Source organism: Bartonella sp. P12B (genome assembly GCF_055796185.1).
The window spans coordinates 115,344-173,014 of sequence record NZ_JBTTDI010000004.1 but is presented as its reverse complement, the minus strand read 5'-3'; the positions used below and the strand labels follow the sequence as shown (position 1 = coordinate 173,014).

The window sequence follows — 57,671 nt, the reverse complement described above, 5'->3', positions numbered from 1 at the left end:
GAGAACGAAGAGAGAAAGTTATCCACAGATAATGAAGGAATGATGGGGTACAAAACCCCATCTTTTAAGATTGGCCTATAACATAAGCCGCCCATTTATTCATATAAACACGGCGCTGTTCTAAATAATCAGTACGACGGTAAGCACGCTCTACTTTACCCCCGACCGTATGACTTAGAATGGTTTCTGCTACCTCAAAAGAAGCATCTGTTGTTTCTTCTAGCCAATCACGTAAACTAGACCGAAAGCCATGAGGACAAGCATCAAGTCCAATTCTCTTCATATAATGTGACATGCAATTATCAGCAAGGGGACCCCGACCAGTTGCAGAGAAAAAGAAATCATTGCGAGAGAGAGGACGCGCTTGTTTCAAAATTTCCAATGCTTCTGTTGTTAAAGGCACACGAAACTCTGTTGTAGCATTACGCTTTCCTTTCATATTCTCAGCAGGGATGGTCCATATATCACCATCAACTTGATCTTTATGGCTATGACACAAGGGGTAGGTACGAACGCCTGTAAGAATAAGCAGACGCAAAGCCAGTTGTGTTAGAGTTGGTGTTTCTCAAAGTGTTTGATAAAAAGCCGGTATCTCTTTCCAATCCATTGCTGGTCTATTTTTAACTTTATGGCGTTGTTTTCCTAAGAGAGCTTTTGCTTTTGCTGTTGCTTGTAAATCAACATCTAAACCCATTGCAGCAGCATGTTTGAGACAAAGATTAAGACGAATGAGAGCTTTTTCTGCTGTTCTAGCTTTAGTATGCCAGATGGGAGCAAGCGTATTGCGTATATCGGTTTGTGTAATTTCTGAAACCGGCATACAACCTAACTTAGGGAGAATATGAAGTTGTAAAGATGAAAACCAATTCCCATCTTTACCATCATGTTTGAGTTCAGCTTTACGGCTTTCAAAAGCATCGAGAGCAATATCTTTTAAATAATGGAGATTGCGCATTGCCTCACGCTTTTGTTTTTCACGTTCTTTAATGGGGTCACGACCCTCATTCAAAACAGAACGCCATTGGGTTGCTAATTCACGGGCTTTTTTTTAAGAAACATTTCTTAAAGCACCCAAGCCCATTTCACGACGGTGTCCGTGAATGGTATATCGGTAAATCCATTGAGCACCCCCATCTTTACCCTTATGAAGTAACAAGCCAGCACCATCATTATATTTACCAGCCCCCAATGTTGTGACAGCTCTTGCATTAAGACGATTCATAAGAGGCATTTTTGTTCCTTTCTAAACTGTTTTCTATCCACACGATAACCCCGCTTATGACGTGCAAATAAGTGATTATGATTGATTGAACATAAGCAGATTTGGTATGAGAGAATCCTACAATATTCGGACGTCTAATTCAATATGCAAAACAGTAAATTATCGTTATAAATCAATTGGTTGCATGATAAGTATAGTTACTAAAAAATATGAATTAACAAATAAAATAAAACACTTGAAAGATAAAATGACACAAAGAATGACAACGCTTTATCGCATTCGTGCTTTAAAAAGCTTTTCTGATGCCAAGGCTGGTCAATTAATTAGGCGGCTTTATTGAAAATAAAAGTAACCTCTCTCATGATGGTAACTGCTGGGTTTATAATGAGGCATGGGTTTAATAAATATGCCCGTGTTTATGACAATGCGTATCTTTCTCATAATGGTTGTCTTTTTGAAGATACAAGCAAGGCTTTATGGCAATGCTAGGGTTCTAGGCTCTACCTGTCTTTTTAATTATACGCAAGTTTATGGGCATGCTATTGTTAACAAACGTGCGCAAATAAGATAATAATATGAAGGATCTAAATAAAATAAACTGTCTGGAGTATCCAAAGAGAACAACATGTTGCTAGAAAAGACTTAAAATAGTAGAAAATTTTTTCTACCAGATTTCATTCACTCTAAAAGATTTTATAGATTCAACTCTATAGACTTCTCTTCTAAAGAGGAGAATTATAATCCTTTTCCATAAATAACGCAATGTTGTAAAAACTCGCTCCCATTATTTTGCTAAATCATTTGAATAATTATGAATGTATTGAAAAAGATTGATGACTTGACTATTTAGATTACTTATGCTGATAAGTCATTGCCTAATGGAATAAATAACTAAATCCTCCGTGCATACACTTTATTGTCTGTATGTATAATCTGTAAATTTCGACTTTGATTAGCCCTCAGGCTTTTTTCTCAATAAAACTCCAATGTTCTCTAAAATATATCTCTCATGCTTCTACGGCAGAAACTCAGCTAAAATAATATATCCTCTTACCCTACCAATTGAATATAGAGAATATGGAGGCGTATAAATATCGTCCTAAATCTGCATACAAACGTCCCATTTTTGAACAAAATGATATTATAGTTTTCCAAAATATACCATGCTTTCCCGGATGAGAAGGTATAATAACTTTATTCAAAAAAGGATCAACTTGCTCGTTAGGAAATATATTTTTCGCAGAAAACGTAGGCATAAGCATAAAAAATTCTGCTCTTTGAAAAACTGTATGCTCAGACGCTTTCACGACAGATGAAAAAAATAAGACAATACAACATACAAAAAACAATACCTGATATTCATACTTTTAACCATATATTTATCTTTAATGCTTGCAATGAATTTAACATAATGTCAATTTGTGCATACACTATAAATATAAATAATCATAAAGAAATTTTTAATAATTCATTAAACATAGATATTTAAAAAATTGCTCATATTTATATTTAAAAGATTACTTTATATCTTTTTCCATAAAACTTCCCAATAAAGTTAAAAATAAGCTACATAGTTTATCAACGATGGTTTTGCGCTCTATAATATACATATTGGTATATTATTATGCTTCTTTTTAATATGATTATTTATACAATGCGCTATAATTTTCTTTTATCCTCCTATATTGCCTCTATTTAAAGTGGGAATTATCCTTTTGGGACATAATGAGAGGACTAGCTTTTCTAACTGTCAGTGCAATAAAGGAAGCAATCAACACTTTCAGAAAACCACCAATCAAAAAACCTGATGAACTTATTAAAGCTGTTAGTAAAGGAACCTGAGTAATATAAGCCATCCACGGTATTCCAAAAAGATAAACAACCCCAATCCCACCTACGGTATTTATCAAAAACAATATTATAAAATTTAGTCGATGCCAAAGCAACTCGACCATAAAACCAATAAAAAATGCAGCAACTGCAAAACCAATCAGATAGCCTCCACCAGCTCCCACGAAAGAACCAATTCCCCCACGTCCACCAGCTAATAGAGGTAATCCAATCGCTACAAGGACAAGGAAAAGAAGAGAGGCCAAAAATCCTCTTTTTGCTCCTAGTATAGACCCTGCTAACATTGGTCCCATTGACTGAGCTGTAATAGGAAGCCCGAGAAAAAAAGGAAGGAAAATAGGAGGAAAAAGTCCTAAAATCGCGTAAATGGCTGCAAATAAAGCAATATAAGTTAGATCTTTTGTATTCATTGAATTATCCCCTTACTATGAATAACTTTATCATCATCAGATATTTTATTATCAGATTCAGCATCATAAGAACGTGCTTCTAGTGCTTCAGCAACTTCTGAAGCCATCCTTATTGTTCGTATAATTAATGGCATTGCAAGAGCAGCAATGTTCGTATCAAATCCACGAGCTCGCTGTGCTTCACGCACTTCATTGAACTTTTCACCAACAACCGGAATAAATCTGATTGCCATAGATAACACCATACTAATTTTTGATGGATTGATACCAAAGCGTTGAAATGGTTGGAGCCATATTTCAATTGAATTCACCATATCTGAAACTTTAGTGGTTAAAGACACAAGAGATGCCAAAAAAACAAGAGAAAGTAAACGCAATATAATCTCAAAACCTGTAAACCAGCTTTTGAAAATAACTTGAAACACAAATATAAGAACTAAAAACAAGCCCATTGTTTTAAATTGTTTTAAGACATTGTTAAAAGGAATTTTCGCAGCTTTATAAAGTAAAGCTACAAATAATAAAAAGAGAAAAAGGATGGGTATCGATGATACCATCAGTAGGCCACTTGCACATAGCGCAAGGAATAAGAGCTTACTTCCTGGGCTCATCCTATGAATAAAGGTATCTTGAGAGAAATATAAGCTGATCACGACATTCTTCTTATATATTCTTTGATAGCAACAAAAGGTACATCATCAGCAACTATTTCCCCCTTATCAAAAACTAGTATTCTATCAAAATTTCTGAGAAATTCCAAATCATGTGATACCACGATCGCCGTTTGTGATAATTCTTCTATAACGTGCGTAACACGGCGCTTATTGCGCAAATCAAGTAATGTCGTTGGCTCATCAAAAACAATATAGTCCGGCTTCATCGCCACGATACCCGAAATGGCAATTAATTGTTTTTGACCACCACTTAATAAATGAACCGCGTGATTTCTAAAATTTTGAAGATCATAGCGCTGTAAAATCTCATCGACACGCTTCTTAATTTCATCTTTGCTAAGTTTTAGATTTTTGAGACCAAAAGACAAATCTTCTTCCACTAATGGTAAAACAATTTGATTATCAGGATTTTGAAAAACAAATCCTACTTTACGCTTTACTGCCTTCGCATCGCGCTTTGTATCAAGCCCATCAACGCTTACAAAACCGTGAGATGGTAATTGTAATCCATTGATAAGACGAACAAATGTGCTTTTGCCGGAACCATTTGCGCCAATGATAGCTATTCGTCTTTCGGTAAGCTCTACAGTAATATTCTTTAAAACACACAAATCACCAAAAACTTGTGTTACCTTATCAAATTTTATCATCCCCCAAATTTATTCCAATCAATCCTTATTACCCTTTTCTATCGCTATCGCTTTAGCTTATAACCTAACAGTAAAAACAAGCACCATATAGGAATAATAATAACTGCTAAACTCATATCAGGCATCTGCATAGGAATATATGTTTCAAGAGAGGGTATCTTTATTCCTATCATATCAAAAAGTCGAACCATTAACCCATCTTTTCCAAATCCACTTAAAAACATAATGCAAAATAATAAAGCAAGAAAACAGAGGCAAAGATAATTAGCGTAAGGGTATAAACCAAACGCATAAATAAAGTCTTCTTTTCTGTTTTTATGAGCTTTTCGAAATTTTAAATGCACAATAATAATAATAGCCCAAGTAATAACCGCTGCTGCTGTTGCAAGAGCCATGATTCGCATAAAACTATTATCAGGAATAAGAGCATTAACAACGATAATCATCGCGGTACAAATCGATGAAAAAAGGATAGCAATGTAAGGAACACGAGCTGCATTAAGTTTACTAAAAATATGTGGAGCATTTCTTTGTACAGCTAAACTATAAAGCATACGACCATTGGAATAAATACCACTGTTGTAAACCGAAATAGCAGCCATAATGACTACAAAATTCAAAATATGACCCGCAGCTGGAATTCCTATTGTCTCAAAAATTGTAACAAAAGGACTACCATTTTTCTCGATCATATTCCACGGGCTTATCATCATAATAACGCTAATGGAGCCAATATAAAAAATTATAATTCTCCACATAACTTTACGAATAGCGATGGGTATTGTCTTTCGTGGATTTGAGATCTCTCCAGCAGCAATACCAATTAATTCTGTTCCTCCAAAAGAAAACATCACCACGCATGTAGCTAAAACAACCCCTGTTGCACCATAAGGGAAAAAACCACCATGAGACCAAAGATGGTGAATGCCGACTTGATATCCATCTATTCCAGTGAGAATAAGAAAAATTCCAAAAATAATCATACCAACAACAGCAACCATTTTAATCAAAGCGAAGAAAAATTCAAATTCACCGTAAAAACGAACATTCAACAAATTAATCAATGTTACAAGCAAAAGAACAAAGAAGGATGACTTCCAATGATCAATCAAAATCCAATGATCTAGATAAAATCCAATAACTGTAAGTTCGGTCATACTAACGAGAATATAAAGAAACCAATAATTCCAACCTGTTATGAAACCAGCTAAATTCCCCCAATATTTATAGGCAAAGAAACTAAAAGCGCCTGATGTTGGCTCTTCTACTGACATCTCACCAAGCATTCGCATGATGAAATAGATAATAAGTCCTCCAAAAAGATATGCTAGAATGGTTGAAGGACCAGCTAATTTTATAGACTCTGTTGACCCATAAAAAAGGCCTGTTCCAATAACCCCCCCTAAAGCAATCATTTGAACGTGACGATTTTGCAGATTACGCTTTAATTCATTATGCTTTTCCTCAAACACCATTCTCCATTACCTTTTTTTGAATTCAAAATAAATTTTTATTGAGATAAAATAATCCTAGTTTTTATGCATCTTTTTCAAAAAAATACAAAAAATTATTTCTTGTCACACTGCAACCCCTTGTTTTTGTATGCATTATGTGAATGTTCCGTTAAAATTATAGGAAAAAAATATGCTCCGTCCTTTACTCAAATTAATGGCTTTCATTTTCGTTACACTAGCAATTATACTCTTCGTTATCGATACCGTACACTCTGTGAGTGCATCACATTGGATGACAACCCCTTTAAATAAAATGCTAGCAAACCTTCTGCAAACAGATATCTATCACCTTAACCAGTCTATACATAATACCATACCAGCTTTTCTATCCACAATTTGCATTATTCTTACTTGTTTACCAACATGGTTTATCTTAGGTGTTTTGGCAATAATATTTTGTATCTTGAATCATAAAAAACAAAAACATTTTCATAAAATATTATATACAGAAGAATATATTTGATCTTGTTAATATTTTACTAGAATTTATAATATCGATACAACAAATACACTTCAAAGAATTTGATCCTTTAAGATAGTGGAAAGCTATTTTATTAAGGGAAGCGAGCTTAAAAGCATCTTACTATCAGTACAACTAGCTTAAGATAGATATAAGCAAATACAGAGCACACCATTTTTATCAATTAAGAAATTAGCAACTAAAATTAATCCTCCATTATACCAAAAAATTTGTACAGGAAGCTAGAAGGTTTTAAAATAGCCGATTTTCCTATAATCCCTATTGATGAGAAGATGGTAAAATAATACCATCGCAAACACTCTGTTCTTCTAAATCCGAAAATTTTCTCATTAAAATATTAAGTTTTTTAGATATCTCATTCAAACTTTTCCATTGATCAGTTACCACACAAGAAAGCTCATCAATAAGTTTTTCTTGATAAGCTAGCTTCGTTTCTAATTCTATCAGCCTATTTTCATTCGACATGGCTCTTGCTCCATTCTAAATAGAAAAATGTATTTAATTCATTAAGCCGCTACTTTTATTCTTATTTCTATAAAAATGGGAAGTAATTTTTCTAATAATTCCACCGATCTTATCTTCACCTCATAAAGGTTGAGGTCTTTTATTCCTCTTGCTGCCTACATAATAATTTTTTTCATCCCATAGAAGCAACAGATATTCCTATCTTTATGAGGAAATTTTGACATCATTTCCTACTCCAAAGATGTATTTTTCATACAATCTACTAAGTTTGAGCGTGATCTTAAATTGGAAAGCATTTTATAGAATTGAAATCAAAAAAATACTGTTTCACTCTTACCCTTTGCATTCCCCCTTTCCTCTCTCAATAATGACAACATCTTATAAATTATTGAAAAAAATGTATACTTGCTTTTACGAAAACTTTTGGTTATTACCCTTAAACTGGCTTTTGTCTCATTCAATACAAGTCTACGCCGCATTAGCTCAGTTGGTAGAGCACATCATTCGTAATGATGGGGTCGCTGGTTCGAATCCAGCATGCGGCACCGTTTTATTTGTTTAACATATTGAAATATATAATCTTTTTCTTTTAAAAGCTTATTTCAGACTACCTTTTAGACCACCTTCTACAGTTTATACAACTTTACCTTAACATGGGGAGTGCCTTTATATTCCTGTGGGAGGAATATTGCCTTCAATTTCAAATATGGTCCCAAATCCCGTGCTTTTTTATCTTCTAATAGAATAGCGGTCTGGGTTTCTGATGCTATAGTTTGTCGTTGGAAGATTTTAAGTTGTTTTTTTAAGCTTCGTTGTTGCACAAAAAGTATCACCATTCCAGTAACTATCGTAGCAATGACAGGAGCAATCGTAAGATTATTATTTATCCAGTACAGCAAAAATACAGCACTATCATTTATCCAGTGCAATAAGAATACAACCTTATCAACTACCCATTCTTGCATCTTTCCCCTCCCCACTTTTTTAGAATCGTTGGGAGATTACTTTTTCACAAACATTTTTTCAAGACAGCCAATCGCAACGCGCTCTGTCATGGCAAATATATAATACACAACAGCCTTAAGGGAGGAATATGATCACTAACGCACCAACCATTCTTTGCCTGATTTAGGCACCAAAACGGGATGGGCGATAAGTGGTGTGGATGATCACATAACAAGTGGAACAATCAATTTTCAATCACGCCGTTTTGAAGGCGGGGGTATGCGTTATTTGCGTTTTAAGCAATGGCTTACAGAACTGAAATCAACAGCCGGTGGCATTGACGCCGTGTATTTTGAAGAGGTGCGCCGTCATGTTGGTAGCGATGCAGCGCATGTTTACGGTGGTTTGTTAGGGATCTTAACAGCTTGGTGTAAACATCATCAGATACCTTACAAGGGCATTCCTGTTGGCACAATTAAGAAGGCAACGACAAGAAAAGGAAATGCCTTAAAAGAAGAGATGATACAAGCGATGTGTGCAAAGGGACACAAGCCTAAGGATGATAATGAAGTGGATGCATTAGCAATTTTATATTTAATGAAAGAAGGGGGTATACATGTCTAGTAAATTACCGTGGACGAGGCTTTTTTCCTACAAATGGCTTATAGTTCTTTTTTGTTTGTCGCCGACCGAGAAATGTATCTATATCATGTTGCGGCTTTTAATGCTCCATAATGGTGAACCTGGTTTCAAATGACTTAAGGGCATTATCTCTTTATACTGGTTACCCAGTAGAAGAGTTTGAAGTAGCTTTGAATTCTTTGATTGAACGTGGTTGCTTCATACATTTAGACGATAGTCGATTGTGGAATTCAGAAGTTGAGAAAGAATTAAAAGAAGCCGCTTTTACTCAAGAACAGGAAGACAACTATGTCCAGTAAATTACCTTGGGTCCGTAATTTTTATCAAGAGTGGATTATGGACTTTGCTGACACTGATGCAGCAGAGAAAGCTACTTATAGTACACTCACTGCTCTTATGTATCGATCTTGTGAACCGATTTATGATGATACTGCTGCTTTAGCACGCATCGTTGGTTGTTCAGTGCAAACGTTTAAAAAATCATTAGAAAAAAATTAATTCTTCAATTGGAAGATGGAAATTTGTGGAGTACACAAGTTGAAGAAGAATTAAAAAATTGTAATGAGAATTTAAATAGGCTTTTTGAAAAAGCTATCAAAGCTGCAAATACTAGAAAAAATAAGCAGAAGGATAACACATCAAAAGAATATGATGCATCTATCATGACATCATCACGACAACACATTAACAATAACATTAACAGTTATAATAAAAAACTAACACTATCGTGTTAGCAAAAAAAGAAAACGATTTTGATTTAGAAAATATCGAAATTGTTGATCAGGCTCTCAAGCCATCAGAGGATGATGATTGCGAAAAGCTAGCAGATGCAATCGCAACGGGTGCAGAGGATCATCCTTCCATTCACGAGCAAGAAAACGTTTCCAAAAAAGCCAAGCGGTCTAGAACTGATCGCGGCTGTCGATTGCCAGACGATTTTGAACCGGATTACGATTTTGCAATTGCAGAGGGCTTGCCTCCAGAGCGTGTGAAAGTCGAAATCGCAAAGTTTCGAGATTACTGGTGTTCAAAAAGTGGAGCCAATGCAACCAAAACCGATTGGCAAGCAATATGGCGCAATTGGGTGCGAAAAGCTATCGATGATTTAACGAAAGGAAAAAACTATGGAAAAGCGATCATTGAAAACACAAGAGAACAACGCAGCCGCTCTTATCGAGTTGCACAATACATGTCCGATATCAAAAATTCAGATAATTCGTTCAAGTTTTTATTCAAAGATGGTAAAGGAACCACCCTTCCTTTGATTAACGGGATAAAAACCATCGAGTGCCGAAGCGGAGAGAATTACCTCACTAGCCAATGATGCGTTGAACGAACTTGAGAACAAAGCAACGGAAGAGGAGATCAAAACCACGTATCTTGTGTTGTCGAATGTCCTCAAAAGCCCATCAGAATGCGATGAAAAGGCAACAGCGCTTGCGTATTTTTACACCCTCGATGGTATAAGCAGCTGGGCATTGCAAACGGCAACAAAGAACGTTTTGAAAGGCAAAGCAGAAGGTTTAAATGCAACTTTCATGCCATCAACAGCCGATTTATAATCGTTACTGTGAAGAGCTTGAAAAGGGTATACGCATAAGTATTGATCAAATATTTAGATACCTTCAAAAGCCTGAGATACAAGACAAGGGGAAAGAGGCGCCTTTAGTGGCTGATGAGCATTTAGAAAAGTTACAAGAAGAGTTCAATGGAATTTTAAAGGGCATCGAGGATAAGATAGCAAAGTGAAGGAATTTTGTATGAGATATTGGAATAGATACGCGTTTAACTCGATAAAATAGACCGTACAAAGCGATTTAAAGATTTTTTGATTTTGACATAAAAAACTAAAAACGCTCTGTAGAGCCAATTTTGAGGCAAATAGACCAAAGGTAAAATTATGGACTAAAAGCATGGGAATTTTTAAAGATTTGTTTTTAACAAAACGTAAACAACCACAAAAAAAGTTTATTGCAACGGCAAGAGGGCACGCGCCATGGGGATTAGGGGTCACTGAGTATTTTTATAATCTTTACGAATATGAGGACAGATCAAAAGAATATGAGCAATTTGAAGGAGGTCAATATCACGAGATACCAACCAATGTGGATTACAGTACCAAGGCGCAAGTGAAAGCATGGCTATATGGTGGTGCTGTGCCTAAAAGTGTTCTCAACCTTGAGCCCCTCATAAATGAAATCAACAAGGAAATTAAAGCCCTTGCACCCCAAAGGGACATGATGAAATGCTAGATTATTTCAGAAACAGCTTGACAATGTTTTCAAAATTGTTAGATTCATTCGTTAGGTGGTCAAAACACTTTGAAATCGTTAGCGGATGAACAACCGAAATTGTTTACCGTTCCTAAGAATTCGACTTAAGTATCACGTCAAAAGTGTGTTTTGTTGTCGGGTGTCGCTATACCATACAATACCTTTTCTAAGGGAAAGTATAATGGCGGACTAACGGTCGTATTTTGAGCACCTGGCGCCCTTTTGGGTGTCTAATCGAAATTTAAAATTTCGTTAGGAAAATATCATGAACAATCTCATAAAAATATCAGAACAGACCATTGGACAAGAAACAGTTCAAACCGTCAATGCACGTGAGTTGCATAAGTTTTTGGAAGTAACATCCCGCCTTTAATGAAAGCGTATCATGAATAAAAACGCAATAAAATCAGTATATTAAGTGCTTTTATTTTATTTGAATCCACTTAAGAATCCACGCTTTTATGCACGATTCAATTGAACATTTTTTATAAACAATAGCCATCTATAAACAGAGCATAAAAAGCAAATCATGATGCCAATGTTATAACGCATGGGAGCATTCAAATGAAATGCAGTTATCATTCATAACAGCTCATAAATTTTACAAGACGTTTTTATCATAATAAATCGCATTGTTAAAACGCAATTGAATATGAGGGCTTGTTTAAATGCAAATATTTGAAACGTTCTTTAAGAGGTTAATCCAAATTTAGATTGAGTAATTTTAGTCACCTCAAAAATGAGGGCATTGTTATGAATAGGCTTTAAATCATCACAGAGCTAATAGGCTTTTTTTCATTTAAATGTGATGATCTAAAAGAACGCTTTCATAATCATCTTTATATTATTTTGGATAAGTTTTTATAAAGAGACTAGAGAGCTTGCAATATGATACGTTTTGTATATATGTGTTTAATTGTTAGTTTTTATTTTTTTAGTTCCATCTACTCACAAGCCGCGTCTGTAAAATGGCACGGCTTTCTTTTTTGCACTCTTGTCTTTTAAGATGGCATTAAACCATAAAAAGCCCCCCGCGTTTGTTCTTTATTCTTCAGTATCAACAATCTCGATAAGAATATCGCTCTTATTAACCTCCTTATTTTTTGGAACCTCTCTTATTTCACTTTGTCGATTGAGTTTTGCACGCCCACAAACACGACCAAAAACCTTGATCGTATGAGAAACCTGAGCTTTACCATAAACAGAGCCATAAATTTGCGCACAGCCACTCACTTTTGCATAGTCATAAACCTTGCCATAAATTTGTGCACGTTTGTTAACAACAGCATAGCCATAAACATGCGCAGTGCTAAAAAGACAAGCAGAGCCTAACACCCTAGCGTTGCCATAAAGCCTTGCATAATCAAGAAGACAACCATTATGAGAAAGATGCGCCTTGCCATAAACATGGGCATCAATCGAAACGCGGCTATTGCCATACACACGAGCCTTACCATAAACATAACCAGCCACATACGCATTGTCATAAACAAATGCATCATCATAAATTTTTGCATATTGAGAAACGAACACCTTATCATGCACCTGAGCATTGCCATAGACACGCCCACGAACTTTTGCATAACCACGTATTTTTGCATTCTCATAAACACGGGCTTTGTTATAAACCCATGCCTCATCATAAACCCAGCAGTTACCATCATGAGAGAGGTTATGTTCTTCTTCGATAAAGCCACCCAGTTGACCAGCTTTTACATCAGAAAAGTCTCTTAAAGCTTTAATGCGATAAAGCGTTGTCATTCTTTTTGTGGTTTTATCTGTTAAATGTTTTGTTTCATTGGTTAGTTTGTATTTTTTAGACATCATAAGATTCCTCACAATCTCTCTTGTGTTAAAATTTTCATGAAAAATGTTAAAGGGAGGGAGCGCCCCCGCCGCGCTCTAAATGTTTAAAAAGGCTTTATTACGGAGTAAGATGATTTTTATTTCATTATTGGAAAGCAATTCGATATAAGAACCTTGTTTCAATATCATCACGCGTCTTTTCGAGAATGATAACAATGCCGTGAAAATTTTCATATTCACAAACATGTAAATGATTTACAACACGAGCGTGATCATAAATACGAGCATTGCCATAGACATAACCAGCGATAATAGAGTTATTATAGACCCTAGCATTTTGAGACACATGACCTGATTTTAAAACCAGAGCATTTCCATAAACCCAGCAATTACCATCATGAGAGAGGTTATCTTCCTTTTCGATATACCCCCCTAGATCGCCTTTTTTGACATCACCAAAATCTCTTAAAGCTCTAATACGGTATAAAAAGTGATCATCTATTAATTCACAATCATCAATAAATTCATATTTTTTTACAGGCTCTTGTTTTACAAGCGTTGCATTGTCATTTGTATTGGAAGCGATAACAGGGGTATTATTTTCTGTAGATTTCATTTTTAAATCTTTCTATTCAATAAAAGTTTTTGATTAGCAGCCCATAAGGGCATCGGGTGCTCAAAAACACGGCGAATAGTCCGTTGCTTACACTTTCCCTTAGAAAGGTATTGTATGGTGTAAGCACACCCGACAGAATCTTCATATACTAATAAAAGCATAAAAGACAGTCAGTATTTTAAAAGCATGGGAAAAGCTGTTTCGTAACCTATCTGCTTATCATTAAGTGTTTTTGATCACTTGATTATTTATATAACAAAATACGTATTTATTGTTAACTATATTTTATTCTTTTTTGTATTTTTTATAATTATTTTTTATACCATTGTGTATAAATATGTGTCTGCTTATTAATATTTTCTGTTTTATTTCCTATATTTGATTCTATATTACGCAATTGCGTTATTTTTCTTTTTTAAACATCATAATAATTAAAAACGCTCTTATGATGCTTATTTTTAACTTTATAACGCATCATTATTTTTATGAGATAACTTGTGAATATTTTTGTGAATTTTTTATAAGAGGTTTGTAATTTAAACAGCTAATAATAGAGACCGCATCTTTAAAGCCAACGCTTTTGATTCAAATCTCTTTTTGATTCATTCTCTATAGCCATTGCATCATGTTCATAAAACAAAATGATAAATATGATCATGCGGGTTTGATTTGTTATATAAACATTTCGAATTCTTATATTCTTATCAAAATACCTTTTAATGGGCTTTTGTCTCTTGTCAGTAATTATCAGTTGATTTACCCCCTCGTTTTAAAAAACATCTTTTAGTAAAAAATAAAAAGCATTATATTTCAATATGTTAGTGTGTTTTAAAAAATAAACCATGCTAATAAGATGATTTATATAGACAATGCATGATATCAATTGATTAAAACCTGTCAGTATCTGTCTATAAATTGAACTGACACCATTTATGATTTTAGTGCATGTTTAAATCATGTTTTATAAGAGGGCATATAATCCTTTAAAGCCTTTCAAAAGACAGCTCGTGATTATGAGATATGCTATCAAGGCTTTTATAGCTATTAATTTTATAGGTTTTGAGGGTTTTGGGTGTAATTTATTTTTACAAAAATAAGTCATTAAAAACGTAAAGAATAGAGAGATACATCATTCTCTTTAAAGAGAGCTTTTGAAAGATATGAAAGCCATCATTTGAGATTGCGATATAATCTTTTAAAGGCAATGTAAAAAAATCTCATTCTATTTAAGATGGGAATTCTTAAAAGCCTTAATGCAATCCATATGAGAGTGTCTAAAAGTGCAAGGCTTCTCTTTTTAGAATATCGCATGATAAACCACTCCTTTTAAGATTATAGGTAAGCAACCTAACAAGAGAGGTATAGATCATGATTATAAGGTTCTATACCCCTTGTAAGATTGGCATGCTCATATGATAGGCATGATTCATAAATCTATTCAGTTTCTCTTAATTCTAGATTTGGAAGGTTTTTAACAATCTTCATTGTTTCTAAACTTACCGTAATAACCCTTTGGAACAATTCCAATGGATAAGCAGGGTTTCCAACGGTCTCAATAGCATAGCGATTGGCATCATTAACAATACCACTCTTTTTATCAGTCTTTACACATTGACGACCCATAACCCATTCAAGAGCGGGTTTACCATTTACGATATACTCATAAGCTTTAAGAGGAATATCTGTTATTGTGATATTACTATTGTAAATAACAGTAGATTTATCCTTTTCCTTACCTACTTTTGCAAATTTCATTTCTGTAACATAATAAAATTTCTCAGGATTAGGGATATCTGTAAGTTTTGGATTGCCTTTTTTAAAGGTCACTGTATAAGGTTCTACCGTCTCATAATTAACGTGTAAATTGCCTAATTCACGACCCGCATTAACGAATACCCAGAAATCTTCAGCACTCTTTACGCAAGGGATGCAAGGGGGCTCTTTAGAGAGATTATCAGCATAGCGAGCACGGTAATCTTCTGAATGCAAGAGACCGTATACGTAATAGAATATATCATCTTTGGTAATTTTTTCATTAAGATAAGCCGCTTTAAAATGTGCTAATCCTTCATCAGTGATGGCATCACGACGTTGTAAATCAGAAGTTTTGCTTTCTTCTGTAGAATTTGTAAATAAATAAGACTGTTTTTCGTGTTTATCTTTTGAAGCCACAACATCTTTGTAAACATAAAGTGGAAAGCATTGGCTACCACCATCTATCATATTCACATCAAGCACATGTTTACTCATCAAAACCGAAAAAACACATCTTGCACCTATGCCTGTAACTTGTATCACTTTATTTTCAACGGCTTTTCCTATCGGGAATACACGCAGCATTTGGTAAACACCATCATTAAGATCCTGATTGTAATAAAGCCATTGTTGTGTAAAGGGACGGTAAAGACTTTGTGTAAGGCAATCTTCTTTAAAGTTGAAAACCTTTCCTTTTGCCAGATCTTTTTTGAGATTATGACTCCAACTGATTTTTTGTGCATCCGAACTAACAAAATCATTTACAGCGTTTTTACGTATTTTCTGATCAGTATGTGGATGGGCATCATTAAAACGTTCTACTTCACTATTATAGAAAGCAATCATATTACGCATATTTTTTGCTAAAACTTTATGACTTGAGTTATATACCCAAGCATCACGGCTGGTCATAATACCACGAGAATAAGTCTCAAAAAGTTTCTTACCATGACCTTTCTTAATACCCATAGCTAAAAATGTTTCAAAACTGTCATCACGTTGATTTATCCAATCACCATGCTTGTCTGGTGTAATGATTTGCCAACTTGATTTATCCGCAAAATACCATCAACACTACTAAGGTACTCAAGAGCGGTAAGTTTTTCTTTTGTCGTAAGATTATTGCCAATATCATGATAGTAAATTTTACAATCTCCAGAAACATTGGGATTTTTGATAAATAATGTTACGGCAATACCTGTCATACTACCATTACCAAAAATATTCTCTCCTTCTTGAGCTCGACCACCGCTTAACATATTCTTACGAAGATCCCCCCGTAAATTAAGCACATAAATACTGGTAAATTCTTTGGCTAAAGATTTGCGTAAACCGTCCATTGTTGGTTTTTCTATATAACCAGAACCAGAAAAAAACCAATGATACCAGCACTCTCAATACGGTCACTAGCCCAGCGAATTGCTCGTATATAACTATCACAAGGTTACAACGTATTGATTTATAACGATAATTTACTGTTTTGCATATTGAATTAGACGTCCGAATATTGTAGGATTCTCTCATACCAAATCTGCTTATGTTCAATCAATCATAATCACTTATTTGCACGTCATAAGCGGGGTTATCGTGTGGATAGAAAACAGTTTAGAAAGGAACAAAAATGCCTCTTATGAATCGTCTTAATGCAAGAGCTGTCACAACATTGGGGGCTGGTAAATATAATGATGGTGCTGGCTTGTTACTTCATAAGGGTAAAGATGGGGGTGCTCAATGGATTTACCGATATACCATTCACGGACACCGTCGTGAAATGGGCTTGGGTGCTTTAAGAAATGTTTCTTAAAAAAAAGCCCGTGAATTAGCAACTGGGTGGCGTTCTGTTTTACGTGAGGGGCGTGACCCCATTAAAGAACGTGACAAACAAAAACGTGAAGCAATGCGTAATCTCCATTATTTAAAAGATATCGCTCTCGATGCTTTTGAAAGCCGTAAAGCTGAATTAAAAAATGACGGTAAAGATGGGAACTGGTTTTTACATTTACGTCTTCATATTCTCCCTAAATTAGGCTGTCTCCCCGTTTCAGAGATTACCCAAACCGATATACGCAATACACTCGCTCCTATCTGGCATACAAAAGCTGGAACTGCTCGAACAGCATTGATGCATCTTAATCTTTGTTTCAAACATGCTGCTGCATTGGGATTAGATGTTGATTTACAAGCAACAGAAAAAGCACGCGCCCTCTTAGGCAAACAACGCCATAAAGCGCAAAATAGACCAGCAATGGATTGGAAAGAGATACCGGCTTTTTATAAAACATTTTGCGAAACAACAACCATAAAATGTTTGGCTTTGCGTCTACTTATTCTTACAGGTGTCCGTACATATCCTTTGCATCATATTTGTAAAGATCAGATTGAAGATGATATATGGACCATCCCTGCTGAGAATATGAAAGGAAAGCGTAATGCTACAACAGAGTTTCGCGTGCCTTTATCAACAGAAGCTCTAAAAGTTATTGAACAAGCTTGTTGTCTCTCCAAAAGTGACTTTATTTTTCATTGACTGGTCGCTATCCTCTTTCACCTGCGATAATGGCATCATATATGAGACAAAATAAACTTGAAGCCTGCCCGCATGGTTTTCGGTCGAGTTTACGTGATTAGCTAGCAGAAACAACCGATGCTCCTTTTGAGGTAGCAGAAACCATTCTAGGTCATACGGTCGGAGGTAAAATAGAACGTGCTTACCGTCGTACGGACTATTTAGAGCAGCGCCGTGTTTATATGGATAAATGGGCTGCCTATGTCACGGGGAAATCTTAAAAGATGGGGGCTTATACCCCATTTTTACTCCATTGTCTGTGAATAACTTTCTCTCTTCGTTCTCTCATTTTTGCTCAATAAGATTCATAAATTATTAAATGAGAAAATACATCATAAAGTGCTGTTTTTTTTATGATTAAACTTTCTTTCCAATCTGTGAAAAATATGGTTAATAAATGCGTATGATTTATTAATATTTTTTTTAATTGAAAGGATGAGTTATGACTGAAAATGATGTTCTTCTTACAGACCGTGAAAGTGCAAAATTATTGCATATAAGCGTTTCAACATTTCGTCGCCATGTGACCAAGGGATCTTTACCAAAACCTTTAAAATTTGGTTCTTTATCACGCTGGTTAAAATCGGATCTGATGGATGTGATTAAAAAAGCAAAAACGCAACGTCTCAGTGATGTGGCGTAAAAAACTTGTCACGTAAGGACGGACAAAAATTGCTCAAATGTTGAAATAATTCTAATGTTAAGTAACCACTACTAAATCATGGAGAATTCATGAGTAATATCCCTACTTATCCTGTTACCCCAAACTTACAGTTGGTATACGTATCAAACGTAGAGTATTCTACTGCTTTTTACAAATTCATCTTTAAGAAAGAGCCTGTTTTCGTCTCGCCACGCTATGTTGCATTTTCTTCTTCAGGTGACGCACTCTTTGCTATCTGGTCTGGGGGCGATGCGCCTGAGGCAAATATGCCTCGTTTTTCAGAAATCGGCATTATGTTGCCTCATGGGGAGGACGTAGATAAGCTATATGCAGAATGGCAAGAGCAAACCACCGTTGAAATAAATGTCTTGAAGGAACCGTATACTGATATATTTGGACGTACCTTTCTAATCAAAGATCCCGATGGCCATATTATTCGTGTTTGTCCACTGGATTAAAAAGCCTTAGATCAGATCTTTTATCGCCTAAACTCTATTTGTCTGTTTTCAAAACCTATAAAGCTATGCACGCTAGAGGCTTACTTACAACGCGTAGCTTATCCGTTTAGTACTGTATTAAAATTCTCTACGCCTTTAACGATCAGTATTGAGCCGCATAAAATGCTGTTTTCGCTGTAGGGCGTTATAATAAAAAAAGCGTTTATAGATTGAGCAATATCATAAAGAGCTAATAAAAAGCTGCTTATTCTTGACGACAATAGAGCTGGTAACATAACTTTTCTGGAACTTCTTGCGAAGTTTATTATGTCTTATGCGGGCACACTTTATAAAGAACCTCAAATTTTCTATAAATTACTTGCGCAAGATATAAGCTTTTCAAATCTTCAAGCAACACCGCGCTTTCTATATGAGCAGAATACCAATGACAGCGTGCCCTTGCTTACTGAACTCTTGGCTTTTATTATTACCCAGCCGTCGCATATGTCGCTTTTAGATAAGCCAATTAATCACTTTTCATTAAAATTGGTTGAGAAACTAGAAGATGCTTTCCAGCTTAGCATAAGGGCGATTATTATTGCTTTGTATGATCGTTGGTTGCGGCGTCAATGGCAAGGCAAAAGCTTAAAATTATCTTATAGAGATTTTTAGAAACAACTTTCACTGAGTAAACCCTTTCACATTTCTCAATAACACAAAATAATCATAAACGTTCATTACTAAAAAGGTTAAATTAAATGCATAATACTATAAGTATATTTTAAATGGCGTTGTACATATTTTTCATGTGCTTCATACAAGGAAAAAATTTCCTTAACCAATTCAATTGTATTTTGATCTATTTGGTATACATAATGCGGCTTTAGTAAAAAATGCTTGCTATAGCTATATTGAAGCAATATCATTTGCTACAATACTGCACTCTTTAATAAGTAATGATAAATCACTATTTTCTCTAATATTGCGAATATAATTGCACAAATCACTTCGCACACTCCTTAGTTTCTTACTTGTAAAAGTGATGATGAGACCCTTGTTAAACGGCGTCTTATTGTCCATGATGTGACTGTCGAAAAGCTTGAAGAATTACTAAAAGAAAACTCGCGTGGATTATTGATGGTCCGTGATGAACTTTCTGGTTTCTTAGCCAATATGGACAGAAAGCAATATCAGACAGACCGTTCTTTTTATCTGACTGCTTTTAATGGAAATTCTTCCTTTACCTATGACCATATTGAGTGTGGAACAATTTATATTCCCAATGCAACACTTTCTATGATTGGGGGCATTCAACCTTCACGAATTATTCCCATCGTTTAGGCGCATGGAAGAAAAAATCATAGAGCTTTACGCTTTAGATCAAGAAACAGCTGCCTCCTTAAGGAGAGAAGCAGATACTTGTCGTGGTAGTTTGTCATCAAATCGTCTTATCCGTTATGTTGTGAAACTATTGGCATGTTTATGAGACTTTTAAAGTTTTTTTCACAACAGAATTTAGAATCCCTTTAAAGAAATATTAGAAGTGATTAGAGAAGAGAAAAGCAAAAATGCTGCTGTTGTGGAAGAATGTTAGAGAATCCTATTCCCTAACCTTTATTCATGCATCCCACATCTTTAAAAGATATATGAAGAATCAATAAGTTATTTATGGTTAAATATCGAGTGGCGGAGAGGAAGAGATTCGAACTCTCGAGAGCCTTTTGAGCCCTACTCCCTTAGCAGGGGAGCGCCTTCGACCACTCGGCCACCTCTCCAAGGAAGTGCATAAATGGTATCAGCAGAAAGTTCAAGACATTTTCGATTTTTTTTCAAAAATATCTAAGAGTTTTCTTTTTTATTAACTCAAGAAGACAAAAGTTAACAAAACAAAAATTGTGCCTTTTTTACCACATCACCTTGAATAGTACATGAATATCTTCCAAAAAGGTGTTTTCATATTTGTATATTTTAAAAAGATCAGTATAGCTAAGATACAAGTATCGTATATTTTTTGCCTTTAATGAGTTGAGCAAATAATATTCCCTAATGAAGATTAAACTACCTTTCACTGGAGATCCATTATGAATATAAAATCCCTCTTTTTAAGTTCTACAGCAGCTTTTTTAGCGATTTCTGGAGCGCAAGCCGCTCCAAAAGCGATTGCAGAACCAGAACCTGTAGAATATGTTCGTGTGTGCGATGCATATGGTAAAGGATATTTCTATATTCCTGGAACAGAGACCTGCATGCGTTTGTCAGGAAATGTTCGCGCTGATTTTATAGGCGGTGATAATATAGATGCGATAACTGACTCTCAATTATCAGAAAAAAAGAAAACCTATGGTGCATCGTCCCGGCTAACTCTTGTTTTCCAAGCCGCATCTGAAACAGAGTTAGGAACACTTCGTTCCTATGCACGCATTTTCTCGGACTGGAACAATGGCAAGGACAAAGCTGGTGCAAAACTCGCAGCCGCTTATATTGAACTTGGTGGTTTTCGCGTAGGTCTTGATGATACAATTTTTAACAGTTGGACTGGTGGTTACGGAAATGTTTTCAACGATGACAGTATAGCACCAGCAGGTGTTACACGCACCAATTTCATTTCTTACACCTTTAGTGGAGACACTGGATTTTCTGCTATTATCGGAGCTGAACTGGGTAATGCTGATGGTCCTGCCCCTATTGAAAATACATACTATTACATAGATAACGATGATAAAATTGCTGGCGTTGCTAGTGATAATCTCCCAAGTAAAAGAATAAAAAAATATACCCCTAATATAGTTTTGGGTGTGAAATTTATGCAAAAATGGGGTGGTTTTTCAACAGTTGCAGCATACGATGCTTATTATAAAAAGTGGGCTGCTAAAGTGCGCATGGATTTCAATGTCAACGATCGTTTAAATCTATGGGTAATGGGTGGTTATAAAAACAATGTTGATTACTACACAGTAGATGAAAATGTGCTGTCACGACAAAATACAACGATCTATGCAAACTGGGGTGGTAAATGGGCTGCTTGGGCTGGTGCAACTTACAAGCTCACTCCAAAAGCAAATTTAAACGCTCAAGTTTCCTATAGTGCTGTAAAAACCTTTGCAACTTCTGTAAATATTGCCTACACGCTGGTTCCAGGCTTCGTAATTACACCTGAATTGACTTATGTTTCTTGGAATGATGATCGCACGCATAATGGTATAAACGGTGCAACATATACACATGCTCTAAAAGGAAAAAGTGCTTTGCAAGGCATGATCCGCTTCCAGCGCTCATTCTAATTCTCTTGAATTACACTTTAAAAAAACTGGTGACATATGTTACCAGTTTTTATTTTTTTAAGCTATGTGTAATCATCATAACACTCTTTTATGTTATTTTTCCCACTCTCTCTAACAAAAAGCTTTTTACTATTATAAATATATCTCAAGCTGATGTGTCAGCAAAAGAGCAATCAGTGCTTCCATAAATCTTGAACATACAATTCAAATAATATAAGCTTGAATTATCAACGAATTTATTATCAAAACTGTATCAATATATCCTCGAGAAAAAACAAAAATGCGCTGAATATAGTTTCAAATTGTTAGACAATGAATCCTAAAAATATTCTTAGCAAAAATAGCAAAACTAAAATAACTATCAGAATTTTTTATACCATAAGCGTTTTTCAGTATGTCAAAAACAAACATTCAAGAATAGAAGTGATGCATGTTTAAAAAAGCTCTAAACAGATGGCACTTATAGTTTTCGTGATACACAATCTTTATCTGCTTTCTTCTTTCAACCACTATCGGATTTTTTGTACAGCATGAATGCAAAACTATAATTTGTTCTTTTTACTTCCGACAATCATGAGAGTAAATTAATTGTTATCTCTCTCTTTTTTACGTAATTTTTTGAGCAACTATGTTCTTTTGTAGGTACATAACATCTTCATCTTACAGTCTTTTTAATAAAAGAACAGCATATGCGATAAAAAGGGAATTTTAAAGCTTACCTCTGCAAACTACAGATTTTTTCTCCCTTTCTTCATCCATTCCTTTGCGTGATAAGTATCTCCCTTATATCATAATAATTTTTTTCTTTCACTTAACCTTCATCAGATGAAGATCAAAGAGTACTTTTAATAAAAGAGAATCTATATTGCAGTAACTACACATATTTAACACTAAGATGAACTGAACAAATCCGATGGGAAATACTTATCTACCAAAGCGTAGATAATCGCTGCTGTTTCAACATCTAGAATCCCATCATAATTTTCTTGACGAAAATGAAGCTGAAATGCTCGGATCAAATCCGAGTATCCAATTTCGGTACATGCAACCGAAATATCATATCCATAACATTTCAACTTAGCCAAAACATCAGCTTTTGATGGAAGACTCTTACAGAACTGCTCCTGATAGTAATGCTTTAGTTCATCATCGTACCATGCTCCTATACCTGCTCTATAAAGTTCTTGCCATGGAAAAGCAGGACCTGGATCACTCTTTCTGCCGATAGCAATATCACTGTGTCCAACAACATCAGTTGGCATGATATCTGGATATCGTTGCAGAATATTCAAGGCGAGTTCCTTAACTGCATCAATTTGCCTCGGATTATAAGGAGGAAATATAAAGCCTTCATTATTATAAGTAACTAAATTAACTGTCTCAAACTGTGCAGTCGTATCACTCACATTACCACCCTCAGTCCACGAACCAATGCCAGCGTGCAATTCATATTCATCTTTATAATTTGGATTTAAAACATGCACATCTTTTAAAGTCGGCTCAATATACGGATGCTCTGAAGAATCAGAATCACCAGTTGCTAAATTAACTATTTCAATACCAATAGATGTATCATTTAAATTACTGCGTCCAGCCCATGAGCTGATACCCGCATGCCATGCACGTTCATTTTCATCAACCAGATTAAAGATACGCATATCCTTAAATCCTGCCTCAAGATATGTCCGCTCTGATGGATCAGGAACAAGGTAATGAACACTAACATCTGCTCCTGTAAGAGCCATAATCGAATCTTTAAAATTCAATGAAGTATAATGCATCACAAGAAAACGAACACGACGATTAAAGCTCTTAATAGAACGATAACTGTTGTAATCAATCTGATACATAGAGACCTTCCTTTTTCAGTTCAAAAGTACCATCGTGCCTTATAATAGAGCGTATAAAAAATGAATATTGAGAGACTTTTGAAGATTTTTATAAGACATTCTAGAATCCAAATACCAAAAATCATGCTTACAATTGATACATCAAATGAAGCGTTGATTGAACAATTAAGATGCATTTTCAAATGCCTCTGCATACAATCAATGAAGCAATTGTAAAAACATTCACAAACTATTAACTTAGATGTTTTCTATCAAGAAACAAATAATAGAACAACAAAATGGCTCATCAAATATTTCCTCACATTCTTGCATAAAACAGTTTTGCCTCTTTATGCTTTTGTATAACATACGATTATAGACCACCACATATGATCCATAATGCCTAGCCATAAAGTGATAATAGACAATTCTCAGAAGATTACTGTTGTGTCATGACAATTTAACAACCAAATTAAAAATGCATATTCGTGACAAATTTCTCACCAATTATCAACAGACCAATATATTTTATCAATAGAATTTAAGAAACCTTTCTGTAGCTTGCCAAAAATTAAGATTTTATATTGTTTTATGATAGAGAGTTTCTTCCTATCGTTTCTCTTAACAACATATCTCCCATCCTCCAATCAGAATGGACCGAGAATTTTTTCTTAAACTGAATAAAACAATTTCTACAATAATTTTGATCTTATCATGCGATAAAAATCACCTTATAATACATTGTATTTTGATTTTACACTGTATGAATATTGGTTGCAAATGAGGTAGTAATATAGAATTCTAATCTCAGCGATAATCCAAACGAAATTTGAGCAACGATATCCACATTTTTCTATGAGTTCGTTTAGAAAAAAATATTTTCATATTTTCCAATTATTTAATACTACTTATCCCTTATCCGAGAGCAAAACACTGATAGCAAATACAAACGATCTACAGCATAAAAACAACACTGCCTTTAACCCAAACTATATCAACAATTGGAGAAGTCTTTCTATATCTCTACAAAGTTTCAATTTTTAATTTTCTTACTTGCAAATATCTTTTTAAAACTGACCAAGCTGCATATTCTTGTAAGACCACACCTAACAGCGGTCGTGTATAGGGAAAAGTAATATGATCATCACCATAACCGTTAATTCGTACAGTCATTGTCGCATGCCCAAGGCTTTCTTTTTGGTTTTCTAATACTTCTAAAGAGGGCGATAAACTAACCTCAGCTTCTAACTGTGAAATATTTTTCTCCGTTTTTTCTGTTGGCTGAAAATATTTTAAAAGCATCGGATCACTTACTGACCAGTGAACTTCTGCATACTTCGCTAATTGTTGGCAAGCAGTGGTAATTTCTGCACCAACCAAGTATGGGCGAAAATGATCTTCAAATTCTTCGATTAAATGCTGTGCCAAAGACGCAGGTGATTGACCAACCAATTGCACAAGGACATAAGGACTTTTCCATAAAAAATGCCGCTCAAACGGTTCATGAGCAAAATGACTATCAACCCAATACGCAATGGTACTTTCATCAATTCCAATCAAAGTCCACGCATATTGAGCGCGCGATACAACAGAATACTTCTGTTCATCATGTTCTAAATAATGTTCTAAAAGAGAAAGAGCCTGAGTAGGAGGACCAGGCAAGACTACAAGAGAACTTCCACCACAAGAGAGGTAAAAACCAGGTTCTGTCCCAGTCGGGTTATCAAGAACTTTTGCCGTCTCAGGAAACAATGCCTGACGGGCATTATTGGTATCCGGCGCAATCCCTAACCGTTGCAATTGACCTTTGATTGTTTGCCATACCTCTTCATCATAGACTAAGGGCTTTTCCACAGCTTGTGCAATCGCATCACGGGTTTTATCATCAGATGTTGGTCCTAATCCACCACTGATAATGATGAGATCTTCTTGTCCAAGACAAGCAATCACTGTCTCACTAATTTGCTGTAATTGATCGGCGCAAACAAAATGGCGTGTAACTTGAATGTTTCTTTTGTTCAGGCTTTGACTCAAATCTTGCAAATTTGTATTCAAATATTGCCCTGAAAGAAGTTCATCACCGACCGTAATAATCGCCACTCGACAAATAGGGATAGGGTCTACAAGAGAATTAACAACAGTTTCAGCCATTTGACGTGTCGTGGCTAAACCTCCTAAGTCATAAGTCACCGTTTTTCCAGCGCGAATAACCTGATCAACACTCTCAGACAATTGTTGCGCCGCCTCTTTAAAACCTAAATGATCCAAGAGTAAAGCTGTGGTATAAAGCATCGCAGAAGGATTGGCTTTATTCTGTCCAGCAATGCGTGGTGCGCTACCATGGACTGGTTCAAAATAAGCAATCTTGCTTCCCACATTTGCACTAGGCGCCAATCCCAATCCACCCATTACTCCAGCACCAAGATCAGAGAGAATATCACCAAACATATTTTCAGCAACAATCACACCAAACTGTTCTGGTTTTGTTACAATCCATAAAGCAACCGCATCAACATTGTGAATATCTGCTTCAATTTCGGAATAATTTTGAGCAACTTTCTCAAAAATTTCTTGAGCAAATTGACCACTTTCTCGCATGACATTTGGCTTATCAGCAAAAGTAACCCGTTTAAAACCATGTTTGCGTGCATAAGAAAAAGCATATTCAAAGATCCGCTCTAAACCAAAGCGTGTCTGCAATCGTACTGTCCCATGCAGCATCTTCAAGACCATATCTTTCTAGATTGGGATGTTTTAGCCATGTTGCTGTTTCAGGAGATATCCCACGAAAATCAAGCCCCGCATAGAGACCCTCGCTATTCTCTCTGATAACACAAAAATGAAAAGGTTTTCTTGGACCGACAATGTATCTTATAGGACGTACATTAGCAAACAGACCTAACTTTTGGCCAAGTTGAATGACAGGCGAAACATAAGTAAGTTCCCTCTCTCTTAAATGTGGCGCAAGCTCCTTTAAAGAAGCTTTTTTCCCTTTACTCGTCACAGCACCAAGTAAAACAGCATCGCTTTCAGCAATTTTTTTCCAAGTCGCTTGAGGAACAGGATCCCCTTCTTGTTTCCAACATTCCCAACCAATATCTCCATAGGTTAATTCAATTGGCAACTTCAATTGCTCTAAAACCATCAGTGCAGTATCACAAACTTCTGATCCTATTCCATCACCAGGTAATACAAGAACTTTCTTTTTCATAATCTGTCAATCCATTCATCAAGAATTGCATTTGTCACCGCAGAATTATCATCCCATAAACGCGTACCAGCATCAGGGATGATCTTATATTCATGATTTATAGAATGACTTCTCGTTTGATTATCTACAGTTGCAAGTTGCGACTTTTCGCCTACCAAAGCTAAAAACTTTCCAGTGTACTTGATAATCTCATCCCTCGCATCCATTCCCAACAAGAGCTTAAATCCTTTTGACATCCGTTCAATAGCCATGCTTTTTTGCGTATCAGGAATCTCCAATACAGCTCTTTTCTTCATAACTCCACAAGGGTGCATAAAAGCATTCAATGCTTCTAAAGCTCCTGATAAATCTTTATTTTTCAAGAAATTAAGAATATATCCAACTCGCCGTTGTAAAGGCGCATCTGGATAGCCTGGTGCATTCACGGCTAACACAGCTCGAACATTTGGAAGTCGCGCAGCCAATATCTGTACTAACATTCCAGCCATAGAAAAACCGACAAGAATTGAAGGCTCTTTAAAATGTTTTTCAAGTTTTTCTGTAATAAAAGGCAAAATTTCTACAGCAGAATTATTACAAAGAATAGAGTCGCTGGGAAAAAGGGACAATGTATCGAGTAAAGTAATTTGGAATCCTTTTGCCAAACATAGCTTTGTAAATGAAGAACAAAAAACGCCTTGATCCCAAATTGGCATCACAGGAGAAAGAATGACAATATGAAGGCTCATTTTTATTTATTTCCCGCCCCACTTTATTTCAAAATATCGATTGTAGAAGAAATTTCTCCACTGAGGGTAGCTATGAAAACCTCAACAGGATCTCGATCATGCATAAACTGCCCCTCCCCGTAAAACTTTCAAGAATAACCAATCGTACCAAAATTAAACTAAGCTACAACAAATTTTAAGTCCCCTCAACACAATCAGCTTAATGAGAATCCACTCTCAACTACGGTCACTTCTCTTCAAGCAAAATAACAGCAAAACATTTATGCATTATGCCTCGTCTCACACTCAATCCATTTCCGAATCCATAAAATCATGCGCTTTGCAGATATAAATTATAAAACCCAACAGACAACACACTGCCAATGAAACTGCCATAGTCCGTGGATTGTGCCCCGATATCTTTCCAATAACCGCGGCACTTAGCGCAGCACTTCCTAATTGTAAAGCCCCCATCATACCGGAAGCTGTTCCAGCAGCTTGCGGATGCGAAGAAATAGCCAATGCTGTCCCTAACGGCAATAAAAAACCATTCCCAAAAGTAAGAACAGCAATAGCCATAAAACTGGTCACAAGCGGCCATGGACTTACATACATTTGCAGAACAAATAACCCTGCCCCTACAACAAAAATAATATATCCGCGCCATATAGTTCTTTCCATAGACTCTCGTTTGAAAAACCATCGCGCCATAAGATTTCCTAAAATATAGGGTAAGGAGACGTCAATATAGCTATAACCAATATATATTGCTGGTAAACCTAAAGTTGTGAGTAAAAAAGGCGATTCCACAATATAAGCGAAATATGCTGCGTAAGAAAAACATGGAATAAGTGCATAAAAAATAAATTGTTTATTTCTAAGAACTCCTAAACACCCTTTTATAAATCCAACAGCAGAAAAACGTTGACGTTTTTGAGGCGGTAAGGTTTCCGTGAGCACAAAATAACAGAGCAAAATGGTCAAGCATATAAAAAGGCTTAAAAAGATAAAGGTAGCTTGCCAATTAAAAACTTGTAATAAGAGCCCTCCCACTAAAGGAGCAAGCGCTGGTGACATGCCAATAAAGGGAAAAACAATTAAGTAAAGTTTTCCAGCCGCTTTTTTATCCAATAAATCATTAATAATAGCACGACTTAAAACAATCCCTGCACAAGCTCCAAGTCCTTGTAAGAAACGTAACACAAGAAAAGCGTAAATATTAACCGTATAAACTACACTAAGCGTGGTAAATAACCATAAAAACAACCCAAATAGAAGTGTTTTTTTACGTCCAAAATTATCACTAAGTGGCCCATAAATGAGCTGTCCAATAGCCAATGCAAAAAGAAAAATTGCCACAGCACTCTGAATCCGAGATTCAGTCACATGATAATATTGACGCATTTCTCCAAGTGCCGGAAGAAAAATGTCTGTAGAAATCAGACCTCCCGTTGATAAGCATACGATAAGTATAAGAAATGGTAATGTATATTTATGATGCATGAGGGGGAAACACAATTTGTAATTAAAAATAATTAATTAATATAATACTATTTTTTATTTATTAATATATTTTATTTTTTATTTATATTGAGAATATTTATTCCCTCATAAAACATACCTTCTCAATCAACCGGCACGAAACTAAAGTCCCTTAAAAAATGTTTTTTCTCATCCCAGAATGATAATCAGCGTTTGTTTTTGGTGTTTTCTGTCCTTTTTAGTGCATATCTACTCACTTTTGGAACATTATCGGTCAAGAGGCATTTTATCTTCAGCATCATTCAAGGAGATAAAAATATGGAAACTCGTATTCCTGAAGACACACCCTTCGATAGCCATTTTCTAGGAGAAACATCTCTAGAAACAGATTATCCTTTTTTTCAAACATCTATTTCATGGTCAGCTATCTTTGCTGGACTGGTCACAGCCCTTGCCACCTCTATCTGCTTATCTTTTCTTGTTGTGGCATTAGGTTTCGGCCAAATAGACTTCACCTCTTTAACACCTTTTGAAGGCTCTTTCCTCTCTTTCGGGACTGGTTCTCTTATCGTCATGTTGATCAGCCTTGCCTTAGGAGGCTTTGTTGCTGGGCGTTTTGCAGAATCATCAGGCACACTTCATGGTTTTTTAACTTGGGCTCTGTTAACCCTTATCATGGCCCTACAAGCCATTCACGTGGTTTCAAGTACAGCAAAAATAGGCGCTAAAACTGTTGTAGAAAGCACTTCGGCAATCCAACAAACCGGAGACAATCTCAAAACAAATCTTGTTCCCTACCTTTCAAAATTAAACAACGAAAGTTTTGAACCCGTTTTGCGTGAGATAAAAGACAATGGCATTGATTTTGATAAATTGCGCGATAAATTACGCACCCTTTTCAATAAAAGTGACATTCCCGCCCTCAATCCGGATCGCTTACAGCAATCTTATCAAGCCGCTCTTAAAGATATTGGATCAGCAATAACTGCTTTCAAAAATGATCCTTCTCACTACCGAGTCACTCTGAAAGATCTTAGTGATCGTCTTTCTGATCGTATAGAAGCCATTACAGAAAAGATCAATGAAAACGATATCATCAACGCCTTGATGAATAATGGGATGACACATGCGGATGCACAAACAACCGCGAACCGTGCACTTCATCTTTATCAAACAGCAGAGGAAAAAACCGAACAAGCCATTAAAACTCTTGAAGCACAAGCTCATACACTTTCTCAAAAATTAGACACAACCATGAAGGACGCACGTCATACTGCGAATAAGGCAGCTAAAACAGCCTCCCACATGGGATGGTGGGGTTTTTTAGGAGGCTTAATTGGTGCCATACTTTCCAGTGTTTGTGGCTATTATGGTTATCGAAGCCGTAAAGATTCTTTTGTGCTTTGAAAAACTTTTAATGCAAAGTACATGAAAATAATAAGAAGCTGTACAGTATGGACAGCTTCTTATTACAAACTTGCTCTTAATTACTTTATTTTGGTACCCGTTCTTGTTTTAAAATAATCGTTATCACATGCTTTGCTGTCCTGCGCTTATTCTTATCTTAAAGGAGGTCTTAGTAAGAATTTCCTGTTTTACTAAATCAATGAACATTCTTATATGAATCCTTTGGTATAAGGGATACCCTATTCACTGTATAAGCATTTATAAACAGCACCAATATAAAATGTCCGGTTACTCTCACTTTTAAAAAGTGAAAACAAGAGATGACGAGAGGCATTACTTTTGTCAAATACCTTGATGATCAAAAATTTGTATTTGAAACAATACAGTTAATTTATACAAAAAACCGAGCGATGCTTTCAATTAACATGCTATTTGACAAAAAATAAAATCTCTGCTAATTTCACTGGCAATGGTAATTTGTTTTTTTATCATTAATTTTTATCAACTATTAAGGGGGGAAATATGAATATCTCACTTCATGAATTAGAAAAAGTCTCTGAATTAACTGCCGATGATGTTGCACCACCTTTGAGCAGCACTAAATACGCTCAACGTATTGATTCTCAAACTTGCGAAGAAAACTGCGGTATAAATGTATTACATGAAATTCAGTAATGTATTATGGGTGAGAACCTGCATGCATTCAATATATTCAGTGTAAGAGAGCTTAGCGTATTTCATTGTCATGTTTAAATTGTTTTCTGAAGGCTTTTCTCAAGAAGTTTGGGCTAAGCAAGCAGTTGAATTGTCAATTACAAGCATCCCTTTTCATGAAGGGGATGTTTTGTCTGCTTTAAAGCAATACGCAAAAAATCCGAATAAACTTTCAGCGCTTAACTCTCAATCTGAAGCAGTAACGGTTATTAATGGAGAGCGCACCCCAAATCCTCTTCCAGACTTTCTTGCTTTGAATGCTGATAAAACTATAGATGAATATATAACCCGCGTTGATCGCTGTGCTGAGGGAAAAGAATGGGGGGTCATGTATTATGGATTATACGCGGCCACCCCAATTATGTGGGACGTAGCAAAAAGATTTGCAGATCAGTTAGCACACTCTTTGGGCTTTCGGCCAGGTGGACGAGTAGATATTGATTGTTTTATCGGTCGATATTCCTCTACGCATGTTGGTATCCATGTGGATCATGCCCATAATTTCGGCTTTACTCTACGGGATGGGAAAACAATGTTCGCATGGCCCAGTACACGTAAAGACCTCCAAGGGCTAAAACATCCCAAATATGAAGCACACAAATCAACAGCAATCGCACTACAAAATCGTACTGATCGTGTTGCATACTTCCCTCATAATGCCTTCCATGTTGCCGAAACTGGAAAGAATATTGCCGTAAACATCAATATCGCCTTTTGGGAAACAGCAAATGATGTGCAGAAGCATAGAGAGTATATTTCTCATTTACTCCATATTGATGAGCGGACACGACATGATATTCGAACATCGGGTAGAGTAAGTTTAAACCCTGAGAACAGTTTTCAGCTATCGGCTCTAAACTCCGAAATTGCCAATGGCTCTCTAAAACGCCGGATGCTTATTGGCCAATTAATTTGCGATACAAGTTCGCGTTTATGCATCAGTCGCCCTCTTATTGATGTATCCGAAATTGAGAGTGAAATCATGCTTCGCCCCTCTGCCACTCTCCAATGGATTTGTTTACCTGAAACAAAAGAACTGCTCATCGCCGCAAATGGGCATTGTGCCAGTTTTAAATGTAGCGCTTATCTAGAGAGCTTTCTGTCTCAACTTTCCGCGGGAAAGAAAATCGACTTAGCAAAACTAAATGATAAATCATACACACCTGCTATGTGGAAAGAAACCTTAAAAATCGTAAAAGCTTTAGCATCTTGGGGAACGCTTTGATAAAGAAAAAAACCATTATTCTTGCCCGAATTTGCTTTTTTCTTGTCTTAGCCCTGAGTAGCTTTGCCGATGAAACAGCTCAAGTTACATTTGCTCTCCACTTAGCAAAAAGCACAGCTTCTATTTCAATGCTCTTGTTAGCCGGACTTATCGGTGCAGTTTGTGCTGGACCAGTTGCACCACGGCTCTTGCATCTGCTCACCCCCCCCCGTGCAGTGCCTGCTATTTTATTGTTTCAAGCACTATTTATAGCCGTAGCTGCAATCATAAACCAATTCTGGTCTTATATCGCCATTTCTTTTGCACTAGGATGTGCTGGTTCACTCTTTTGGTCTGCAATCCTCGTTGCTGTCCCTGAATTAGCAAAGAATAATCACCAGTTAGACTTCATCAATCGTATCATCCAAACTGTTCGCAACCTTGGTTATATTGGTGGCCCACTGTTAGGGGGACTGTTGTATGGTGTATCAAACGGACAAAGAGGGTTGTTTGCGCTTTCAATCATCGTTCTCTGTGCAACCTTTATCACTACATTCTGTGTAAAAATATTAAAAATGCATCAAGAAAAAATCAACACATCCGAGCAAACTAAAAAAGGGTTAGACGTAAGGGGATTATTGCGTAAAAAAAATGTTCTCTATGCTCTTACGCCACTCATTATTACCATCATACTCACCTCTGCTCTCAATGTTTTATCCATTGTCCGCATTCGTACCAATCTTGATTTAAGTGCACAAACATATGGAATGATCGCAAGCATGATAAGCCTAGGATTAGTAGTTGGTCCACTCTGCTTCTCCAACCTTTTTCAACGCTTTGGCAATGCCGCTGGAGCATCTTTGGCTGCGACAACCATTGGTTTTGGAGTTTTCTGTTTTTCCTTAACAGATTTTGTCTGGTTAATGATGGTTTCATTTTTCATCCTTGGAGCAGCCAATGGCGTACAAAATGCCCTTATGGCAAGCTTCATGATGAAAACTATTCAAAAAGAACATAGAAACAATCAAATGCCTGCCTATGTCTTCATCATACAAACATCCGTATGTATTGGTTTTATGGGAGCTGGTTTTGTGAGCGTGCATAATACCCAAAACACTCTCCTTGCAATCGGCATCGCTACCATAACCGTAGGTATTTTAGGTTTTGTATTAAATAGCACTGTACAAAAAAAGGAAGCTAACTATGGTTAGCAGAAATATGCGCTTTTTCTCTAAAGCAAACCATGCAACAAGCTTAAAGTTTCTACAAATACTCGAAAAATTGTTTCTTTTGAAATGATGCAGCCCCTTATGAACCAATCTCTTTAGTCCCTACTCTAAATAATATGAACGAACAAACCTTTCAACAACGTGCAACCTCGAAAGAGTTAAATAAGTCGATTTAACATTATGCAACAAGACCCGATAGGCTTAAATTTTTATAATGGAACAGGCGGATATGCATGGCAACTTGCAGACTATATGCAACATGATTGTAATGAGCACGTCCACTCCCTTGAATTGCAAAAACCTACACCGCCCACAGCTATAAATTCTTTAGCTGTTTATCCATGTGAATTAAATTCCTTGGCACGTATTCAATGGGCAAAAGATGTGCAGATAAAAAAAGATAAACCTGCCTTAATTGGAAAACGTCAAATTCAATCCATCACTGCTGTTTCTACGAAAGGAGCTGCATTCGGTGGATTTGACTTCTTGACCTCTGAAGCACTTCATAAAGGCTGTTTTGTGCAATCATTGAAAGAAATACAATTCAATGGTTCTCTTTTTTCTGCCGGAAGACTTTTGATATCACTGGTACGGCATGGGATCATTGAGACAGATCAACAAGCATTTTCAGAGGATAAAGCAACAGCACTTTTACGAGAACCAACATGCTTCATCACTCACTCTCCAATCGACTACTTTGCCATCAACCAGCTCAATGGACGCACAATCCGGCTTAATGAAAAAACAAAACATTTCTTAAAGAGTGCTTCAGCACCGATACCTATTCAACACCCTGTAAACGATTCAATAAAACTTTTTGTTAAAGCAGGAATGTTACGATTGGTAACATTAGAAAGATAAAAAGATGCACCTGATAAGACCTGGCATGGGAACAGAAAAGAGTGCTGAACTCATTTATACACTTATTCAAATGCTAAGACCACGCAAAGTCATTGAAATCGGTGCAGGCGATAGCACATGCTTTATTGCTCAAGCTCTTCAAAAAGCTAAATTATCATGGCAACAAGATAAAAAGCTTCTCGAATCTTCTCATTGGGAGGAACGCACAGCTTTGCTTGACCCCTCAGGAGTTCCTGAAAATTATGAACCACAACTTATCACAATTGATGATTTTACGGCAGAAGGTCAATCAGCGGAAGAAGCATGGCAAAAACTCCTCAATGCCAATATTGAAAAAGATACTGTAACATTTATCAATGAGAATTTTTTCTCCCTCGATGAACAGACAATCAAATCTTGGGGACCGATAGATTTTGCTTGGATCGATGCTGGAACTCCAGCAGATGACGTACGATTTATTATAACCCTTTGGGAACATATCGCTCCTGGTGGTTATCTTTGTCTCCATGAACCAACAATGACGACAGCAGTTGCTCTTGATGACAAACAACGCGTTCGGCGTGTAAGAACCCCTATCTGGGAAGAAATCCTCTATCGGCTTGATAATTCCTATGAAGCTTTAACATTCCCCGAAAACCATAAATATCGCCAAAGCGGTCTCGGTATCGTCCGTAAACGCACCAATGCCGAACAAGTTGTACGCTCACAATCGTTACAATCAGAATTAAGAGAGATCAATGAGCTTCCCATTCGAAGCGATATTTTGCCTATGGGAAAAGAAACACTTCACAAACGTAACATTCGCAATTCTTTAATTTCTGCAATGACCTCACCCACTTTACGCGTTGTTTATGCAGCAATTATACTTGGTGCTAAAAATCTTTCCGATATTTTTAAACATGTCAATTCAGATGCCAAAAGCATTCATAAATCCATTAATCGTCTTTTGAATCTTGGTCTTATTCAAAATACAAAAGAGGGATTTCAAGCGGTAGATACATTATGGCAAGCATTAGAAGATAAAAACATACGAAATATGGAAAATTTAAATGACCGCTCCCTAGAAACAGAGGATATGCTTACAAAAATTAGTACAGCATTTCAAATGGAGAAAGTTTATAGCGAAACTGAAGTCTCAAAGATATGCAGCCTCTTTACTTTAGATTTTGCAAGATTAAGACGTACATTGGTTGAAGAAGGATTTTTAAAACGGTACGTAAACAAATATCAGCGCATGCGCTAAAAAGAAAAAAGATATTGAATCTTTCAGGAAAATTTTAAAGGCTAATAGTCTGGAGTGAAAGCTGATGATAAACATTTTTTATAGCATAAAAATAAACAATTTTTGCAGCTTTTTTCACCAAATAATCCGGATGAAGATTTCTATTTTTATGAACCCAATCATATAAAATAAGCATCTTAGCATTATTGAATGCGATACACTTCATCATGCGGAAATTATAACCTATTACCAAAATTAAAAAAACTGTGACGGCATTCTTAATCTTACAGATACTTGGAAAACAATTGTCAATAAAATCTCCACAATTTTAAGATCTAAAATCCCAAATGCCTATGCGATAAATATCTGTAGAGACAAGACTTATCTAATAAATAATCCTTTCTGAAAAAAGGCCAACAAAAGGGCAAGTAACTGTTATTAAACATAATGCTTTCCAAGTATCACATGACCTCTTTTACCCTATCATTATGAAATATCTAAAAGAAAAAAACTCAAGAAATGTATGGTCTGCAAATAATATGACAGGAGAAATAAGCCCCCATTATGAAACCGAAGAGATGCGATGGGGAATTGAACATGAAGAGGATGCCTTGCAAGAATATGGCTTCATTTATGATGCCAATATCATAAAATGCGGCTTTGTCCCTCATCCGACAATAAAAATGGCTGGGGCTAGCCCTGATGGGCTTATTGGAGAAGAGGGGTTAATCGAAGTCAAATGTCCAAGATCCATATGCGTTTTTGTATCGATGACCAAATCAAACCGGAATATCACGCACAAATGCAATTCCAAATGGCCTGTACAGGACGAAAATGGTGTGATTTTGTAAGCTATGATCCACGCTTTCGCATGCATCAATCATCTCACTTACGTATGAAAGTCAAACGTGTGCACCGTGATGAAGAACAGATTAACAGTATTAACCAAGCTGTCGAAGCCTTTTTAGCAGAGATAGAGCAAGAGATACAAAAGATCTCGACTAAAGCTGCTTAAACCCTATGGGGGTGCAATTTACCGCCTCCTAGCACCCCCACCCTCTCAGAACAACTTTCAAGAAATGCGTGATTCACGCCACAGGTAAATTGCATCTAAGAAAGGAGAATAAACATGGCACCTCGCCCCGCTGCTATAACACAACCGGCTATTGCTCGCGCCTTAAGAGAAGCAAAAAAACAAGGATGCGAATTAATAAAAATAAAGCCTACCGGTGAACTGCTCATCTATCTCAAATCCGATATCCCAATACCAAATTCAGCAGCACAAACTGATAACATTTGGAATTCTTTAAACGATAAATGCGACCTTGATATCATCTTATAGTCCCGCCCCACGCCTAAACCACGTCCCCCTCATCTTGTTAAACAAATTACCAAATATGGAAAAATTATATGGTATGTGCGTATTGGTCATGGGAAACGTATTAGAGTACGAGGAACCTATGGAACGCAAGAGTTTGTTGATAATTACAAAAGCGCCCTTGCCCAATTACAAGGGCTGATCCTTCCTAAATCCAAAGTAGGTAAACTTGTTGAAGGTTCATTTGCATGGCTGCTCAAACAGTATTTTAATAGCGTTCATTGGCATAGCCTCGCTAAAAGTACGAAAAGACAAAGAGAACTCATTTTAATGAAGGTATGCGATTCCATAGGAAATATTCCCTACAAAGCCATCGAAAAGAAACATATTATAGCTGATGTTGAACGCCGCAAGGAAAAAATAACAGCTGCTCACAATTTTATAAAAGTACTTAATGGTCTTTTTAATTGGGCAATTGATCAAGAGCTTTTAGAAAACAATCCAACCGTAGGAGTAAAAAGACCAGCTTACAGCAACAAAGAGGGGTTTCCTGTTTGGACAGAAGAAGATGTTGAGAAATATTATCACCATTGATCCCGTGGTACACACGAGCGCGTATGGATTGATGTTCTTTTGTATACGGATCTACGCCGTAGTGATACGGTACGAATTGGTTGGAAAGATGTGAAAGAGAATATCATTCATCTCAAGACAGAGAATAGAATCAATAGCCATAAATTCCCTTGTTTTTAACACGACTTATTGATTTTTATGTCTTTTCTTAACGAATGACGGAATTTGATATAAAAACTTAGGAAAATACGGTGCTATAAACTGAATGATACCCCAGCTTATAAAACTGCCTAAAATTGTACCCGCTAAAACATCAAGAGGATAATGTACACCAACAAAGATACGCCCCCAACAAATCAAACATAAAAACACCGCTGCAAACTGAGACGCAATTTTGTATCTATAAAAATAAAGGCTTGCCATATAAGATGCAAATGTCAAAGCATGATTGCTAGGAAAAGAAGCGGTTGCACGATGCTTAATCAGTGGTGCCGTTAACCCCATAACAAATGGGCGTGGATGAAAATAAATAAGAGAAATGAGATAACCTATAAAAAGAGACACACAAATACTCACAAAAATACTTAGTGCTACACATCGCTCTTTCTCTTCACCATAAAACCATAACACACAAAGATGTAGTGGAATAATATAAATCAAAAATTTCGCACAAAAAATACTAAACGCAACTAAAATCGGCCAAGATTGATGATTGCCTGTAAGCATTTTAAAAAGCGCAATATCAATCCAGTTTAAATAATCCATTCTTCCTTGCCTCATCTTTGTGGCTTTACAGCATCATCTTTTTGTAAAAAGGGTAAACTCTATAGGAAATATATCAAGATTTAATAAATCAATTTTTTTATACGCATAAACTTGCTATTTTAAAAGATAAGTTGTAAACGTCAAATGTTTGTTACCGGCACTTTGGCTGGAGGTTGAACGGAGGGCTGGAAAGTTACCAGTAGGAAACGCAATGTTTCTGACCTCCTGTGTCTCCGCTCTCGGATGTCTCAGATTGTAAGCGCGTCCTTTCTTCTTTGGAGTTCCAAAAAAGACAAGTCGCAGAGGCTTTGCGCTAAAACCGGTAAAGTTTAATTGAAGAAAGGCAAAGCAATGGCTCTTTATGAACATATGTTCCTTGCCCGACAGGATATTGCACCGCAACAAATTGATGAACTTTTGAGTGTCTACAAAGGTGTCATTGAAGCGCATGGTGGAAAAGTTGGGCGTGTAGAAAATTGGGGGCTTCGTCCCCTCGCTTATCGTATTCGCAAAAATCGTAAAGCTTATTATGTACTGGTTAATATCGATGCACCAGCCGCAGCAATTGCTGAAGTTGAGCGCCAAATGCGTATCAATGAAGACATTTTGCGTTATATGACCATTCGCGTAGAAAAACACGAAAAAGAGAAATCTCCTCTATTTTCACGTATTGATCGTAATGGTCACGATGAGGAGCGCCCTCGCTTTCCGCGTCGTCAACGTGAAGATGCTATAGAAGGAGTAGAGTGATGACCGATATGAATCAAACTGCAACACGTCGTCCTTTTCATCGTCGTCGTAAAACATGTCCGTTTTTAGGTGCTAATGCTCCTAAAATTGATTACAAAGATGTCAAATTATTGCAACGTTATATTTCAGAACGAGGGAAAATCGTTCCTTCGCGGATTACAGCTGTTAGTCAAAAAAAACAGCGTGAATTAGCGAATGCCATTAAGCGTGCTCGTTTTCTAGGATTACTTCCATACGTTATAAGGTAAGTTATCAACACATTACGCAACTGGGGAAACTCCCCAGTCGCTTTTCCTGTATGATCTGGTAAAATAATTGATTGTGGGCTATATACGACGTAAAGATATCAAAAGTTGAGGCATTGTAATTGCCCCTAACTGCAAAAGGCAGGACAGCGATAAATGAAAAACTTTCATTTTTATAAGATAATGACCGGTATTTTGGCGGGGCTTTTTGCTGTTGTCATAGGAATGGCAATCATCAGTGTTGCGAATATCGCACCCTATTTTTCTCTTCTTCTTAGTTGCTTTCTTTCATTCCCAATTTTTATAGTTGCTTTTAGTCAAGGAACATTAGCCAGCTTCGTTGCACTCATAAGTGCAACTGTTATTTTTATTATAACCACTAATATCTATACTGCTCTTAGCTTTATGTTGTTATTTTTTCTTCCTGCTGTCTATGCTGCTTGGCTCCTTGGGCTTGCACGACCAGATCATAAGGAAAATACACTGATATGGTATCCACTATCATCAGTTATTTTTCATTTAACAAACTTCATCGCCCTTATAGCGACCTTCATCGGGCTCTATATCCAAACCCGTCCATCTACACCTCTTATTGCAAAAAAAGTTACTACAGATATAGCACAAGCCATGCAACAATCCCAGTCACTAAAAGAAACAGATATACTCGCTTTTAGTGATTTTTTAATGGCGAATGCAGCAACTTTAACAGCTATCGCTCTAACAATTTATAGTTTGATTTTTCTCATTGGTAATCTTTATTTTTCGATAATAACAGCTCAACATATGAAGTGGCTGAAAAGGCCTCGTGATGATTGGAGCAATACTCTGCGTGTTCCAATTTCTGGAATTATTATTTTTATTGTTGTTTGCTTAGTATCAATGGTTGAATTGAGCGCTTCTCTCAATTTGAGCGCACTTGTCTTTAGCACTGCTTATACTGTCACCATCTTAATCAGTGGTTTAGCATATCTCCATAATATTACAAAAGGAATCAATGGCCGTATTCTCATACTCTCTCTTGTTTATATTGCCATTTTAACCGTCATTTTTGCTCCACCTATTTCTTTCATGATGCTCTTGATGGGTATTTGGGCAGCTATTCAATACAACTTTGAATCACGCAAAAAACTTCACTAAATTTATTTTTTCGAAAGGATAAACTATGGATATTATTCTACTTGAGCGCATTCCTCGTCTTGGTCAAATGGGTGATATTGTCTCGGTTAAGGATGGTTACGCACGTAACTTCCTTTTACCTCAAGGCAAAGCTTTGCGCGCTAATGAAGTTAATAAAAAACATTTTGAAATACAACGTGCACAACTTGAAGCGCGTAATCTTGAACGCAAAAGTGAAGCACAAAAAATTGCTGAAAAACTTGATGGTAAATCATTTATTGCCGTTCGTTCAGCTGGTGAAACAGGACAACTTTACGGATCTGTAACAACGCGTGATATTTCTGAAATTATAACAAATGAAGGATTTTCTATTGGACGCAATCAGATTGAACTGAATCATCCAATAAAAACGATTGGCCTCCACACCATCACTCTTAGTCTACACCCTGAAGTTCAAATTTCTGTGATCATTAATGTTGCACGTTCAGCCAATGAAGCACAACGCCAAGCAGAAGGTGAAACTCTAACTTCTGCTGAAGCAATCTATGATATCCAAAAAGAATCAGTAGAAGAAAAACAGGAAGAGCTATCAACAGAAGAAATCAACGATAATGATGCAAATGACATTGATAAAGAAGCTTAACTAATATTTTTATTCTCTATCTTGCACTTTCTGTTTTTTTATCATTGAACAATATTGATACACAACCGAACATTTAGCCTTTTAGGCTAAATGTTCGGTTGTGTTGTCATGAAAACTAAATTCTTATGAAAAAAATAATCTTTAGTATGGTGTATAAAAATAGTCAGAAAAAATATTCCCACCCATTTTTTATTAAAATAGAAATCAAAATTTCTCAGCCCCTAATTTAAAAAATGATCTTTCTATAAAGGTGTAAATTGGTTGTATCGTTCCTTCTTATTTAAAATAATTCTTATTATAAAGAAAAATAATTTTACTTAGTGCGATACTAAAGTTTTAGCATCCCATAACATTAAAACATTTAAGATACAGCATTGTGTTTTTTTTAAAACACCAAAAGTGCAATTTAGAAAATTTACATATTTTCTAAAATTTCTATATTATGAAAATATAAAGGAATAAGCTCCAGTAATAGGCAAAGAATGAATCAGAAATTGAAGAGAACACAAAAAAGGATTGAAAAAACGAAGATTTTGTCTCCTATCCTTTTTATATAAATTGCTCGATTGATTGCCAAAAATAGTTAAATGCGAAATTTTGATGAGAGAAACTGTCATGGAAGAAACCAGCGTCATTAATTTTAACTCTTCACATAAAGAAGAGCCTCCTTCTTTCCAACAACTCCCACATAATATCGAAGCTGAACAGGCCCTTCTTGGAGCACTTCTCATCAACAATGAAGCTCATGATCGCGTTTCAGATTTTTTGAAGCCTGAACATTTTTTTGAACCACTGCATCAAAAAATCTACGCTGTTTTATCCCATCTTATCGAAAAAGGAAAAGTTGCAGATCCGGTTACCATAAAACCCTTCATTCCAGCGGAAGAAAAAATTGCCGATATTACCGTATATAATTATGTTGTTCGTTTAACCAAAGAAGCCGTAACAATCATTAATACCGAAGATTATGGGCGGGTCATCTATGATCTTTTTCTCAGACGCTCGTTGATTAATATTGGAACTCAAGTTGTTAATACGGCCTTTGATGCTCCTGTAGAGCTTACACCATCTAGGCAAATTGAAACAGTTGAACAACATTTATTTGAACTCGCAGAAAAGGGAAAATATGGAGGGGGATTTGAAAACTTCAATGAAGCTGTCAAAAAAGCTCTTGACATGGCAAGTGCTGCCAAAAAGCGTTCATCTCACTTATCAGGAATAGCTACTCATATTAAAACACTTGATGAAAAAATGGGAGGATTACAAAAATCTGATCTCATTATCCTCGCTGGACGCCCTGGTATGGGGAAAACCTCTCTTGCTACCAATATTGCCTTTAATATTGCCAATGCTTGCAAGCGTGATGGCTCAAAACAGGAAAATGAAGGAGGCGTTGTTGGATTTTTCTCGCTGGAAATGTCATCAGAACAGCTAGCAACTCGTATTATTTCTGAACAGACAGAGGTTTCTTCTTCTGATATCCGCCGTGGAAATATCACAGAAGAACAATTTGCAAAAATCATCCGTGCAATGAATCGCTTACAAAAAGCACCGCTTTATATCGATCAAACTGGCGGTATTTCAATCACGCAATTGGCAGCACGCGCACGCCGTCTCAAGCGACAACACGGTTTGGATGTTTTAATTATTGACTATATCCAGTTAATGACAAGCAATTCAAAGCGTTCCTCTGAAAATCGTGTTCAAGAAATTACAGAAATTACTACAGGATTAAAAGCATTGGCGAAAGAATTGAATATTCCTATCATTGCTCTTTCACAACTTTCCCGCCAAGTTGAAAATCGTACAGATAAACGTCCACAACTCTCCGATTTACGAGAATCTGGTTCTATTGAGCAAGATGCTGACATCGTGCTTTTTGTCTATCGTGAAGAATATTATCTCAAAAATGAAGAACCAAAGATAGGCACGCTTGAATATGAAAGATGGCAAAATACAATGGATAAAGCTTTTGGAAAAGCTGACGTTATTGTCGCAAAACAGCGCCATGGGCCAACAGGGACCGTTCATCTTGCCTTTCAGTCTGATTTTACACGCTTCAGTGATCTGGCAGATAGTCATTATCTTCCAGAACAAATTGGTTAAATCATCATGGCACGTAACCGTCTTCAATTTATTTGCCAAAATTGTGGAACCATTCATTCACGCTGGGCTGGGAAATGCAATTCCTGTGGCGAATGGAATTCCCTTAGCGAAGAAAATGAAAATAGTGGTATTGCTAGTGGACCAATGCAAAATATCCGTAAAGGACGTATAGTTGCCCTTACGTCTCTTTCTGGAAATCTTCAAGATGCTCCGCGCATCCATTCTGGCATCGATGAGTTTGATCGTGTTACTGGTGGGGGATTTGTTCGTGGATCAGCATTACTTGTTGGTGGAGATCCAGGTATTGGAAAATCAACATTACTCACACAAACCGCTGCTGCTTTATCGCGAAAGGGACATAATGTCATCTATGTTTCAGGTGAAGAAGCCATTGCACAAATATGCCTTCGTGCACAAAGACTTGGTGCTGAAAATACAAAAGTTAAACTCGCCGCTGAAACCAATGTTGAAGATATTCTTGCAACATTAAACGAACATAAAGACCTTGATATGGTTATTATCGATTCCATTCAAACTCTATGGTCTGATGCAGCGGATTCAGCACCAGGTACGGTCACACAAGTGCGTATTGGTGCTCAAGCAATGATCCGCTTTGCAAAAAAAACAGGAGCAGCTGTTGTCCTTGTTGGGCATGTTACAAAAGATGGACAAATTGCTGGTCCCCGTGTTGTAGAACATATGGTTGATGCTGTTCTCTATTTTGAAGGTGAAGGGGGGCATCATTATCGAATCCTTAGAACTGTAAAAAACCGCTTTGGACCAACGGATGAAATTGGTGTTTTTGAAATGTCTAATCAAGGATTGCGGGAAGTCATAAATCCATCCGAACTTTTTTTAGGTGAACGAAATGAAAAAGCACCAGGCACAGCTGTTTTTGCAGGAATGGAAGGAACACGCCCTATACTCGTAGAAATTCAAGCGCTTGTTGCTCCCTCTTCACTTGGAACACCACGACGCGCTGTTGTGGGATGGGATGGAAATCGTCTTTCAATGATTCTTGCTGTTTTAGAAGCTCATTGTGGAGTTCGCTTTGGACAACACGATGTCTATCTTAACGTTGCGGGTGGATATCGCATAGCAGAACCAGCAGCTGATTTAGCTGTTGCAGCAGCTTTGGTATCCTCTCTTGCAAACATTCCTCTTCCAAAAGATTATGTCTATTTTGGTGAAATCAGCCTTTCAGGAGCTACCCGCACTGTTGCGCATTCAGTACAACGCATCAATGAAGCAAAAAAACTTGGGTTTCAGGGAGCCGTTCACTCCACTACTACAACAGAAAAGATGCAATTGCTTAATTTTCAACAAACAACATTCTCTGACCTTCCTGAACTGGTCGCTGCCATTACTACAGGTAAAAAATGATCCACGCTCCACGTATGATAATATAGAAAAAACTCTACAAAATACAAAAGACCCTTGCTATAAGAATAAAAAATAGCATAACAAGAAACGCATTTGTATACTAACTTAAAAAACACAACTTTATGGATAAGGAACAAACAAATGGTCATAACAGTCCTTGATGGAATTGTCGTAGCAGTCATCCTGTTATCCGCTTTTCTCGCTATGCTTCGAGGATTTTCACGCGAGGTACTCTCTTTGGTTTCCTGGGCAATCGCAGCTGGTGCCACACTGTTTTTATTCAAGCCTTTCTTGCCCTTCTTTGAGCAATATCTCTCTAATAAAATGATTGCATTGATCACAACATTATTTACGATCTTTGTTGTTGTTCTTATTATTACTTCAATTATTACAATGAAAATATCCGATTTTATTATTGATAGTCGGATTGGTATCCTTGACCGTACTATCGGTTTTGTTTTTGGGGCGCTTCGTGGTTTATTTATCATGGTTATCGGTATGCTCCTCATTAATGCGCTTATTAAACCGGAACACCAAGCTAACTGGTTAAAAAATGCAACAACAAAACCTCTCTTAGATTCACTGGGACAAAAAGTTTGGAAAATCCTTCCTAAAGACCTCGACACTGTTCTCGAAAAAGCAGAAAAAATTTTTAAAACAGACGATACTAAGACACAGGGTAAACACTCTCATGAAAAAGTAATTCAGCCAAATGCGAAATAATTCTTCATAGAGAAAAAGTTCTAAATAATATATGAAGTATGAAAAACCACTCTTCATATCACAACTGAAAGAATATGATGATAAAAAGCGAAGTTTCCTGTCAGAATTTTTCATTAGATGACGATACCCTTCATGAAGAGTGTGGAGTTTTTGGTATTCTTGGTCATGAAGATGCCGCAACATTAACGGCTCTCGGGCTTCATGCACTTCAGCATCGTGGACAAGAGGCAGCTGGTATTGTCTCTTACCACAATAAAATGTTTCATCAAGAAAAGCATCTAGGTCTTGTCGGTGATCACTATACAAACCCCGCAACGCTCGCTCGACTACCGGGGAAACTTGCTATCGGACATACCCGTTATTCAACAACTGGAGAAATAGCATTACGCAATGTTCAGCCTCTTTTTGCAGAATTAAAAGCTGGAGGGATTGCTATTGCTCATAATGGCAATCTTACCAATGGTCTTACATTACGCCGCAAACTCATTGCTTCTGGTGCTATCTGTCAATCAACATCAGATTCAGAAGTTTTTCTTCATCTCATTGCACGTTCCCGTTATGAATCATCCTCTGATCGCTTTGTTGATGCTATTCGGCAAGTGGAAGGTGGATATGCCATGTTGGCACTCACACGTACTAAGCTTATTGCTGCACGGGATCCTACAGGGATTCGACCTCTCGTGATGGGTGAGCTTGATGGTAAACCAATTTTTTGTTCTGAGACCTGTGCTCTTGATATTATTGGAGCAAAATATGTGCGCGATGTCAAAAATGGAGAAATTATCATTTGTGAAATACAGAAAAATGGGGAAATTACTAAAAAAATTATAGAACCAGAGAATGATAGGCCAGAGAAACTTTGCCTTTTTGAATATGTTTATTTTGCACGTCCTGATTCAATTGTTGGAGGGCGGAGTGTTTACACGGTACGTAAAAATATGGGAATCCATTTAGCTCAAGAAGCACCTTGTGAGGGTGATGTCGTAGTCCCCGTTCCCGATGGCGGAACACCTGCTGCAATTGGCTATGCACAAGAAATTGGAATTCCTTTTGAGCTTGGTATTATTCGTAACCACTATGTTGGCCGCACATTTATTGAACCAACACAACAAATTCGCGCGTTTGGAGTAAAATTAAAACATTCTGCAAATCGTTCTGTCATCAAAGGAAAACGTGTTATTCTTGTCGATGATTCCATTGTACGGGGGACAACATCCCTCAAGATTGTACGAATGCTCCGTGATGCGGGAGCAAAAGAAGTTCATATGCGCATTTCTAGCCCTATGATTTTTTATCCCGATTTCTATGGTATTGATACACCTAAAGTTGAAAGCCTGTTGGCTAATCAATATCCAGATTTAAAATCCATGTGCAATTTTGTTGGAGCCGATTCATTAGAATTTCTTTCAACGGATGGTCTTTATCTTGCTGTGGCAGGAGAAAAACGAAATAATACTGATCCGCAATTTACTGATCATTATTTTACTGGACATTACCCTACACATCTCGTTGATCAAGAAAGCATTCCCCAAATTCATCAAGAGTCCGTTCTTAAAACAAGAAATTAATGATGACAAAACCTGATTTTAGTCTCTTTGGTCGTGTTGCACTTATTACCGGTGCTTCAAGAGGTATCGGCTACCATTTAGCATTAGAGCTCGCAGCACGCGGTGCTCATATTATCGCTCTTGCACGAACAATAAGTGGACTCACTGAACTTGATAATAAAATCCGAGAAAAAGGCGCACATGCAACACTCGTTCCACTTGACTTACATCATATGGAAAATATTGATACTCTTAGCGTTTCAATTGCTGAACGCTGGAAAAAACTTGATATTATCGTTGCAAATGCAGGAATTCTTGGGATGCTCTCACCAGTATCCCATATCGAGAATGCTGTATTTGAAGATGTTTTTCAAATAAATCTCATCAGCCAATGGCGCTTAATGAAAACCGTAGAACCTCTATTGCGTAAATCTGATGCTGGACGAGCAATTTTTTTATCCTCAAGCGTTGCTCATGTTGCACGTGCTTTTTGGGGACCTTATGCTGCCTCTAAAGCTGCTTTGGAAATTATTGCTCGATGCTGGGCAGAAGAGCTAAAACAAACCCCTATCAAAATTAATTGTGTTGATCCCGGTGCAACACGCACTGCCATGCGTGCACAAGCCATACCTGGTGAAGATCCTCAAACTCTTCCCTCACCACAAGAAGTTGCAGAAAAAATAGCACATTTAGCCTCACCTTATTTAAAAGAAACAGGCAAACTCTTTAATGTCCGTAAAAATAGATTTATGGATTATCATGCTCCTGATTGAATATAGACATAGAACAGAAACAAAAAAACTAACTTGAAGTTCTTTTTCCTTTTGTTTTTTTGTAAAATATAAAGCTCTATGATTTTTGGATAGTTTTTGTGTTGATCTTTTTTTCTTCCAAAATCGCTCGTTTATGATAAGCTACAAAACTACAAGGGAGAAAAATCATATAGCAAACAGCTGTAATTAATAAGGTGTGCCATGTATAAGTTGCAAGAAAACCTACATAAATAACAATACCGAGCATGCACGGTATGACAATATCACGTCTCAAATTTTGGTCAATTGTTTTTGCATTCCAGACCGGTAAACGACTAACCAATAGAAAAGCAATAAGTACAGTATAAAGACTAAAAAACAATGCCCAGCTCCAACTTGGCATCAAACCAAGAGCTCCTAAATACATAGGCAATAAAAGCAATAATGCTCCTGCTGGTGCAGGAACACCAACAAAATAATTTCCTCGCCATTTTGGTATATTTTTATCATCCAACATCACATTAAAACGCGCTAGCCGCAAACAACAAGCAACACAATAAACAAGAGCGGCCACCCAACCTACTTGGTGTGCTTGAGCTAAAACAAAGGAGTAAACAATAAGCGCAGGCGCAACACCAAAATTAACCACATCAGCAAGAGAATCCATCTGCGCCCCAAAAGATGAACTGCCATCCATCAAACGGGCGATACGTCCATCAGCGCCATCTAAGATTGCTGCTAAAAGCACCATTAAAATAGCAGCTTCATAGCGATGCTCAAAAGCCAAACGAATACTGCTCATTCCTGCGCAAATCGCTAAAATAGTGATGACATTGGGTATGACATAGCGCATCGGTGTAGGTGAACGCCAGCGATTTGCACCATCATCATGCTGTCCCTCAGGATTAAATGAAGAAAATAGTGAAAAATTTTTCATTGTTCGTCCTAATCAAATCTGAAATCCGTTGTAGCACTCTTATCGTCAAAAGAAGCTAAAACTGTTTCTCCCGCAATCGCCATCTGACCAACCGCAACACGCAGTTTCACTCCAGTTGGTATATAAATATCAAGACGAGAACCAAAGCGAATTAATCCAAATCGTTCTCCAGTAACGACAGAATCATTCTCTTTTGACCAACAAATAATTCGACGTGCAACCATCCCAGCTATCTGCACAACACCGATTTTACCATGTTTGCTGTCAATCACCATCCCATTACGCTCATTAAATTGACTAGCCTTATCAAGCTCAGCATTGATAAAATGACCTGGACGATAAATTATAGATTCTACTGTCCCACTTATGGGAATACGATTGATATGGCATGAAAAAACATTCATAAACACAGAAATGCGGATCATTTCTTCCTTCCCTAATCCCAATTCTTCAGGAGGAACACAGGGTTCAACGAATGAAATACGCCCATCAGCAGGAGAGATAACCCAATTTGCATTCAAAGGAATGATACGATATGGATCACGGAAAAAATATATACACCACACAGTAAGAAGTAAACCACACCAAAATAACGGACTCCATATCCAACCAAGAATGAGCGAAAGGATAAAAAATGCTACGATAAAAGGGTAACCTTCTTTATGAATTGGCACAAAGCTATTATGGATAGATTGTAGAATACTCATATAATTTCCTATTCATAGATAATTGAAACAAGTAATAATTTTTTGGTTCTTCCTTACCCTTTTATGTACTTAATTAACCACTCCATATAAAGTTATAGGTCACATTTGCACAGCTTATTTTTTATGATTAACCATACCTATCTCATCTTCTTCACGCATTTTACGTAATTTTTCTTCAGCTTGCGATGCTTCAAGCTGCTTATTCCACATTGAAGCATAAAGACCCTTCTTATGTAACAGTTGTATATGCGTCCCATTTTCAATAATACGGCCATTTTTAAGAACCAAAATTTCATCAGCATTGATAACAGTAGAAAGACGATGAGCAATTATTAATGTTGTACGCCCACGGCTTACAATATCTAAGGCTTGTTGAATTTCCTGTTCTGTTGCCGTATCAAGAGCCGCTGTTGCTTCGTCCAGAATAAGAAGGGGAGGAGCTTTTAACAATGTCCGTGCAATAGCGACACGTTGTTTTTCACCACCTGATAGCTTAAGTCCACGCTCACCTACCATAGACTGAAAGCCTTCTGGAAGCACCTCAATAAATTTTGATATCTGTGCCATTTCGGCAGCTTTGCGCATTTCTTCCTCTGTAGCAGATGGACGACCATAGCAAATGTTATAAGCAATTGTATTATTAAATAACACCGTATCCTGTGGTACCATGCCAATAGCTTCACGTAAACTTTTTTGCGTTACATCACGGATATCTTGTCCATCAATTGTGATGGAACCAGAATCGACATCATAAAAGCGAAAAAGTAATCGAGAAATTGTCGATTTGCCAGCACCAGATGGTCCAACAATCGCAACTGTTTTTCCTCCAGGAATTTCAAAATCAACATCTTTGAGAATCTGACGAGACGCTTCATAAGAAAATCTTACTTGATTAAACCGAATAGTACCACAACTCACCGTTAATGGTTGAGCATCTGATTTATCGATAATCTCTTGCTGAACATCTAAAAGATCAAACATAGCTTCAATGTCAGTTAAGCCTTGACGAACATCACGATAAATTGACCCAATAAAATTTAATGGAATAGAGAGCTGTATTAAAAGTGCATTAATAAAAACAAAATCCCCTAAAGTTTGTGTCTCATAAAAAACCTCATAAGCTGACATCAACATCAGAATAGCCATTCCAATACCAAAAATAAGAGCCTGACCAAAATTAAGCCAGCTTAACGATGTCCAAATTTTTGTTGCTGCTTTTTCATAATTTTCCATCGAGGAATCAAATCGATGTGCTTCCAGAGTTTCATTGCAAAAATATTTAACCGTTTCAAAATTCAAAAGAGAATCAACAGCACGCGTATTGGCTTCAGTATCTGCCATATTCATTTCTTGCCGAATACGAATGCGCCAATCACTTGCCTTAATTGTAAACCAAATGTAAAGACCAACCATTATTACAACTATGAGCAGATAATGCCATCCATAACCTATATAAAAGACAAGTGCTGTCAAAACAAATTCGAAAACCGTTGGGACTGTATTTAGAATCGAAAATCTAACGATTGCTTCAATTCCCTTTGTGCCACGCTCAATCACACGAGAAAGCCCACCAGTTCGCTTTTCCAAATGAAATCGCAAAGATAATTCATGGATATGTATAAAGGTCTTATAGGCTAATTGGCGAATAGCATGCTGACCAACGGTTGCAAACAGAGAATCGCGCAACTGATTTAATGCAGCTTGGACAATCCGTGCAACATTATATGCCAAAACAAGCATGATAGGAACGATATAACTAGATGATCTCCACACAGAAAGGCTCGCAGCAAGAGCATCTATAGCATATTTAAAGAAATACGGTACAGATATGAGAACTAGCTTGGCTAAAACAAGATAAAATATTGCCCATAAAACACGCGTTTTTAGATCGCGCCGATCCGCTGGCCACATATAAGGCCATAAATTATAAAGTGTGCGAAAAGTCTGACCTGTATCTGACGATACAGTTTTTGTTATTTCATTCTGTTTCATACAGTTCTTATTTCTCTATCATCCACTTAACAAGCACGATAACGCCTCCCCTCTTGCCATTTACAGATCATCATTATACACTTTTAGTAACTATAGGCATCAGCATTTGAGCCTAGACTGTTTTTGAAAAGGGGACAAGAAATAATCCACTATAAGGTTTATTATTTTGATCTCTATTCTCATACCATTCCGCTGCAAATAAATTCTCAACCTTGACATGCTTTTTTTTTAATTCTGCTTTAAGCCATGTCTTTGATTTACCAATTTCTTGAAGACCATCATCTATAACCTCACCATTTTCTACCAAAATGACAGACTTTTTCCCTTCTTCTTTTTTAACAACAGAACAATCCCCACTGGTTTCTAAATGAACAAACGCGGCTTCATGTAAACTACAGCCTTTAATACGCAACATCGTAATCAGTTCATTCACGCTGATACCTAACTTTTTAATCTCATCCATTTGAAATACACCATCTAAAACCAATGCAATGTTTTGCCCAGAAATAAGACGACGAAAAAAAACTGAATAGCATGCCAAAAAATTAAGAGATGCAATGAGAGCTTGCCAAATGAATAAAACAAGCAACAATTGAACGCTGCTAACATCCTGACTATAAATAACGCCTCCAATAATACTCCCCATCACGAAATTGCTTACCAAATCAACCGGTGTCATTTGACTAAGACTTCCACGCCCTGTTGTTCTTAAAATGAAGAGGAAGGCTATAAGACCTACAACTAATTTAAGTGCAATATGACCATAATGATATAAAAATTCCATCAAATTATCTCCCTTGTTATAGGAGCTGCGAGAATATCGGAATTATAAGTGTCTTATATCCCATACAGTTATACGCTCGCCAGTCTGTGGATCTTTTTCATCTTTTAAAGAAACCCCCCCGGCTGCAAGCTCATCACGAATAATATCCGCAGCTGCCCACTCTTTATTATGGATAAGCTGTAGCCTTTCGGCAATGCGTTGTTCGATAAATTTTGAATCAAAAAGTGTTTTTTTCATAAATAATGGGCACTCTACGTCTCGAACCCACTCTTGGTTTAACAACCCAAATAAACTCATCGCATTTGCCAGAGCTACAGCATCACCTATTTTATAAAATTGTCGCAAAAGAGCAAATGCATTCGGAGTATTAAGATCATCACTTAATGCATTGATCAAAGAATTATCAGGAGCTTCATTCTTCTCTACACATCTTCTGTCACGACGAAGCAATTTATACCAACGATGCAGCTCTCTACTAGAGTTCACTAAACGTTGAGTTGTCCAATTTAATGGTTCACGATAATGCGTCTGTAACATTGAAAAACGTGCAGACAAACCAGCCCAATTTTGTTTCATTTCATTTGATAAAACATCATTAATCTTAAAAAAATCATTCTCTAAAACAGAACGAATAGTAATAAAATTGCCAAGGCTTTTAGACATCTTTTGGCCTTCAACCTGCAGAAAACCATTATGCATCCAAAGATTAGCCATTCGCTCAGTTCCAAAAGCCGAACAACTTTGCGCAATCTCATTTTCATGATGAGGAAAAATCAAATCAATGCCACCACCATGGATATCAAAAATACTTGCTGTCGGATCGTCACAAGACAAACCACCACCATAGGGTGCCAATAGTTTTGCCATTGACATTGCAGAACATTCAATATGCCATCCTGGACGACCTAAAACAGAAATACCTGCTGGCGATGTCCAACCTGGTTCTCCCTCTACAGAGGGCTTCCATAAAACAAAATCCATCTCCTCCCTTTTATAAGCAGCAACATCGACACGGGCCCCCGCCCTCATTTCTTCTAAGGAGCGTTTTGCAAATGATCCATAAAAGGGATGTTTTTTTATACTGCTTACAGAAAACAAGATATGATTTTCCGCTATATAAGCATGTCCTTTTTCAAGCAACCGTTCAATCAAAGAGCGCATCTCTTCTAAATGATCTGTTGCACGGGGCTGACTGGTTGGCAATAAACAACCAAGCGCTATCGTGTCTTGTTGAAATTGAGAATAGGTACGCTCCGTTAATCGACGAATAGCATCATTAAGTGCTAATTCTGGATATTCGCAAGCTGCTCGTGCATTAATTTTATCATCTACATCTGTAATATTACGTGCGTATAGAACATGCTCTTTACCATAAATATGACGCAATAAACGAAATAACATGTCAAAAACAATGACTGGGCGTGCATTCCCTATATGAGCGTAATCATAAACCGTTGGACCACAAACATAAAGACGGACTCTCGTTGTATCTATTGGTGTAAAAATCTCTTTTTTACGTGTAAGCGTGTTATAGAATCGCAACTCTCTCATCATAATACTCCATTAGCGATATTATTTACCGCTCTTTAAGATGAATTTTACCCAAAATCATTGCATTATGTAGTTTTAAGTTAAAACTTTCATATATCTTATGTAAAATTCTTATCCTTAACCCATTCCATCGAATGCTGTATCCATCATCTATCACAAAAACAATCCGCTTTATTTGCTTGGATAAGAGTAATCTACCGATAAAAACCACCCTTCTTCTTGATAAAAAAACATCCTAGAGAAAAATCTGCAAAACACTTTCTAAATTGACAGAAAAAAAATTGTATCCAAAAAAATTGAAATTTTTAACCACACAAAGTTTTTTAGAATCTTTAATAAATCTCTATGACGCTTTCCTTACTCTCTTTATGCCCTAGATTGTATAACACGCTTGCTCATTGATAATGACGCATAAATTTATTTGCGCCCTATCTTTTAACATATGCTCTACAAGAGAACCATTTTCGTGATTGTAATGGTAGAAAAATTTATTAAAAGGAAGCAAATAAATTAATGCGTAATATTTTGATAAATATCATTTTTTTAACTTTAACACCAGCTTTTGCTCAACAATCTCCGCCCTATGAGACACAATTGCTACGGCTAGCAGAAATTTTTGGATCCCTTCACTCTCTGCAAAATCTTTGCAGTACTCCAACAAACCAATGGTATGACTACATGAGTGCACTTATTGAGGCAGAACAGCCAATGCCGCAAAGACGCGCTTATTTTTACGAAGCGTTTAATGGAGCCTATCGTGCTTTTTCAGAAAATTATCATCATTGTACACAATCAGCAGTTACAGCACATCAAAGATACATCCAAGAAGGAAGAGCCTTATCTGAAAATCTTCTCACCTATTATGACAATCAACCTGTACAAAAATTACCAAACACTCGATCTAATCTATTCCACTGATAATATTCTTAAAATGAATAGCTCAATAAGCTTGCCTTGTATAAAGTATGGTAAGTTTTTAAGAATAAAGCCTCAATATGCTTTTATCTTCGTATAATAACCACCATAAGCACCTTTTCACCCATAAAATTATTTCATAAAACTCATCAATTTTATGTGGTTACACCAAAGCCTCTATAAATTTAACAGGTTCACCTTGCGAAGGGGTGATAATTTCACCTTCCCACATAACGCGCATACCACGGATAATGGTCCCAACAGGCCAGCCTTTAACCTTTTGACCATCATAAGGTGTCCACCCTGCACGCGAACCAATCAACGCATTTGTAATAACTTCTTCTCGTTTAAGATCAACAATGGTTAAGTCAGCATCATATCCAACAGCAAGACGCCCTTTACAGCTTATACCAAAAACGCGGCTAGGACCATGTGAAGTGAGATCAACAAAACGTTCAAGAGATATCTTTCCCGCATTGACATGGGTTAGCATAATTGCTGCTGTTGTTTGCACACCTGTCATCCCCGAAGGTGAAGCAGGATAAGCCTTGCTCTTTTCTTCAAGCGTATGAGGAGCGTGATCAGAGCCTAACACATCAACAATACCTTGCTGAAGGCCGTACCAAAGAGATTCACGGTGGCGACTCTCACGAATCGGTGGATTCATTTGAATCAATGTGCCAAATCGTTGATAATCATCCGCAGTTAAAGTCAAATGATGCTGCGTAACTTCAATTGTTGCCACATCTTTATGTTTTTTTAGAAAATCAATTTCCTCTGCTGTAGAAAGGTGCAACACATGGATACGTGCCTTTGTTTCATGCGCAATTTTTACTAAGCGCTGCGTACATTTTAATGCTGCAACTTCATCACGCCAAACCGGATGCGATGAGGCGTCCCCTTCAATTTGTAACACTTTACGCTCTCTAAGCCTTGCCTCATCTTCAGAATGAAAAGCTGCACGACGATGTGTGTTTTGCAAAATAAGACGTACACTTTCATCATCATCTACCAAGAGATCACCGGTAGAAGACCCCATGAAGACTTTAATTCCAGCAGCACCAGGAAGTCTTTCTAATTCAGAGATCTGATGTGCATTTTCACGTGTCCCTCCAACCCAAAATGCAAAATCACAATGCATCCTATGAAATGCGCGTTTCATCTTATCGGCCAATGCTTCTTCCGACGTGGTTAATGGATTGGTATTAGGCATTTCAAACACTGCTGTCACCCCTCCCAACACTGCAGAATAGGAGCCGCTTTCTAAATCCTCCTTATGTTCATTGCCCGGTTCGCGAAAATGAACTTGGCTATCAATAATCCCTGGCAAAATATGGAGCCCTGTACAATCAATGACCTCACCAGCAGATGCACATGTCAAATCACCAATCTCAGCAATACGGCCATTCGTAATACCAATATCGCGCTTACTACTTCCATCATGATTTACAAGTGTTGCGCCTTTAAAAATTGTATCAAATATTTTAAACATAGCCGTGCTCCTTACATATCATCTCTTTATCGATTATGTAACTTTTGGTAGAAAGGCAAGCACCATGATTGAAAAACAAAATGCCATTTTTTTTACAAACCGTAGAGTTATTAAAGTTACTGGTGAAGAAGCAACAGATTTTTTGCAAGTTCTTATCACAACCGATGTGACAAAAATCGGTGCACAAGAAATGTTTCCTGGAGCTCTTTTATCACCACAAGGGAAAGTGATTGCTGATTTCCTTATCGGAAAAAGAGAGGATGGTTATCTCATTGAGATTATTGTCTCTTTAGCTGATATCTTCTATAAACGCTTGCTCCTCTATAAACTTCATAAAAAAGTGGAAATTACACAACCATTACAAGAAGTTGTTACAGTTTGTTGGAATAATGAATCAGATAGTTTAGATTTTGATTCAAGTTTTATAGATAAACGATTTCCACAAAACGAAAAAATAATACGAATCTATGGGAAGACGCCCTTTTTTGTTCCAGAATCTCATGACCATTGGAAGCGATTGCGTATCCGTTATGCAATTGCTGAAAGCGGTCAAGACTATGAAATAGGGAAAGTCTTTCCTCATGATATTAACTACGATCAAATTGGTGGATTAGCATTTGATAAAGGCTGTTATATAGGGCAAGAAGTTGTTTCACGAATGCATCACCGTCGTGCGGCGCGACGCCGTATTTTAATTATCAAAAGTCAGCATGAATTAACCTTAGGTTCTAGCATTGCAGCTGGAACAAAAATACTTGGTTACTTGGGAACATGTGTTGCAAATGAAGCTCTCGCTTTAATGCGTATTGATCATGTCAAAGATGCTATGGACAAAGCTCTTCCCTTGACAGTAGAAAATCTTCCCGTCACCATAAGTATTGCTGAAAATATGAACTTTACCTTTCCTGAAAGCACTACGGGAACTTAACTCATGGCTAAAGCTGAATTATCACGAAATGGACAAGCACGCGCTTGGCAAAGAATGCTTTCTGGTCGACGACTTGATTTGCTGAACCCTTCTCCTCTTGATGTTGAAATCGAAGATATTGCCCATGGACTCGCCCGCGTTGCACGTTGGAACGGTCAAACACGAGGAGAACATGCCTATTCCGTCGCACAACATTCACTTTTGGTAGAGAAAATATTCCAAAAGCTTTTTCCGCAATCGCATAGTGATGAATGCTTGTGTGCTCTTCTTCATGATGCACCGGAATATGTCATCGGTGATATGATTTCACCCTTTAAAGCTGTGAT

At 36.9% G+C, this 57,671-nt stretch carries 48 protein-coding genes, 2 tRNA genes and 10 pseudogenes (1 of these 60 only partly in view); 38 read left to right on the top strand and 22 right to left on the bottom strand.

The genetic code is table 11. From position 1 onward, the window contains the following. Positions 1-64: 64 nt before the first annotated feature. Positions 65-1,231, bottom strand: a pseudogene (locus AC0QT1_RS04545) (tyrosine-type recombinase/integrase). 397 nt (positions 1,232-1,628) lie between these two features. Between AC0QT1_RS04545 and AC0QT1_RS04540 the strand changes: the two are divergent. Continuing rightward, a complete protein-coding gene (locus tag AC0QT1_RS04540; protein ID WP_473201191.1) occupies positions 1,629-1,793 on the top strand; it encodes a hypothetical protein in 165 nt (54 codons plus the stop codon). Positions 1,794-2,913: 1,120 nt separating this feature from the next. On the opposite strand, the gene AC0QT1_RS04535 is transcribed toward AC0QT1_RS04540, so the two are convergent. From AC0QT1_RS04535 to AC0QT1_RS04520, 4 genes are read right to left on the bottom strand one after another with little or no spacing between them, the layout of a single operon-like run. Next, on the bottom strand, positions 2,914-3,483 hold the full coding sequence (locus AC0QT1_RS04535) for a biotin transporter BioY (protein ID WP_473201190.1): 570 nt from the start codon (positions 3,481-3,483) through the stop codon (positions 2,914-2,916). Next, positions 3,480-4,136 (bottom strand): energy-coupling factor transporter transmembrane component T family protein, encoded by a 657-nt coding sequence (locus AC0QT1_RS04530; protein WP_473201189.1) that lies wholly within the window; start codon positions 4,134-4,136, stop codon positions 3,480-3,482. The genes AC0QT1_RS04535 and AC0QT1_RS04530 overlap by 4 nt, the downstream gene beginning before the upstream one ends. After that, complete coding sequence (locus tag AC0QT1_RS04525) at positions 4,133-4,807, bottom strand: energy-coupling factor ABC transporter ATP-binding protein (protein ID WP_473201188.1); 675 nt, start codon at positions 4,805-4,807, stop codon at positions 4,133-4,135. The genes AC0QT1_RS04530 and AC0QT1_RS04525 overlap by 4 nt, the downstream gene beginning before the upstream one ends. Before the next feature lie 44 nt (positions 4,808-4,851). After that, positions 4,852-6,282 (bottom strand): amino acid permease, encoded by a 1,431-nt coding sequence (locus tag AC0QT1_RS04520; RefSeq protein WP_473201187.1) that lies wholly within the window; start codon positions 6,280-6,282, stop codon positions 4,852-4,854. 169 nt (positions 6,283-6,451) lie between these two features. Between AC0QT1_RS04520 and AC0QT1_RS04515 the strand changes: the two genes are divergently transcribed. After that, positions 6,452-6,784: a hypothetical protein gene (locus AC0QT1_RS04515; RefSeq protein ID WP_473201732.1), complete on the top strand. Its 333-nt coding sequence runs from the start codon at positions 6,452-6,454 to the stop codon at positions 6,782-6,784. 276 nt (positions 6,785-7,060) lie between these two features. On the opposite strand, the gene AC0QT1_RS04510 is transcribed toward AC0QT1_RS04515, so the two are convergent. After that, entirely contained in the window at positions 7,061-7,267 is a 207-nt protein-coding gene (locus AC0QT1_RS04510) for a SlyX family protein (protein WP_473201731.1), read from the bottom strand. Between the two features lie 472 nt (positions 7,268-7,739). Here AC0QT1_RS04510 and AC0QT1_RS04505 point away from each other — a divergent pair. Beyond that, a tRNA-Thr gene (locus AC0QT1_RS04505) sits at positions 7,740-7,812 on the top strand. 81 nt (positions 7,813-7,893) lie between these two features. On the opposite strand, the gene AC0QT1_RS04500 is transcribed toward AC0QT1_RS04505, so the two are convergent. Further along, positions 7,894-8,232 (bottom strand): hypothetical protein, encoded by a 339-nt coding sequence (locus AC0QT1_RS04500; RefSeq protein WP_473201730.1) that lies wholly within the window; start codon positions 8,230-8,232, stop codon positions 7,894-7,896. A gap of 128 nt (positions 8,233-8,360) precedes the next feature. On the opposite strand from AC0QT1_RS04500, the pseudogene AC0QT1_RS04495 reads away from it, so the two are divergent. The 7 genes and pseudogenes from AC0QT1_RS04495 to AC0QT1_RS04465 form a co-directional block, all read left to right on the top strand. Further along, positions 8,361-8,836 (top strand): annotated as a pseudogene (locus AC0QT1_RS04495) (crossover junction endodeoxyribonuclease RuvC). A gap of 110 nt (positions 8,837-8,946) precedes the next feature. After that, a complete protein-coding gene (locus AC0QT1_RS04490; RefSeq protein WP_473201182.1) occupies positions 8,947-9,153 on the top strand; it encodes a hypothetical protein in 207 nt (68 codons plus the stop codon). Further along, a pseudogene (locus AC0QT1_RS04485) lies at positions 9,143-10,178 on the top strand (DUF1376 domain-containing protein). The gene AC0QT1_RS04490 and the pseudogene AC0QT1_RS04485 overlap by 11 nt, the downstream one beginning before the upstream one ends. Positions 10,179-10,182: 4 nt before the next feature. Beyond that, entirely contained in the window at positions 10,183-10,416 is a 234-nt protein-coding gene (locus AC0QT1_RS04480) for a hypothetical protein (protein WP_473201729.1), read from the top strand. Then, complete coding sequence (locus AC0QT1_RS04475) at positions 10,382-10,603, top strand: hypothetical protein (RefSeq protein ID WP_473201180.1); 222 nt, start codon at positions 10,382-10,384, stop codon at positions 10,601-10,603. Before AC0QT1_RS04480 ends, AC0QT1_RS04475 begins: the two co-directional genes overlap by 35 nt. A gap of 164 nt (positions 10,604-10,767) precedes the next feature. Further along, entirely contained in the window at positions 10,768-11,106 is a 339-nt protein-coding gene (locus AC0QT1_RS04470; protein ID WP_473201728.1) for a hypothetical protein, read from the top strand. A gap of 286 nt (positions 11,107-11,392) precedes the next feature. Then, a pseudogene (locus tag AC0QT1_RS04465) lies at positions 11,393-11,494 on the top strand (phage antirepressor Ant); the annotation flags it as partial. 677 nt (positions 11,495-12,171) lie between these two features. Here the strand turns inward: AC0QT1_RS04465 and AC0QT1_RS04460 are convergent. The 3 genes and pseudogenes from AC0QT1_RS04460 to AC0QT1_RS04450 form a co-directional block, all read right to left on the bottom strand. Further along, entirely contained in the window at positions 12,172-12,951 is a 780-nt protein-coding gene (locus tag AC0QT1_RS04460; RefSeq protein WP_473201727.1) for a hypothetical protein, read from the bottom strand. A 127-nt stretch (positions 12,952-13,078) separates the two neighbouring features. Beyond that, positions 13,079-13,549, bottom strand: coding sequence for a hypothetical protein (locus tag AC0QT1_RS04455; RefSeq protein ID WP_473201726.1), 471 nt, complete (start codon positions 13,547-13,549; stop codon positions 13,079-13,081). 1,434 nt (positions 13,550-14,983) lie between these two features. Beyond that, positions 14,984-16,742 (bottom strand): annotated as a pseudogene (locus AC0QT1_RS04450) (type ISP restriction/modification enzyme); the annotation flags it as partial. A gap of 183 nt (positions 16,743-16,925) precedes the next feature. Here AC0QT1_RS04450 and AC0QT1_RS04445 point away from each other — a divergent pair. The 6 genes and pseudogenes from AC0QT1_RS04445 (at position 16,926) to AC0QT1_RS04420 (ending at position 20,457) form a co-directional block, all read left to right on the top strand. Further along, positions 16,926-18,091: pseudogene (locus AC0QT1_RS04445) on the top strand (tyrosine-type recombinase/integrase). Between the two features lie 221 nt (positions 18,092-18,312). Continuing rightward, positions 18,313-18,513, top strand: a complete 201-nt coding sequence (locus AC0QT1_RS04440) for a helix-turn-helix transcriptional regulator (RefSeq protein ID WP_473201725.1) — start codon at positions 18,313-18,315, stop codon at positions 18,511-18,513. 89 nt (positions 18,514-18,602) lie between these two features. Further along, positions 18,603-18,992, top strand: a complete 390-nt coding sequence (locus AC0QT1_RS04435) for a VOC family protein (protein WP_473201176.1) — start codon at positions 18,603-18,605, stop codon at positions 18,990-18,992. A gap of 306 nt (positions 18,993-19,298) precedes the next feature. Then, entirely contained in the window at positions 19,299-19,643 is a 345-nt protein-coding gene (locus AC0QT1_RS04430) for a P-loop NTPase family protein (RefSeq protein WP_473201724.1), read from the top strand. A 381-nt stretch (positions 19,644-20,024) separates the two neighbouring features. Next, positions 20,025-20,309: pseudogene (locus AC0QT1_RS04425) on the top strand (DUF3987 domain-containing protein); the annotation flags it as partial. A gap of 7 nt (positions 20,310-20,316) precedes the next feature. Continuing rightward, entirely contained in the window at positions 20,317-20,457 is a 141-nt protein-coding gene (locus tag AC0QT1_RS04420; protein ID WP_473201174.1) for a hypothetical protein, read from the top strand. Between the two features lie 198 nt (positions 20,458-20,655). Here the strand turns inward: AC0QT1_RS04420 and AC0QT1_RS04415 are convergent. After that, positions 20,656-20,746: transfer RNA gene (locus tag AC0QT1_RS04415), tRNA-Ser, on the bottom strand. A gap of 306 nt (positions 20,747-21,052) precedes the next feature. Here AC0QT1_RS04415 and AC0QT1_RS04410 point away from each other — a divergent pair. Then, positions 21,053-22,252: a porin gene (locus AC0QT1_RS04410; RefSeq protein ID WP_473201173.1), complete on the top strand. Its 1,200-nt coding sequence runs from the start codon at positions 21,053-21,055 to the stop codon at positions 22,250-22,252. An 890-nt stretch (positions 22,253-23,142) separates the two neighbouring features. Here the strand turns inward: AC0QT1_RS04410 and AC0QT1_RS04405 are convergent. From AC0QT1_RS04405 to AC0QT1_RS04390, 4 genes and pseudogenes are all read right to left on the bottom strand, one after another. Then, a complete protein-coding gene (locus tag AC0QT1_RS04405) occupies positions 23,143-24,102 on the bottom strand; it encodes an N-acetylmuramoyl-L-alanine amidase (protein WP_473201723.1) in 960 nt (319 codons plus the stop codon). Positions 24,103-25,104: 1,002 nt separating this feature from the next. Further along, positions 25,105-27,292: pseudogene (locus AC0QT1_RS04400) on the bottom strand (isocitrate/isopropylmalate family dehydrogenase). Next, complete coding sequence (locus AC0QT1_RS04395) at positions 27,289-28,020, bottom strand: alpha/beta fold hydrolase (protein ID WP_473201722.1); 732 nt, start codon at positions 28,018-28,020, stop codon at positions 27,289-27,291. Before AC0QT1_RS04395 ends, AC0QT1_RS04400 begins: the two are co-directional and overlap by 4 nt. Positions 28,021-28,305: 285 nt before the next feature. Beyond that, on the bottom strand, positions 28,306-29,502 hold the full coding sequence (locus AC0QT1_RS04390) for a multidrug effflux MFS transporter (protein WP_473201721.1): 1,197 nt from the start codon (positions 29,500-29,502) through the stop codon (positions 28,306-28,308). A gap of 297 nt (positions 29,503-29,799) precedes the next feature. Here AC0QT1_RS04390 and AC0QT1_RS04385 point away from each other — a divergent pair, with 297 nt between their 5' ends. The 9 genes and pseudogenes from AC0QT1_RS04385 to AC0QT1_RS04345 all read left to right on the top strand — a co-directional run. Beyond that, entirely contained in the window at positions 29,800-30,888 is a 1,089-nt protein-coding gene (locus AC0QT1_RS04385) for a DUF3792 domain-containing protein (RefSeq protein WP_473201720.1), read from the top strand. Between the two features lie 522 nt (positions 30,889-31,410). Beyond that, positions 31,411-31,563 (top strand): hypothetical protein, encoded by a 153-nt coding sequence (locus AC0QT1_RS04380; RefSeq protein ID WP_473201719.1) that lies wholly within the window; start codon positions 31,411-31,413, stop codon positions 31,561-31,563. A gap of 70 nt (positions 31,564-31,633) precedes the next feature. After that, positions 31,634-32,827 (top strand): hypothetical protein, encoded by a 1,194-nt coding sequence (locus AC0QT1_RS04375; RefSeq protein ID WP_473201718.1) that lies wholly within the window; start codon positions 31,634-31,636, stop codon positions 32,825-32,827. Beyond that, on the top strand, positions 32,824-34,017 hold the full coding sequence (locus AC0QT1_RS04370) for an MFS transporter (protein WP_473201717.1): 1,194 nt from the start codon (positions 32,824-32,826) through the stop codon (positions 34,015-34,017). The genes AC0QT1_RS04375 and AC0QT1_RS04370 overlap by 4 nt, the downstream gene beginning before the upstream one ends. Positions 34,018-34,215: 198 nt before the next feature. Next, positions 34,216-34,896 (top strand): hypothetical protein, encoded by a 681-nt coding sequence (locus tag AC0QT1_RS04365; protein WP_473201716.1) that lies wholly within the window; start codon positions 34,216-34,218, stop codon positions 34,894-34,896. Positions 34,897-34,921: 25 nt separating this feature from the next. Then, a complete protein-coding gene (locus tag AC0QT1_RS04360) occupies positions 34,922-36,139 on the top strand; it encodes a class I SAM-dependent methyltransferase (RefSeq protein ID WP_473201715.1) in 1,218 nt (405 codons plus the stop codon). A gap of 518 nt (positions 36,140-36,657) precedes the next feature. Beyond that, a pseudogene (locus AC0QT1_RS04355) lies at positions 36,658-37,133 on the top strand (lambda exonuclease family protein); the annotation flags it as partial. A gap of 114 nt (positions 37,134-37,247) precedes the next feature. Beyond that, positions 37,248-37,460, top strand: coding sequence for a hypothetical protein (locus tag AC0QT1_RS04350; protein WP_473201714.1), 213 nt, complete (start codon positions 37,248-37,250; stop codon positions 37,458-37,460). A 45-nt stretch (positions 37,461-37,505) separates the two neighbouring features. Then, positions 37,506-38,153 (top strand): annotated as a pseudogene (locus AC0QT1_RS04345) (phage integrase central domain-containing protein); the annotation flags it as partial. A 42-nt stretch (positions 38,154-38,195) separates the two neighbouring features. Here AC0QT1_RS04345 and AC0QT1_RS04340 read toward each other — a convergent pair. After that, positions 38,196-38,774 carry an undecaprenyl-diphosphatase gene (locus AC0QT1_RS04340; protein ID WP_473201713.1) on the bottom strand — a complete coding sequence of 193 codons (579 nt, stop codon included), beginning with the start codon at positions 38,772-38,774 and terminating at the stop codon, positions 38,196-38,198. Positions 38,775-39,125: 351 nt separating this feature from the next. On the opposite strand from AC0QT1_RS04340, the gene rpsF reads away from it, so the two are divergent. From rpsF to AC0QT1_RS04295, 9 genes are all read left to right on the top strand, one after another. Beyond that, positions 39,126-39,524: a 30S ribosomal protein S6 gene (rpsF, locus tag AC0QT1_RS04335; protein WP_473200909.1), complete on the top strand. Its 399-nt coding sequence runs from the start codon at positions 39,126-39,128 to the stop codon at positions 39,522-39,524. Then, positions 39,524-39,772, top strand: a complete 249-nt coding sequence (gene rpsR, locus AC0QT1_RS04330) for a 30S ribosomal protein S18 (protein ID WP_473200908.1) — start codon at positions 39,524-39,526, stop codon at positions 39,770-39,772. Before rpsF ends, rpsR begins: the two co-directional genes overlap by 1 nt. Positions 39,773-39,925: 153 nt before the next feature. Beyond that, positions 39,926-40,906, top strand: coding sequence for a hypothetical protein (locus AC0QT1_RS04325; RefSeq protein ID WP_473200907.1), 981 nt, complete (start codon positions 39,926-39,928; stop codon positions 40,904-40,906). Between the two features lie 25 nt (positions 40,907-40,931). Next, on the top strand, positions 40,932-41,528 hold the full coding sequence (rplI, locus tag AC0QT1_RS04320; RefSeq protein ID WP_473201712.1) for a 50S ribosomal protein L9: 597 nt from the start codon (positions 40,932-40,934) through the stop codon (positions 41,526-41,528). 615 nt (positions 41,529-42,143) lie between these two features. Next, on the top strand, positions 42,144-43,634 hold the full coding sequence (locus AC0QT1_RS04315; RefSeq protein ID WP_473200905.1) for a replicative DNA helicase: 1,491 nt from the start codon (positions 42,144-42,146) through the stop codon (positions 43,632-43,634). A gap of 6 nt (positions 43,635-43,640) precedes the next feature. Next, positions 43,641-45,017 (top strand): DNA repair protein RadA, encoded by a 1,377-nt coding sequence (gene radA, locus AC0QT1_RS04310; protein WP_473201711.1) that lies wholly within the window; start codon positions 43,641-43,643, stop codon positions 45,015-45,017. 141 nt (positions 45,018-45,158) lie between these two features. Next, entirely contained in the window at positions 45,159-45,740 is a 582-nt protein-coding gene (locus tag AC0QT1_RS04305) for a CvpA family protein (protein WP_473200903.1), read from the top strand. A 74-nt stretch (positions 45,741-45,814) separates the two neighbouring features. Then, entirely contained in the window at positions 45,815-47,308 is a 1,494-nt protein-coding gene (gene purF, locus AC0QT1_RS04300; RefSeq protein ID WP_473200902.1) for an amidophosphoribosyltransferase, read from the top strand. A gap of 2 nt (positions 47,309-47,310) precedes the next feature. Continuing rightward, on the top strand, positions 47,311-48,060 hold the full coding sequence (locus AC0QT1_RS04295; protein ID WP_473200912.1) for an SDR family NAD(P)-dependent oxidoreductase: 750 nt from the start codon (positions 47,311-47,313) through the stop codon (positions 48,058-48,060). 76 nt (positions 48,061-48,136) lie between these two features. Here the strand turns inward: AC0QT1_RS04295 and pssA are convergent, their stop codons facing one another. From pssA to cysS, 5 genes are all read right to left on the bottom strand, one after another. Continuing rightward, positions 48,137-48,976 carry a CDP-diacylglycerol--serine O-phosphatidyltransferase gene (pssA, locus tag AC0QT1_RS04290; RefSeq protein ID WP_473200901.1) on the bottom strand — a complete coding sequence of 280 codons (840 nt, stop codon included), beginning with the start codon at positions 48,974-48,976 and terminating at the stop codon, positions 48,137-48,139. Positions 48,977-48,984: 8 nt separating this feature from the next. Next, a complete protein-coding gene (locus tag AC0QT1_RS04285) occupies positions 48,985-49,683 on the bottom strand; it encodes a phosphatidylserine decarboxylase (RefSeq protein ID WP_473200900.1) in 699 nt (232 codons plus the stop codon). A gap of 114 nt (positions 49,684-49,797) precedes the next feature. After that, positions 49,798-51,675, bottom strand: coding sequence for an ABCB family ABC transporter ATP-binding protein/permease (locus AC0QT1_RS04280; RefSeq protein WP_473200899.1), 1,878 nt, complete (start codon positions 51,673-51,675; stop codon positions 49,798-49,800). A gap of 112 nt (positions 51,676-51,787) precedes the next feature. Beyond that, a complete protein-coding gene (locus AC0QT1_RS04275) occupies positions 51,788-52,459 on the bottom strand; it encodes a DUF421 domain-containing protein (RefSeq protein ID WP_473201710.1) in 672 nt (223 codons plus the stop codon). A 42-nt stretch (positions 52,460-52,501) separates the two neighbouring features. Beyond that, complete coding sequence (gene cysS, locus AC0QT1_RS04270; protein WP_473200911.1) at positions 52,502-54,010, bottom strand: cysteine--tRNA ligase; 1,509 nt, start codon at positions 54,008-54,010, stop codon at positions 52,502-52,504. A 513-nt stretch (positions 54,011-54,523) separates the two neighbouring features. Here cysS and AC0QT1_RS04265 point away from each other — a divergent pair. Next, positions 54,524-54,928, top strand: coding sequence for a TIGR02301 family protein (locus AC0QT1_RS04265; protein WP_473201709.1), 405 nt, complete (start codon positions 54,524-54,526; stop codon positions 54,926-54,928). Between the two features lie 160 nt (positions 54,929-55,088). On the opposite strand, the gene AC0QT1_RS04260 is transcribed toward AC0QT1_RS04265, so the two are convergent. After that, the gene (locus tag AC0QT1_RS04260) at positions 55,089-56,417 is read right to left on the bottom strand and encodes a dihydroorotase (RefSeq protein ID WP_473200896.1); all 1,329 of its coding nucleotides are present in this window, start codon (positions 56,415-56,417) and stop codon (positions 55,089-55,091) included. Positions 56,418-56,481: 64 nt separating this feature from the next. On the opposite strand from AC0QT1_RS04260, the gene ygfZ reads away from it, so the two are divergent. Further along, positions 56,482-57,345 carry a CAF17-like 4Fe-4S cluster assembly/insertion protein YgfZ gene (gene ygfZ, locus AC0QT1_RS04255; protein WP_473201708.1) on the top strand — a complete coding sequence of 288 codons (864 nt, stop codon included), beginning with the start codon at positions 56,482-56,484 and terminating at the stop codon, positions 57,343-57,345. Between the two features lie 3 nt (positions 57,346-57,348). Then, a protein-coding gene (locus AC0QT1_RS04250) for a YfbR-like 5'-deoxynucleotidase (RefSeq protein ID WP_473200894.1) crosses the window boundary here: on the top strand, positions 57,349-57,671 show its 5' portion. The gene runs 298 nt beyond the window's last position; only the first 323 of its 621 coding nucleotides appear in the window; the start codon lies at positions 57,349-57,351; its stop codon lies beyond the right edge, outside the window.

What these genes read in the sequence shown, in the direction of transcription:
- AC0QT1_RS04540 (WP_473201191.1), top strand. Translation starts at nt 1,629, where the DNA reads ATGCCCGTGTTTATGACAATGCGTATCTTTCTCATAATGGTTGTCTTT.
- AC0QT1_RS04535 (WP_473201190.1), bottom strand. Translation starts at nt 3,483, where the DNA reads ATGAATACAAAAGATCTAACTTATATTGCTTTATTTGCAGCCATTTAC.
- AC0QT1_RS04525 (WP_473201188.1), bottom strand. Translation starts at nt 4,807, where the DNA reads ATGATAAAATTTGATAAGGTAACACAAGTTTTTGGTGATTTGTGTGTT.
- AC0QT1_RS04520 (WP_473201187.1), bottom strand. Translation starts at nt 6,282, where the DNA reads ATGGTGTTTGAGGAAAAGCATAATGAATTAAAGCGTAATCTGCAAAAT.
- AC0QT1_RS04515 (WP_473201732.1), top strand. Translation starts at nt 6,452, where the DNA reads ATGCTCCGTCCTTTACTCAAATTAATGGCTTTCATTTTCGTTACACTA.
- AC0QT1_RS04510 (WP_473201731.1), bottom strand. Translation starts at nt 7,267, where the DNA reads ATGTCGAATGAAAATAGGCTGATAGAATTAGAAACGAAGCTAGCTTAT.
- AC0QT1_RS04500 (WP_473201730.1), bottom strand. Translation starts at nt 8,232, where the DNA reads ATGCAAGAATGGGTAGTTGATAAGGTTGTATTCTTATTGCACTGGATA.
- AC0QT1_RS04490 (WP_473201182.1), top strand. Translation starts at nt 8,947, where the DNA reads ATGGTGAACCTGGTTTCAAATGACTTAAGGGCATTATCTCTTTATACT.
- AC0QT1_RS04475 (WP_473201180.1), top strand. Translation starts at nt 10,382, where the DNA reads ATGCAACTTTCATGCCATCAACAGCCGATTTATAATCGTTACTGTGAA.
- AC0QT1_RS04470 (WP_473201728.1), top strand. Translation starts at nt 10,768, where the DNA reads ATGGGAATTTTTAAAGATTTGTTTTTAACAAAACGTAAACAACCACAA.
- AC0QT1_RS04460 (WP_473201727.1), bottom strand. Translation starts at nt 12,951, where the DNA reads ATGTCTAAAAAATACAAACTAACCAATGAAACAAAACATTTAACAGAT.
- AC0QT1_RS04455 (WP_473201726.1), bottom strand. Translation starts at nt 13,549, where the DNA reads ATGAAATCTACAGAAAATAATACCCCTGTTATCGCTTCCAATACAAAT.
- AC0QT1_RS04440 (WP_473201725.1), top strand. Translation starts at nt 18,313, where the DNA reads ATGACTGAAAATGATGTTCTTCTTACAGACCGTGAAAGTGCAAAATTA.
- AC0QT1_RS04435 (WP_473201176.1), top strand. Translation starts at nt 18,603, where the DNA reads ATGAGTAATATCCCTACTTATCCTGTTACCCCAAACTTACAGTTGGTA.
- AC0QT1_RS04430 (WP_473201724.1), top strand. Translation starts at nt 19,299, where the DNA reads ATGTCTTATGCGGGCACACTTTATAAAGAACCTCAAATTTTCTATAAA.
- AC0QT1_RS04420 (WP_473201174.1), top strand. Translation starts at nt 20,317, where the DNA reads ATGGAAGAAAAAATCATAGAGCTTTACGCTTTAGATCAAGAAACAGCT.
- AC0QT1_RS04410 (WP_473201173.1), top strand. Translation starts at nt 21,053, where the DNA reads ATGAATATAAAATCCCTCTTTTTAAGTTCTACAGCAGCTTTTTTAGCG.
- AC0QT1_RS04405 (WP_473201723.1), bottom strand. Translation starts at nt 24,102, where the DNA reads ATGTATCAGATTGATTACAACAGTTATCGTTCTATTAAGAGCTTTAAT.
- AC0QT1_RS04395 (WP_473201722.1), bottom strand. Translation starts at nt 28,020, where the DNA reads ATGAGCCTTCATATTGTCATTCTTTCTCCTGTGATGCCAATTTGGGAT.
- AC0QT1_RS04390 (WP_473201721.1), bottom strand. Translation starts at nt 29,502, where the DNA reads ATGCATCATAAATATACATTACCATTTCTTATACTTATCGTATGCTTA.
- AC0QT1_RS04385 (WP_473201720.1), top strand. Translation starts at nt 29,800, where the DNA reads ATGGAAACTCGTATTCCTGAAGACACACCCTTCGATAGCCATTTTCTA.
- AC0QT1_RS04380 (WP_473201719.1), top strand. Translation starts at nt 31,411, where the DNA reads ATGAATATCTCACTTCATGAATTAGAAAAAGTCTCTGAATTAACTGCC.
- AC0QT1_RS04375 (WP_473201718.1), top strand. Translation starts at nt 31,634, where the DNA reads ATGTTTAAATTGTTTTCTGAAGGCTTTTCTCAAGAAGTTTGGGCTAAG.
- AC0QT1_RS04365 (WP_473201716.1), top strand. Translation starts at nt 34,216, where the DNA reads ATGCAACAAGACCCGATAGGCTTAAATTTTTATAATGGAACAGGCGGA.
- AC0QT1_RS04360 (WP_473201715.1), top strand. Translation starts at nt 34,922, where the DNA reads ATGGGAACAGAAAAGAGTGCTGAACTCATTTATACACTTATTCAAATG.
- AC0QT1_RS04350 (WP_473201714.1), top strand. Translation starts at nt 37,248, where the DNA reads ATGGCACCTCGCCCCGCTGCTATAACACAACCGGCTATTGCTCGCGCC.
- AC0QT1_RS04340 (WP_473201713.1), bottom strand. Translation starts at nt 38,774, where the DNA reads ATGGATTATTTAAACTGGATTGATATTGCGCTTTTTAAAATGCTTACA.
- rpsF (WP_473200909.1), top strand. Translation starts at nt 39,126, where the DNA reads ATGGCTCTTTATGAACATATGTTCCTTGCCCGACAGGATATTGCACCG.
- rpsR (WP_473200908.1), top strand. Translation starts at nt 39,524, where the DNA reads ATGACCGATATGAATCAAACTGCAACACGTCGTCCTTTTCATCGTCGT.
- AC0QT1_RS04325 (WP_473200907.1), top strand. Translation starts at nt 39,926, where the DNA reads ATGAAAAACTTTCATTTTTATAAGATAATGACCGGTATTTTGGCGGGG.
- rplI (WP_473201712.1), top strand. Translation starts at nt 40,932, where the DNA reads ATGGATATTATTCTACTTGAGCGCATTCCTCGTCTTGGTCAAATGGGT.
- AC0QT1_RS04315 (WP_473200905.1), top strand. Translation starts at nt 42,144, where the DNA reads ATGGAAGAAACCAGCGTCATTAATTTTAACTCTTCACATAAAGAAGAG.
- radA (WP_473201711.1), top strand. Translation starts at nt 43,641, where the DNA reads ATGGCACGTAACCGTCTTCAATTTATTTGCCAAAATTGTGGAACCATT.
- AC0QT1_RS04305 (WP_473200903.1), top strand. Translation starts at nt 45,159, where the DNA reads ATGGTCATAACAGTCCTTGATGGAATTGTCGTAGCAGTCATCCTGTTA.
- purF (WP_473200902.1), top strand. Translation starts at nt 45,815, where the DNA reads ATGATGATAAAAAGCGAAGTTTCCTGTCAGAATTTTTCATTAGATGAC.
- AC0QT1_RS04295 (WP_473200912.1), top strand. Translation starts at nt 47,311, where the DNA reads ATGACAAAACCTGATTTTAGTCTCTTTGGTCGTGTTGCACTTATTACC.
- pssA (WP_473200901.1), bottom strand. Translation starts at nt 48,976, where the DNA reads ATGAAAAATTTTTCACTATTTTCTTCATTTAATCCTGAGGGACAGCAT.
- AC0QT1_RS04285 (WP_473200900.1), bottom strand. Translation starts at nt 49,683, where the DNA reads ATGAGTATTCTACAATCTATCCATAATAGCTTTGTGCCAATTCATAAA.
- AC0QT1_RS04280 (WP_473200899.1), bottom strand. Translation starts at nt 51,675, where the DNA reads ATGAAACAGAATGAAATAACAAAAACTGTATCGTCAGATACAGGTCAG.
- AC0QT1_RS04275 (WP_473201710.1), bottom strand. Translation starts at nt 52,459, where the DNA reads ATGGAATTTTTATATCATTATGGTCATATTGCACTTAAATTAGTTGTA.
- cysS (WP_473200911.1), bottom strand. Translation starts at nt 54,010, where the DNA reads ATGAGAGAGTTGCGATTCTATAACACGCTTACACGTAAAAAAGAGATT.
- AC0QT1_RS04265 (WP_473201709.1), top strand. Translation starts at nt 54,524, where the DNA reads ATGCGTAATATTTTGATAAATATCATTTTTTTAACTTTAACACCAGCT.
- AC0QT1_RS04260 (WP_473200896.1), bottom strand. Translation starts at nt 56,417, where the DNA reads ATGTTTAAAATATTTGATACAATTTTTAAAGGCGCAACACTTGTAAAT.
- ygfZ (WP_473201708.1), top strand. Translation starts at nt 56,482, where the DNA reads ATGATTGAAAAACAAAATGCCATTTTTTTTACAAACCGTAGAGTTATT.